We start from the raw sequence: 56,455 nt of genomic DNA, 5'->3' as shown, positions 1-56,455 counted from the left end.
ATGCGTCATCCGTTCGTCTACGGCGCAGTGACGGGCGGTTACCACTTCGTCGGGATCGGTATCGTCACCGCGATCGTGATCGCCTTCGGGTGAGTGCGGGTCACACCTCCGCCCTCGCCGAGAGGATCGCACGGGCACGCCGGGCTCCCGAGATCATCGCCAGTGTCCGAGCCGAGCCGCGCGCCGTCAGCCCAGTTCGACACCGTAGGCGGTGAAGTGCGGATCGGCGGTCAGCACGGTGAGTCGCTCGGCGATCGCCTGTGCAATGAGCATCCGATCGAACGGGTCACGGTGATGCCAGGGCAGTGTCCGAAGCACCTCTGCGTGGCGAGACTCGAACGTGAGCTCGTCGAAGCCGCCGGCTTCGAGCGTTGGCAGCAGGTCGTCGGGAGCTTCGATCTTGCTGAGCGATGCCTTGATCGCGATCTCGGCGACCGTCATCGCGGAGATCAGCACGAGGTTGGATGCGTCCGCGATCAGCGCGCGATGGTCGGCGCTGAGCCGCCGATCCTCGGCGAGCCACCAGAGCAGGATGTGGGTGTCCAGCAACAGCCTCATCCGTCGTACCAGGCCGCCGCGTCATCCGTCGCGAACGCGTCGAAATCGTTCGCGATCACGACCCGCCATAGGATCGAAGACATGGCCGGATTCTGGGGCAAGCGCAGCGGTCATAGCCTCGCTCCGGATGCCGCGCCGCTACCTCACCGTGATGAACCTGCTCTGGGCGTTCGGATGCCTCCCGCTCGCGGTGTTCGGCCTCACCGACCAGATCTGGATCATGGCGATCGCAGCCTTCCTGGTGGGTGCCGCGTTCAACGGCGGCGTCGTGATCTGGGGCACGCTGCTGCAGCGCCGGGTGCCGCCGGAGATGCTTGGCCGCGTCTCGAGCCTCGACTTCTTCGTCTCGCTGGCGTTCATGCCCGTGTCGATGGCGGTTGCTGGGCCGGCGGGCGAGTCGCTGGGGCTGCCGGTGGTGTTCCTGGTCGCCGGGGTTGCGCCCCTCGTGATCGGGGTGGTCGCGATCATCGCGGCACGGATGCGGCGCGACGAGATCACGAACCCGCTCGACGCGAGCAGCGAGAACAGCGACGACGTGAGCGACGAGGTGGCCGCCGAGCTTCCGACGCTCGTCACCGTCGAGACAGACCTGGCCGCAGCGGCCTGAGTCAGACCAGCTCCACGCGAGCACGGATGCCCGGCGTCGACGCGAGCCGGGCATCGCGCGTGAGGAGCAGGGCATCCGTCTCCTCGGCGAGGGCGACGTACGCGGCGTCGTAGCTCGAGAGGTTGGCGCCGAGTTCCCATGCGCGCGTGGCCGTGGCTTGCCAGGGCCAGAGCTCGACCGGCAGCTCGAGGAGTTCCGCGTGGGCGAGGTCGGCCTCCGCGGCCGAGAGCAGGCCGGCGTTGCGCCGTCGTCGAAGCACGTTCGCGACCTCGAACGGCATGAGCGCGGGCGAGAGCAGGGTGGCGTGGCGCATGCGCGCCGCGACGGCATCGCCGGCGGAGCCGGGGTCGATGAGCAGGGTCACGATGGCGGATGCGTCGACGACGAGTGGTGCCGGGACATCCGCCCGACGCCGCACGTGCTCAGCGGCGGTCGGCATCGAGGTCGGCCATGAGATCGGCCGGACCGACCGGCGGGTAGGTACGAGCGCGCGCCCGTGCCCGCATGACCGCCTCGAGCACGCTCGGCCGTGATGCGAGGGTCTCGAGTTCCGCGCTGAGGTACTCCTGCAGCGACTTGCCGGCCAAGGCCGCACGGGCGGCAAGCACGTCGCGCACCTCGTCGGGGACGGCGCGGACGGTGATCGTTACGGGCATGCCGTCAGTATAGCCGCGATGCAGGCAGACTGCATGCAGTCGCAGGCAGTGGGCATGCAGATCCGCCGAGGTCGCACCGGAACCCGATGCGCTGCACCCCGATCTCTACGAGCCGACCACCGTCGGCGAGCACATCGCGGCGAAGCGCGCGGGCTCCCGCGCCGGCCGGCGCAATCAGGCGGCGCCTCGAGAGTCCGCCCGAGTGCTTGGAGTCGGGCCCCAGCGGCGAGCTCGGCGGGCGCGCCCTGACGACGGCCGTCAGGACTCCCGGCGCCATTCGTACGTGCCGCAGTCCTCGATCCTGACCGTCTGCCCGTCCCCGACGATGAGCAGCGCGTCGCCCTTGCCGAAGGTGATCTTGACACCGTCCGTGCTCAGCAACGTGTACCGGCAGGCCGGCTCCGGGTCAGCCTGGAGGTAGCGGCCGGGCGCGATGTCCTCGCCTGCGACGAACGAGCCGGTTCCGCTGAACTCGGTGGGCAGCGTCGTCGGCTCGACGGTGCCGGTCGAGCTGGAGCATCCGGCGAGTGCGAACGCGAGCGTGAGCGCGACGAGCATGGCGGCCGTGGAACGGGTCTTCATATGCCGCATCGTAGCGACTGGCGACCCCGGCGACGACCGGCACGCGCAGTCGGCATCGCAGCTGGGCGCGTCCCACCCCGATGGGCCGCATCCGCGCCCGGTCTGGGATCGGGAGTGCTCACGTGCCGAAGACCGCGCCCCACAGCAGCCTCCCAGCGCCGCCCATATGATCGAAGGCATGGCCGGATTCTGGGGCAAGCGCAAACGTGATGATGCTGAGCTCCAAGCCCAGGATGCAGACCTGGCGAAGCGGGCTGGAACCGCCCTGGTCGCCGCCGACGAGCGCATTCGTGTCACCACCGACGAGCTCGTCTTCGCCGAGGCCGAGCTGGGTCCCGACGCGACGTCGGAGCTGCGCGTGGCGCTCACTGCGGTGCGGCAGCACCTGGGCGAGGCGTTCCGGTTGAACCAGCTCAATCACGACGAGATCCCCGACACCGCCGACGAGCTGCGCACGCGCAACGCGCGCATCGTGCAGCTGTGCGATTGGGCGCAAGACGTGCTCGACGAGCACACCTCCGCCCTCGCCGAGCGGATCGCGCGGGCGCGGCGGGCTCCCGAGATCATCGCCGGTGTGCGAGCGGATGCCGCGCGCCTACGTGCCCGCATCCCCCACGCCCGCGACACCATCGAACGGCTCGCCGCCCGCTACGCGCCAGAGGCGCTCGCCCAGGTGGAGGCCAACCCCGCCGAGGCCGATCAGCTGCTCGGATTCGCCGAGCACAGCGCGGGCGTGGCCGAGCGCCGGCGCGAGGCCGGGCAGCGCGAGCAGGCCAATCTCGCGCTCGAGGCATCGACCGAATCCGTGCGCCGAGCGGCGACGCTCCTCGATGCGGTGGAGACCTTCGAGATCGAGGCGCTGCGGGCCGAGTCCACATTGGCGGCGATCGTCGAGGACTCCCACGGCGACGTCGCTGTCGCGCTCAAGGAGACGCCCTCACCCGGTGTCGCGACCGCGATCACCGCGCTGCAGGCCGCCCTCGCCGCCCTCCCGCGGGCCGGCGTCAACACCGACCCGTTCACCCAGCTGAGCCGGCTTCGCGAGGCGAACGCGGGGCTGGATGCTGCGATCGCGGCGGCCCGCGAGCGCGCGGCGCGTCCGATTCCGCCGCTGGAGCACGTGCGCCATGCCATCGACGACGCAGACCGGCAGCTCGCGGTCGCCCGCGACGTCATTGCCGGGCACCGCGGCTGGATCGGCGCCGACGCCCGCACCCGGCTGGCCGAGTCCGAGCGCATCCGGGTCGACCTCGACCACTATCTGGGCACGTCCGCGGCGGCCGTCACCGCCATCGATGAAGATCACCGAGAACAGGCGATGGCGATGGCCCGGCGTGTCGCGTACCTCGCAGGCGAGGCCCTGCGGCTCGCTCAGCGCGACATCGACGCGTCGCGACCGCAGGATCCCGGGCAGTGGAGTGGCCAGGGCTGGGGCGGCGGCCGACGCAGCGGCGGGGGCGACATGATGGGCGGCATCCTCGGGGGCCTCGTCATCGGCAGCATCCTTGACGGCTTCTTCGACGGATAGGGATGGCGTGTGGCAGGTGCCGGGGGCGCGCGCTGCGCCAAGTCGTGAACGTGGAGAATCGATTCTCCGTTCCGTAGCGCGCTCCGAGCGGCGAACTTAGGATGGAGCATGGCCGGCTTCCGGGTCATGCGCAGACGCGGTGCGCAACAACTCCAAGTCCACGACGCCGACTTGGCGATGCGGGCTGGAAGGGCGCTGGTCGCCGCCGACGAGCGCATCCGCGTCACCGCCGAAGAGCTCGGCTTCGCCGAGGCGGAGCTGGGGGCCGACGCGACCACGCAACTCAGCGAGGCGCTCGTCGCAGTGCGCAAACACCTGAGCGACGCGTTCCGATTGAACCGGCTCAATCACGATGCGATTCCCGGCACCGCCGACGAGGTGCGAGCCCGTTACGCGCACATTGTGGAGCTGTGCGAATGGGCGCAAGACCTGCTCGATGAGCAGACCTCCGCGCTCGCCGACCGGATCCGGCGGGCGCGGCGTGCACCCGAGATCATCGCCGGCGTGCGAGCCGACACCGAGCATCTGCGCGCTCGCATCCCGCACGCCCGCGAGACCGTAGAACGGCTCGCCACCCGCTATTCGCGAGAGGCGCTCGTGCGCGTGGTGGGCAACGCTGCCGAGGCCGATCAGCTGCTCGGATTCGCCGAGCATAGCCTCGGCGTGGCCGAGCGCCGTCGCGCGGCCGGTCATCGCGAACAGGCGAGCGTCGCGCTCGAGGCATCCGTTGAATCGGTGCGCCGAGCAGCGACCCTCGTCGATGCGGTGGAGACCTTCGAGGTCGAGGCGTTGCGAGCGGAGTCCACGCTGGCCGCGCTCGTCGAGGAGTCCCGTCGGGACCTCGCTGCCGCGCTCGAAGAGCCCCGCTCTCGCCGCATCGCGGATACGATCGGCGAGCTGCAGGCAGCCCTCGCCGCCCTCCCGCCGGCCGGCGTCAACACCGACCCGTTCGCCCACCTGAGCCGACTGCGCGAGGCGCGCGCGGTGTTGGATGCCGCCATCACAGCAGCCCGCGAGCGCGCGACAGATCTGATTCCGCTGGTAAGCCACGTGCACCATGCGATCAAGGACGCAGACCGGCAGCTCGATGTCGCTCGTGATGCCATCGCCGGCCACCCGGGCTGGATCGGGGCCGAGGCCCTGACACGGCTGGCAGAGTCCGAGCGCATCCGGATCGATCTCGGCCACTCCCTCGGCAGCTCCACGGCGACGATCACGGTGACGGACCAGGATCACCGAGAGCGAGTGATCGCAATGGCGAGGCGTGCCGCATCCCTCGCAAGCGAGTCGTTGTACCTGGCGAGGCGCGATATCGACGCGTTTCGATCGCAACGTTCCACGAGGTGGGGTGGCCTGAGTTGGGCCGGCGGGCGACAGCGCGACGAGGCAGCGGATGCGACGTCATGGAAGGCGTCCTCCGAGGCCTCGTAATCGGCAAGCCGATCGACTTCGGCGGCCTAGTCTCGTGCACTCGGCACATGTTGCGGCACCCAGCTGACCTCGCCGACACTGCCGTGCGCGCGTCGGCGCTCAGCTGACGGTGAGGCCGACTTCAGGGATGCCACGCCGACCGGGCCGTCCGCGACTGGCCAAGCCCGCTCGCGCATATGCTGACGACATCATGCGCCCGACGGCGGCGCGATCGATCGAAGGGAACGCACCTTGGTAGAGGCCTCACCGATGCTCGCATGGACGCTGCAGAACGAGATCCCCGTTCCCGGCCGACGTGAACCAGTTGCTCGTCGAGGGAGAGCAGGCAGTGGCTTCGTTCAAGACCGTCCGTGACTCCGCCACGTTTACGACGAAGCGCCTAATCGTGCGTGACGCTCAGGGAATCACGGGTAAGAAGGTCGAGATCTACTCGCTCCCGTACAGCTCGATCAACATGTGGTCGACCGAGAACGCCGGCGGGATGCTCGATCGCGACGCCGAGGTCGAGCTCTGGACGCGGGCGGGTCACATCAAGGTCAAACTGACCAAGGGGGCCGACATCCGACGGATCGACAGCCTCCTCGCATGGGCGGTGCTCAACCACTAGCGGGGTCGAGAAGAGAAGAGGAACGTTACATGATGGGTGACCGCACTGACGGGAGCGGAGCAACCAGTACGCCGGAGAGCATCAACTTCCGCGACTTGAGTGTCGGAGCACTCCTCTCGGCCTACGCCGGGATTCTCCGCGAGCTCGTGCAGCGTGGCGTGATCCGCACGTCGAGTGCGCCGGCCGGTGATCTTGCCGAAACGCTGGCCGCGAAGACGTACGACGGCGCCCTCGCGCCCAACAGCGAGAAGAGCTGGGACATCCGGGCGTTCGACGGACGTCTGATACAGGTGAAGTCGCGGGTACTCGCCTCGATGTCACGCACCAAACCGGTGCAGTTCTCGGTCTTCCGCTCCTGGGATTTCGACGCGGCGATCTTCGTAGTCTTCGATGCGGAGACCTACGAGGTACTGGCTGCAATCGAGCTGCCGATGCAATCCGTGCGAGAGAAGGCCGGGGACGTCGCGTGGGTGGGAGGCTCACGACTCACGGGGTCGCTCGCAGTCCTTCGAGCGCTTCCGGGGGCGGTAGACCGCACGGAGAACGTCGCTGCGGCGCTCACGGCGCTGTGACATGGACGAGCAGAGAAGCAAGTCCCTGGGCACGCCGCGCCGGAGATCGAGGGCGGATCTTATCCAGCGACTTGTCGAGCACTTGGATTGGCTCCGCGCATCCGCCGCGCGATACGACGATCGCCACTTCTCCGAGTCGAAGAGAATGGCCGTCGCGATAAGGTCCCTCGTGCACGACACTGCCGCCTCTACGAGCCTGCTCACTCAGCTCGGGATGCGAGACCGAATGGTCTGGCGAACTTTGGTGCGGTTTGAAGGCGGCCGGTTCGAGCATCCGCCATGGATTGATGACCCGCACCAATCGGGTTTCGCAGACATCCGAGCCAGGCCCTTCACTGAGTGCGACTTCGCCACGTGGTGGCGTGGGCCCATGCTGACCTACGCTGACACGGATCTCGACCGATCCTGGTTCGTGCTGAACACGGCGAATTTCGATGGTGGTGCTCACGTCGACCCGACGCTGCCCGATTCATATCGGTCACTGGCTCSCGAAGGCGGGCTCAAGCCACTCCGCATCAACAGTGCCGGCCAGCGCTACCCCGACTCCTCCGATCCCGTACCGAGCGCGTTACGCACGATCTGCACCGAGGTCGTGATGTCGATCGAAGCTGCGTGGTGAGTCGATGCGCTGCCGAGCTACCCGAGTCCGTGGATCATCAGAGTTTTCGCTCGACCGTTCATTCCCAATAGCTCACGACGTTCGGCGCTGTACACGAACAGTGCGACTCCAGCACGGTCCGCGAACTCCACTGCCCCCGGTGCATAGCCAGTGCTCGTGAAGAACAGCGGACCTCGGCCATCGGTTGCCGCCACTCCGGCGAGCTCACGAATGGGGGCCACCCCGACGTTGCTTGTGAAGTGCTTAACCTGAGCGATGTATCTCGCACCGACGACGTCGACACCTCCATCGCCAGTGAAGGCTGTCACCGACGCGCTAGCTTCTCCAAGGTGCCGCATCCACTGAGCGACAAGCTCCTCGGCGCCTCGGGGCGTAACGCCCAGACGCATCGGGTCGGGTGCGAACGTGCCCCTCTGGTTGTGTTGATCGAGCGGCATCCCTTGCTTCTGGCGGCGTTTCTGGAGGGCTCTCTGGGCCCCATGGAACGCGGCCTCCAGCAAAGCGCGAACGGATGCCGCGTGCCGCGTTCGTGCCGTGCGCTCAGCTCGGCGGCGAGCGAAGCCCGCCGCGATACTCAACAGCACCAACGCGGCAGAACCGAGTCCAAGGAGGGGGCTCCAATCGCGGAGGTACCAGAAAACAGGAACCACCGATTCTGGAAGCAGCGCGAGCACCGCCAGAGCACCGGCGATGATCGCCAAGGTCGTCACTGCAGCAAACGTCGCTCCCCATTCCTCAGCTTTCCGGTCTTCCGAGCTCTTCTGCAGCTTGATCTGTGGCCCGATCTGTGCGCGGACCACCTTCATCAAGACTTCGTCCGGTACCCAGACGTCGGGATATGTGCGGCCGATCTTCGCGCCAGCATCCTGCGCCGAGTTCATGGATCTCACCGACGCATTGTGACAGATTGCTGAGACCCGGCGTGGTCTCGTGCGAACTCGGAATTCTTCCGAGCCGCTACGACGTGAACTGCTCTTGGCCGAGCACGCGAAGCAGCGCGAGCTTGTCTGCGGCTTCGGTGCGCGAGGCGGCGGTGAGGATCAGCAGGGCTTGGGACTTGTCTTCGGTGATCAGCGCCTGGCCGTCGAACTCGATCTCGCCGACCTCGGGGTGGATCAGGATCTTGTGGTCCTCGAAGCGCCGTGCGACCTCGTGCCCCCACCGAAGTGCTCGATCGCCTCGCTGCCGAGCACGGCTTCGGCACCATAACGATCGACATCAGCGACCCCGCCTCGGTGCTGAGCGCCCGCGATGCGGTGCTCGCCGCCCACCCCGACCTGAACGTGCTCATCGCGATGGCCGGCATCATGGTGCCCGAGGATGTCACGACGGCCGACTTCCTCGAAACCGCCGAGCGCATCGTCGCCACCAACGTGCTCGGGCCCGTGCGCCTGATCTCCGCCTTCACCGAGCACCTGCAGACCCGGCCGGATGCCACGATCATCACGGTCTCGTCGGGACTCGCCCACACCCCGCTTCGGATCACGCCGGCTGCAACGCCTCGAAGGCATTCATCCACCAGTTCACCGAGAGCATCCGCCTGCAGCTCGCCGGAACCTCGGTGCAGGTCGTCGAGCTCGTCCCGCCCGCCGTTCGCACCGAGCCGATGCCCGGCCAGTCGCTGGGCGAGGCGTTCCTCCCGCTCGAGGACTACATCAACGAGACCATGTCGCTCCTGGCCAGCCAGCCGGATGCCACCGAGATCCTCGTCGAGCGCGTCAAGCCGCTGCGCTTCTCCGAGGTGAACGGCGCCTACGAGCAGGCGATTGCGATGGTGAACTCGCACTGACGATAGTGGACGTCGGTGCGGGTGCGGCGTCAATTGGGCACCGTCTCCGAGAGCGCTACCCCTATCAGGGTCCAGCCGCTATCGGCATTGACCGTGATCACCGAAGGGCCCGACGACAGCGGCACAGTGCCGCTGTACGGACCGATCAGCAGGCCAATGCCGAATCGGTTTCCTCGATGACCGCGAAATTCGAAGCACCGTCGTGCGTCGCGGCAACCGCGCCCGTGCTGTCGTCGTAAGGAACACGGCGTCGCCGGCCCTCGTTCGTCGGTCAGGCCGCAAATACGTCGTAGCGAATTGCGAGGCGCTCAGGATCCGGCCAGTCCGCCCGGTGATCAGGAAGGGCCAGCCTGCGGCCGTGCATGTCTTGCAGCCCATGCCGGAGCATCGGGCCGTCGATCTCGTCGAGGAGGCCTTGGTCGATGCGCACCTCGTAGTCGGGAGTGATGCCGAGCAGGTTTCGGTCGTACGACGCATGATGGATCTTGCAGAGCGCGAGACCGTTGCTGACATCGGCGACTCCGCCGTCCTCGGCGTCGCCGATGATGTGCGCTGCATCGAGGAGCACGGCGTGCTTGAGCTTGCAAATCGCGCAGGTCGCGTTATACGCGTCGAGGACGCGGGCCCGAAACAGGGGCTGGTGCAAACGGATTCGCGTGAGTTTTTCGGCGTACTTCCGCGCGTCGTACGGCATTGAGAGCGGGTCGTCGAAGAACTCGAAAATGTCGCCCGGAGCGATGATGACGTGGCGTTCCTCGGGGACGTCGCGAACCACGCGGGCCGGATAGGTGGCGACGTAGAAGCTCGGCCGGACTTTCTGGAAATAGACGAGCGGTGCCTGCGTTAGCAAGGCATTGGAGAGCTTCGTATTGTCGCCGCCGTCGCCTCGACGATACGAGTACCGGATCAGCCCGCCTTCAAGGACTTCGTCGTCATATCCACCTTCCCCTCCGGCGATAACGGACAGGGTCGATCGAAAGGTGGCGGGATTCTTGATTCCGCGGCCACCGTGGTCGATCAGGGGAACGCGTCTGCCTTCGAACTCATAGCTCAAGAGCTCGTCGCGGCTGAACTCCCATTTACCCGCACCGAGCTGTGCGTCGAGCCACCGGAACACGTCCGAACGGATCGTGGCCTCGACTTCGGGGGCGACTAGCTTTCCCAATTTACGGTTCCCGTCTATTGATCGAGCTCATCTGCGATGCGGGCAGCAATCGAGATTGACCCCTCGTGCTCCCAGAACCGCAGCACCGTCCAGCCGGCGGCTTCGTACTGGGCGGTTGTGTCGGCATCGCGGGCGACGTTGGCGGCGAGTTTTGGGCCCCAGTAGTCGGCATTTTGATTTGGGTGGGTGCCGTGCTCGGGGCAGCCGTGCCAGAAGCAGCCGTCGATGAAGACGGCGACGCGGGCGCGGGTGAATACGACGTCTGCTCGTCGGCGCCGCAGGCCTGGGATCGGCGCGAAATCGACGCGGTAGCGAAGACCGCGGCCGTGCAGCAGTCTGCGTACGGCGAGCTCGGTCGAGGTGTCTCGTCGCTTGTTGGCGAGCATCGAGCGGCGGGTGCCGTCGGAGGTCGCCCAAGACTCGGCCAGGTTAGGCATCTTTCGTTCCCTGCGTCGGCTGGCCAACTCCGCGTCCGAGGGAGTCTCCTGTTCCGCCATTAGGTAACCGCTTCATGCTTAATTGTCAGTCTTGGTCACGCTAGCGATCGTCGAAAGCGACCTGCAGGCGGACAGTCCCCTGTGTCGTGTGCAGGAACGCATCTCCCTGCCCAGCAAGCGACTCGGCGCCTGTCTCGTCGAGAATGATCCGGCTGTCGGTTGCAGTCTTGACACGCAGCGCGAGTTGAGCTGGAAAGTTCGACCGAATAGTGGTCGAGATGACATCCGCACTTGGGCGTTGTGTCGCTGCGATCACGTGTATGCCGGCGGCCCGTGCTTTCTGCGTCAGGCGCTTGAGCAGCCCCTCGATCGCGCGCTTGTCATCTTGATCGCTGGTCAGGTCGGCATACTCATCGAGCACAATCACAATCCACGGTTTCCGATCGGCCTTGTCAACCCGACCGTTGTACTCGACCAGCTTGCGGGCTCTCACAGCCTTCATCGCACGATAGCGGTCCTCCATTTCCACCACGGCAGCCTCAAGAATCTGGATTGCGTCGGCAGCGTCCATACCAATTGCGCCGTCAAGATGCGGATCGTCCTCGAAGTCGACAAGCTCCGTACCCTTTGGATCGACCAGCCGTAGCCGAACAGCCTGAGCGTCGTATCGTGTGAGCCCCTTGAGGATTGTGTCCAGAGCGACCGATTTGCCCGAGCCGGTAGTCCCGGCAACGAGCAGGTGGGGCGAGTCTGGAGACGAGAAGTCGATCGGGACGGGCTTGCCAGAGATATCTGCGCCGATCGGCACGGTTAGGTTGTCTTGGTCGACCGGGCATAGCGCCCAGAGCGCAGTGCTCGCCACACCATACTTCTCATCCGCTAGCTTCGGGACCTCGAAGATGACCGCGCCTCGGTCGCTGCGTGTGCGAATGGAATAGTCGGCTGGGAGTTCAAGAGCGAGGAAGACCTCATCGCGCCGGTTGACGACTTTATCGACGGTGACACCCGGTTTGGGTACGAAGCGAAGCACGTAGAACCCAGGCCCCTCCAGCCATGGCTCGGCCTCAGGAGGTCCGACATTCACGTTGTGACGGCCGAATACATCAAGGACCCTGTTGTATCTCCGACGAAGTTCATGCTCTCCCAGACCACCGACGTGATCGAGTAACGTTCGCCGTGCGGCCGTGCGTCCGCCTTCGTGCTCCACCTGATCGACGGAAGATTCAGCGTCGTTCGGTAGCGCTGCGGCCGCTGCATCATGTGCCTCGTCGCGCTCCGAGTGCTCCGAGAATCTAACGGCGCCCGAAGCGCCGGCAACGACAGAATCAGAGGATACCGATGCTGCGGGATCAAGCTCCGCGCGGAGCCGGTCGATGAACTGACGTAGTTCCGGTCGATTGAGGCGAACGAGCGTGTGGCCGCCCAGGCTGCGCGGTGCGGGAGCAGCTTCGTCTTGCGCTGCGGCAATCGCTACCGCGACGCCGTTGACGGATCTGAGCGTGACACGTCCGGCCCGCAGCTCTTCGATCACGCGCATCTCGAGGTCGGGGCGAGGTGGCCCGAACACCGTGCGTGATGGGAGATCCGAAGCCCTCAGCACCTCACTGCTGGTCTGCTCGATCGCCGATGCAAGCTCGTCAAGCCAGAACCGGTGGTCGTCGGTGGCCGTATCTCCTGAAGCGAACGCTGATTTGCAGAGGTCCGTCGTGCGGTTTAGTTGCTCCTCCGCCGACCCATGGTCGTAGGTCTGCCTGAACTTGGACTCCGCGACCAGAATATCGAGGCCGACGCCACCGTCCTCCTTGAGGGTCAAAATGAATCGGCCCAAGTCGGCGCGCGTCTTTGCCCCACGGCCGAACCACCGCTGTTGCTCGTCGAAGCTCAACCAGACGATAAGCCCGGCCTCCGTCGAATCGACGGGCGCCAACTGGGCAATTACGAACCGTGTCGCGACAAGGCCGACAATCTCGTTGATCGTCGTGCCGATACCCAGAGATCTAAGAACTGCCCCTGGCACGACGTTCCGACCCACGGTGTAGAACCGCGTAGCGATCTCATGGGCTTCTGCTGCTTCGACGGCACCGATATCCACGAGACGGCGACGTAGACGTTGCACAACCAAGCGTCGGCCGGTCTGCGAACTAACGATGAGCGTGTAGGCCTCGTTCTTCCCGACACCAGGTTTGACGAGGATGACATCCGGCCGCTCGGGGAGCGCATCGATCTGGTCACGTCCGACGAACGAGTCGAGTGTCACAACCCAATGAGCGACCATGTGAAGCGCGAGGAACAGTGCCTGGTGCCGGTCGAACTGGACCTGCATCTCGAAATAGTCGGTGTTGGCCTCTTTCTCCCGCGCGACCGGCGAGCGCCGGTCGTAACGCACGCAGAGCGTCGACCACGTCTCCAAGGTCTCGTCAGGCGAGCTCGGGAGGAGTTCTCGTACGACGTTCTCACTCGACTCCGCGAGGTTGTGGGCTGCAGCGTGGGTCCATGGGTCATATCGGCCGGCGACCGAGGCCGCCGGATCCTGCGTACTTGCGATGATGCTCGTCTGGGTACCGAACAACGCTGGTGCCAGCGCGATGTCGATCGAGTCATTAAGCCCAGTAAGGTCGACCGCGCGTTCGGGCTCCCATTCCGTGAGGACGAGCTGAACGTCGGGAAGGAAGCGCCCATCGGTGGCCTCTATGTCCGCAAACTCGGCGTCGAAGGCCCGAATCACGTCTTGGTGAGTCGATTGTGGAGCCAGAACCGTCAGCTCAAGCCGAAGTCGAGGATTCCTCGCCCTCACGCGCTTCGCCACTCGAACCGGAAGTACCGGATCGCCATTGCGGTCGAGCAATAGGACCGAGAGGCCATCGAGCTTGTGTGGGTAGGTGCTGAGGTAGTCCGTGATCACCCGAACCATCTCGTCGATCGCGGTCTCATCGACTGCGGCAAGCCACTCACGAGACTCGTTTCCACCTTGGCGAACCGGCGCGTATTCCTCATGCCCGGCCGATTCGCGCATCGGTATGGCGACCGTCTGATCCGGGCCGACAACGACTGCCGGAGTCCCATGTGGCGATACGCGCTCGAGTGCGTCGAAGAAGAGATCGCTGTTCTCCTTGTTCAGGCTCAGTCGATCGGTTAGCGCCTTGGCTATCAGACTTGTCATCTGCGCGTAGTGGCTCGCGAGCCAACGCAGTCTAAGGGGGTGTGTTGCGAGCATTGCGAGCCGGTGCCCACCCAGTCGAACGACGTCGCTAAGCACGACGTCGGCGAGGTCGGCGTGTGGCGCGCTGGCGGGAATGAGTTCAGCCCGCGCACGGCGAAGCGACTGCTCCCACTCGTCGAGATAAACGTTGAGGAGTTCCGCATCTATGCCATCGGTGAGACTCAAGTAGAACTGCCGTCGATGATCGAACAGTTCTGCGCCGAAATCTCCGGAAGGCGCCGACAACGGCCCTCTCTGCCAGTCACGCGGGTCGCCGAACTGTTCCAGAAAACCGTCAAACGTACCGTCGTGTGATTCACCGGGTGCAGTCTCGTACCCGTTCATGAGCGCTGCCACGGCGATCTGGCCCGGAATATTTAGAGGGTCCCATCGGAATCGGCGCTGGGTTCCGCCAGGAATCTCGACGATGATCCGGATAGCGGCCCAGGCCTCAATGACATCGAAAGGCTCATCGTCGGGTGGAAGGGCAGGTTTATTGCATGAGAGGAGCTGTTTCTCCACCCCCAGTCCGAGGCGGAGCCCAACATCCGATTGAATCCGCTTCAGGCTCCGCCCGTAGAGGAACGCGAATAGCCAGCGTGTCCATTCGCCACTCTCGGTCGATCCTTCGACCCGCATCAGCACTGTGCCTTCGTCGTCCTCATCGAAGTACGTCAGTTCCCGCAGGAGCGCCCGGAGGGGATCGAGGACGAACTGCGAGTCGGGGAATGCGATTTTTTCGACTCGACGGCGCAAGCGTTTCGGGAGCAGATCGGCTAGTGGATCGGTGTCGACTGGTGGTTCTGCCGACAAGAACCTCTCAGCGTCCTCCTGATCACTCCGATCGAGGCCAGCCTCAACCAGTAGGGAGTCATACTCGTCGACTCGCTCGGGTGTTGCAGTCCCCTCGATCGCGTCACGGATCTGCCGCCCGAGCCCAACCTTTCTCGTCCGCCGCTCAAAGATCTCAAGCCAGAGCGCCAGATCGAGAGCGCGGCGGGCGTCTTCCGTGCGCTCGCTGCGTTCCATCACGAGGTTCCGCATGTGGGCTTTCGCGCCCGCCTCGGAGAGACCAACGCGGTCGAGCGCATGGGATGTTAACTCCGCTGCATCAATTCGCGCAAGCAAATCGTCTTCCGAAATTGGTGAACCGCTCGGCTGTTTCAACGCGCTTGCACGGACGTTCTTCCTAATCCGCGCTTCAACCGCGCTGTCGGAAGCGAACAGGTCAGAATCGGGAAACAAGCCGAGACTCGGCAGTGCGTTCGAGATCGCCGCTCGAACAAGGTCGAGAGCGTGAATCCTTGCGCTGGCAACTGCTGTCGCAGCCTCTACGAGGTATTGCGCCCATCGTCGCAGGGAACGCTCTTCCTCCTCCGAGACAGAGCGCCAAACCCGAGAGAGGTACGTTATCAGCGTCGAAGGCGGTGCGCCTGTCCCGCCTGCCTTGTTCCATGCCTCACGAACGAAGAGCTCGAATCTCTCTGTGCTTTCGTTCTCACTATGACCCCCGAGGAGAGCGGCATCGTCCAAGCGGTGAATAGTCGCGAGACCTTGGCCGTCAGGCGGGGCGCCCCAATCGAATAGTAGGACCGACTTGCCTGGCGGAACGTTGCGGAAGGTGGTTAGTTGCTCCGCCTCCTCAAGGAGAAATCTGGTCGGCACGCCGTCAATCGGGCCCACCGTTCCAACCTTGACGATCAGTTTGTCGTCGTCCTCCTCGCTCAGTTGTGCGGCGACCTCGCGCAGAGCTGCTTGAACGATCGACTTGTCGAACCCTGTCACGCGCAGCGCGGGGCTTGCGTTTTCCGAGGGCGTGCCTACCACGTCTAAGGCAACCAACGCCACAACGCGCCCCAGGGTCGTGACTTCCCCGCCGTCGATCATCTTGGCTCTCCACGTACGATGCTGGTTGCGTCTGAGTACTGAGTTAGCAGACCTGTAGCGCCGAGCGACGCTCGGAAGGCGTCCGAGTTACGTCGGAAAACCGAGGCGTCGACGTCGAACGTTAGGTCGTGCTCGTCGGCCGTGCGCTCGTCCACTACGATCCGATACTCGTCGTAAATCCGAGTGCAGAAGTTGTAGTACTCCTCCTCGGTCCCAGGCTCCAGAGTCGCGGCGACAACGGCCTCAAGCATCGGTGGCTTCATCGTGAAGTGACGCCGGCCCGCTGTCGCATTTAGAGCCCCAACTGCCGCAAGCGTCTCGGAAAAGAACGAGCGGGGTGAACCGGTACCGGATGCGCTTGGCTTCATGTGCCGCGCGTAGCGCTTGGCCCGTGCGTCATCGCCTTCATTGATCGCCTTGTCGTGAAAGCGTGTCGCTCGCTCGATGATGGCGTTCACTACGTTCTTCCTAAACGCCTCAAGCGAGTCTTGCGAAAGGCGGCGTAAAGTCGTCGCCTCCCGGCCGAAGTCGACGTAGACATCCTCTAACGGCTGGCGGAGAGCAGTCCTCGCGAGGTGCAGCTGATGTCGTGCGAGGCAGTAGGGCGCCCAGTGCATCAGGCTTTCGATCCGTTTTGCCCGGGGGACGCCGTCTCGCGACACGATGAAATTGATGCCACGCCGCAGGTGCTCCGGCCACGGGCTGAGGTGCTCGTAGGTCTCGATTTCATGCTCAGTCCTGGCCTCATACGGGTCGGATTCCTTGGCGTGGTCGTGCGCACGGAGCGAGTGAGCGATTTCCCCCAGCGGGGTGTCGCTGTCCCTGACCAGTTCGATCAGGCCCTCACGCGTGCTGGCACGTCGCGGGCCGTTCTGGTCTTTGCGGAGCACTCGATACGCCCATTCGCCGCCATCCCGGAAAACATATCGCTCGATATGCGGAGCTCTGGTTCCGCGAGGCATGCCCGCCTCGTGTCGCTCTGCTGCGTCGTAGTGTATGAGTTCGCCCACGAATGGGTAGAGATGCGCGTTGTACCAGTTTGGTGACTTGCGCCTACCTGGAATCTCCACGAGCAGTGACGACGTCAGTGCCTGAAGCGTCGCCAGTGTGTCGCTGTCATCGACGGAGCGGGCGAGAGTCTGCTGATCAATGTCGGCGCCAACAGCGATCCGCCGGGCGAGGTCGTGCGATGCTCGCACATAGGACACGACGGCGGCGTCAGCATCAAGTAGAGCGGATGCATCAAGCTCGTACACACCTCGGGCTATCGCCAACAATTCGAGCGACACGTAAAAGCCGCGCCCCTGCTGTTCAAGGTTGACTCCGAAGAGGTCGAGGACGACTTCGGCCTTCGACCGGTCCGCCATCATGCACGCACCGATCTAATCTGGTCGCCGACGTCGATCATTAGCTTCCGCATTGTCGCGCCAACGAGCACCTGAATCTCCTCCCGTTCGCTCGCGGCCTCCGCGAGCGCGGAAAGCGTGCTCGTTAGGCCGCGGATCTCCGCCTCGTGCTGCGTACCACTCCGGAGGCCAGCCGCCCAACGATTCAGCAGTTCGAATCGCAGGAGGTCGACTTCTACCGCGACTGGTCGCTTCCCGTGCGGGCCAGGAATTCGAACGTAGATCGCCCGGTTGATCCACTCAACAGCCTCATGGAGAACTGGTTCGGCGCCACCGGAGCTGACTTCGCTCATCCACTGCGTCACCTGGTCGACGACTTGCACCGGTTTGCTGGTGACTCTGCGTGAGACAACAGCAGCTCGGGTGCGGTGTGAGAAGAAGGCAGGGTCGAGTACTAAGAAGTCGGGGTTGTTACCCACTCGATGAACGCCCTGCACTGCCTCAAGGCCCTTGAGGATGACGTCGCGAACTGCGGTCTTGCCAGAGTCGGGCGTGTTGGACCTTATCGCTACGAACGCGTCACCGGCGCTCAGACCCAGCCGGGCGAACCTGTCCACGCGGTCTGCGTCGAAGAAGTTCGCGCGTCGCAGGAACGTATAAAGGTCCCGGAGTGCATTTGCCTCTCGCTGCGCGTCCTGCGCGGTACGGATTCTCTGACCATTGACGCCCGGGACCGGCGGAAGATACGAGACCAGAACCGCCTCCGGCTCAAGCGCGTCGTCAACCTGGCGACGTGACACCATGCCGGGGTCGAGCCGCCTCAGTGCGGCGATCGCGGGCACCTGCTGTCGCTGCTGTACGGAGAGCCGATCGCCAAAGAGTGCCTGGTGGTATTGAAAGGGATACTGCCATGAGGTATCCGCACGCGAGTTTCCGTATCGCCGATGGACGTCCTTGCATGTGAGACCGCCGGTGATACCGTGGGCGAGCACCGAGAGGGCCTGTCTCGTCGTGATCACGGCGCCGGTCTGCTCGGCAGCGCTAAAGAGGTCCCGAATGGCGCGACGACGGGGTGGGCCGCTTGTCGTATCGCTGAGGGCCTGATGGTTCGCGAAGATCGGGCAGACTGCCTGTGCATCGCACCTCTTGCAGACCTGCCATGATCTCTTGTCGGCCGACCAGTTCTTGACAGCCCAGTCGACCAAGCCGTCGCTGTCACGGTCAGGCGCAACTGACTGATAGTTGAGGTTGATCACCACGACTGCGGCGTCCTCGCTCTGTACCGCCCCTCGCGCAATCCCTGCCCCGAGCGTGTCGACGACGATCCGCGCGCGGCCCGACTGATCCTCCGCGACGCAATTCCGTAGCTGCCCCTCGTTGGCGCAGATGATTGCGACGCCGTCCTGGGGAGGGTCAAGGAGGGCAACCAACCGTTCGGCTCCGACCTTCGCTGCGAAGTCGCTGAGATCCTTGAGCATGTAGATCGGTCGACCGTTAGCTGTGCGGCCCACAGATTCGTGACCTGACCTGCCGGCGGTCTCGACAGCACGAGACGCTTCGTCATTGCTCAGGCCCAATCTCACGAGGAGGTGCGCGCAGAGGCTCGTCTTTCCGTGGCCGGCGTCGCCAGTAAGCACGATCGTGTGGGTAGACGGCTGCTCGACGGCAGCCAACAGATAGCCGAGGGTGACTACTTCGAAGGTCGGGTTGTTATGGTCGGCTTGCCTCTCGTATACGAGGTCTGCGCTGTCGGCGTGAAATGGCTGGTAGCGATGCATTCGCTCGACCAGGCCATTAACTTCTAGTGCCATTACACGAGCCCTTCGAGCCTCTAACGTGGTTGCGTCGCGATCGTATCGCTGCACGCTCCACTCGACACTATGCCGTCGACGGTCGACACGCCCGGGTTTCGATGGCCCTCGAGTAGGCGGCAGTCCATCAGTCTCGGGGCGCAGGAGGTAGCAGGTCGATCATGGGTAGCAAGCACCCGCTTCGGGAACGTCGCCCAGAATTCGAGCATAAAATGGGGCACCTCGGCGACGTCGATCTGTTTCAGGTTGCGGCGCCCTGACGTTCGTGGTCCGTGAGCTGACCACAACCTGGGGGCCGAGGTCAGCTCGCAGTCGACTTTTGGTGCCTTCCCGGGGGTGTCTCGCTCGTGTCGATGACCGCATCCGTTCGAGCAATAGTCCCTCGACACGCCTGCGCACCGAGAACTTGTTTACACGCGATCGGCGTCCTCACACACCTGATGCATATCCGCGTTCGCGCGAGATCCGTGAGTTCTCGCGGAAGTCGAGCAACAGTGAGAACACCCGTTCCCCAACTTGTGGTGGGACCGCGTTGCCGATCATCACGCTCAACTCGCTGCGCGTGCGGCAGGCGGAGAAATCGAAGTAGTCGGGGAAACCCTGGATGCGGGCCGCCTCATGGGCGGTCAGTGCCCGCGGCCGGGAGGGGTGCATGTAGCGGCCCTGGCCGATCGAGCCGTAGCCGGAGGTGATTGTCTGGGCGGGCTCGTTCCACCTGAGCTGGCCATACATCGACTTGTACGAGTGGTCTCCGCGGTGGCACTCAGGACGAAGCTCGTTCGGCAGGTCGAACACCCCGGGGCGGTCGAGTAGCCACTGCATCCGCTTGAGGTTCTCCACCTTGGCCTGTGGGGCCTTATCGAAGATCGTCGTCGCGCGCTCGGGAGAATCGGTGAGGTCGCCGATCGCCCACTGGAGGTCGCGGCTCACAGCCGACGCTTCGAGCTCGTCGAAGAGGTCGCCGGGGAGCTGTTCGCCTGGCATCGTGGCGATCATGACGTGACGGCGACGGGTTTGGGCGACTCCGAGCTGGGCGATTGGGATGATGCGTGCCTCGACCCGATAACCCATTGCGTTCAGCCGCGCCTCGGCTCGAGTGACGACGCCTTCACCGTCGTGGCGGTCGTTCACCACAGCCGGCACATTCTCTATAAGCACGATGCGCGGCTCGAGCACCTGGGCCGCCCGAACCATACGCAGGTACAGGGCGTTCTTCGCGTCGACGCGGCGGGTGTGGTTGTTGAGGTTGCTATGCCCCTGACAGGGCGGGCCGCCAATCAGAGCGTCGATCGCACCGACATCCTTGTGGATGCGCGCCTCGGCGAGTGTGAACGCCTTCCGCGGCTCGTCGCCCTTTCCCGGGTCGCCATCGAACAGCGACTGGACCGGCGCCACATCCACACGCTTGGCACCCGGGAAATTCGCCCGGTACACCTCGGCCGCGATCCGTTCGAAGTCGACCGCGAGCGGAATTTCGAGCGAGAACCCGTGCGCGCGCGCCGCTTGCGCAATCCCGAGTGTCAGCCCTCCGCACCCGGCGAACAGATCCACAACTCGGATCGCCGTATCACCGGCTTCGAAGTCGGGACGTTCGCTCACCCGCAACGGGTGCAAGTCTGGTGGCGTGAGATCGGGAATCATGGACTTCGAGAGTACCGCGCGAGACGCGCGGAGTTGTCGGTTGCGGGAAGCGAACCTTGTACCGAATTCGCCTTCCGTTTCCTGTTATAGCTCGTGTTTCTGTATGGCTCGCACGGAGCGGATCCAGACTCACAGGCCCGGCCCTACGACTGACCATTTGCGCGGGTGAATCCATTTCTGAGGAAGACCCCGGCATAGACTCCCCGAATATGGACGAGTCGGCCGCCCTCGACACGACCGCGGCGCGCGCCGTCGAGACGGCCGACCGCGATCGGGTGCTGTGGACGGACGCCGACCGCGAGTGGGCCAGCCGAGCGGCGGCGGCCATCGTGGGGGAGCGGGCGAGCGCCGCGGAGTTCCTCGGGCGGCGCGCGCAGCTCGTGCTCGAGCGCATCGGCACGCGCCAGCCCGCCGTGACGCGCACGGTGCGCGGCATCCGGTGGCGGCCGTGGGTGGGCGTCGTGACCGTGGTCGGCGCGTTCGTCTTCGGCGTGCTCATCGACCGCATCGGCGGCGGGACGAGCATCAACCTGCTCGCGCCGCCGGTGTTCGCGCTCGTCGTATGGAACCTGGTCGTGTACGTCTGGCTGCTCGTGCGGCCGCTGGTGCTCCGCGGTGGCGCGGCCGGTCCGCTGCGGGCGTCGCTGATCCGCATCGCGGCGGTGCGCGGCGGCGGCGAGAGCAGTCGAGCGGATGCCGCGACCGCCGCCCGCCGCACGGTGCTCGCCGCGCTGCCTCGCGAGTGGGCGCGCATCGCCGCGCCGCTGTACGGAGCGCGCGCCGCGCGCGTGCTGCACGTCGCGGCGGCGGCGACCGCGCTCGGCGTGATCGCCGGCCTGTACACGCGCGGGCTCGCGTTCGAGTACCGCGCGTCGTGGGAGAGCACGTTCCTCGGCGCCGAGCAGGTGCACGCGCTGCTGTCCGTGACGCTCGCGCCGGGCTCGTGGCTCACCGGCATCCCGGTGCCCGACGTGGCCGCGATCGAGGCGATCCGGGCGCCCGCGAGCGAGAACGCCGCGATGTGGATGCACCTCATGGCCGGCACGGTCGCCGTGGTCGTCATCATTCCGCGACTCGTGCTCGCCATCGTCACGGGGCTGGTCGAGCGGCGCCGCGCGAAGAACGTTCCGCCGCCGCTCGACGAGCCGTACTACCGCCGGCTCGTTGCGGGGTGGGTGGGTGAGCCGACGCGGGTGCGCGTCATCCCGTACAGCTACACGCTCACGCCCGAGGCGCGAGCGGGGCTCGAGGCGATCCTCGCGCGGGCGTACGGCAACGCGGCCGCGACCATCGATGCACCCGTCGGGTGGGGTGACGACGAGTGGTTGAGTCCGGCGACGGATGCCGCGGGCACGCCCGAGATCCGAATGCCGCTGTTCAGCCTCACGGCCACGCCCGAGGACGTCGCGCACGGGGCGTTCCTCGCGACGCTCGGCGCGGGCGGTCGCGCCGCGGCATCCGGACCGACCGTCGTGCTCGTCGACGAGTCCGCGTTCCTCGCGCGTTGGGACGACGACGCCGCGCGCCGCGAGGAGCGCCGCGCCGTGTGGCGCGAGCTGATCGAGGCGCACGGCGGCGTCGCGGTGTTCGTCGACCTCGCCGAGCCCGACCTGGCCGCCGCCGAGGCGCAGCTCGCCGACGCGGCATCTGCTCACAATGGCGACGCCAAGCCCGACGCGAGGCGGACATGAGCGACCACGCGGCATCCGCTCAGCCCGACCAAGGCCGGGGTCTCGATACGCCGGCTGCGCCGGCTACTCGACCGGCGGGCCTCGACGCCGGCGCCGTCTCGCTCTCGCTCATTTCGCACACCAACGCGGGCAAGACGACGCTCGCGCGCACGCTGCTCGGGCGCGACGTCGGCGAGGTGCGCGACGCCCCGCACGTCACCGCCGAGGCGACGCCATACCCGCTCGTGCAGACGGCCGACGGCGACCTGCTCACGCTGTGGGATACCCCGGGCTTCGGCGACAGCGTGCGACTCGCGCGCCGGCTGCGGCAGGACCGTAACCCCATCGGGTGGTTCCTGTCTCAGGTGTGGGACCGCTACCAGGACCGTGTGCTGTGGCTCAGCCAGCTCGCCGTGCGCAACGTCGCCGAGCAGGCCGACGTCGTGCTCTACCTCGTGAACGCGGCCGAGGCGCCCGCCGACGCCGGCTACCTCGCCTCCGAGCTCGAAGTGCTCGAGTGGATCGGCAAGCCCGTGCTCGTGCTGCTCAACCAGACCGGTCCGCCGCGCGAGCGGGCGGTGGAGGAGGCCGACGCCGCACGCTGGCGTGCCGCGCTCGGCGACTCCACCCCCGAGCGCGAGGTGCTCGCCTTCGACGCGTTCGCCCGCTGCTGGGTGCAGGAGTTCACGCTGTTCGGGGCGATCGAGCCACTGGTTCCGGATGCCTCGCGGTCGGCCTTCGCCCGGTTGGCCGCCGCCTGGCGTGAGCTGCGCATGGACGAGTTCCAAGCGGCGATGTCGGCGCTTGCCGGGCCGATCGCGCGGGCCGCCGCCGACCGCGTGACGGTGCCTCCGCCGGCGTCCGAATCGCTCGCGAAGCGGGTCGGCGGTTCCCTCGGCCTGCAGGGCCCGGCGCGAACGCAAGCCCGAACGGATGCCGAGGAACAGATGGCCGCTCGACTGCAGGCCGACCTGCGGCAGGGCCTGGAGCGGCTCATCGCGATCCACCGGCTTGAGGGGCGAGCGGCCGAAGAGGTGCTCGAGCGGGTGGCGGGCGACGTGCACATCGATGCGCCGCTCGACGGGACCCGCACCGCCGCGGTCTCCGGTGTCGTCTCGGGCGCACTCACGGGCCTCGGCGCCGACCTCATCGCCGGCGGCCTCACGTTCGGCGCCGGCATGGTGGCCGGCGCCATCATCGGCGCACTCGGCGGCGCGGGCGTCGCACAGGGCGTCAACGTCGTGCGCGGCCGGACCGAATCGAGCCTGCGCTGGGAGGAGGCGTTCCTCGACGGGCTCGTGACCTCCGCGCTGCTGCGCTACCTGGCCGTCGCGCACTACGGGCGCGGACGAGGCGCCTGGCGGCAGGGCGAGTACCCGCCGCACTGGCGACCGATGGTCGTCGACGCGGTGGTCGCCGAGCAGGATCGTCTCGCGGCGATCTGGGGTCGGCGTGGCGAGAGCGAGGAGGCCGTGCAGCGGTCGCTCGAAGACGTGCTCCGCAAGCTTGCGCTCGGACTCCTCGACGATCTCTACCCGGGCGCGCTGCACGCCGACCGAAGCGCGGTCACGACCACGAGCTGAGCGCGTCATCGGATGCCGCGGCATCCGACGCGCACGCTTTGTCTGCGGCATCCGTGGCACCCGGCGAGTCGGCCGCTCGGTGCTCTCGGGCGCTCGGTACTACCGGTGCAGGTGCGCCGACTCCCCGGTGGCGCCCTTGATGTCCTTCTCCGTGGTGTGCAGCAATCGCTCGGCGAGGTTGCGCAACGCGCGCGCCACCGCGAGCTCGTCGCCGATCTCGGGCACGCTCGGATCGAGTGGGTTGCGCTGTGCCTGGCCGACGCCAGTCACATCCTGACCCGCGGGCGTGCGCAGGCTGACGTGTGCCAGCGTGGTGTTCTCTTCTTCGTCGATGTCGACGGTGATGCTCCAGTGCTTCGTCGCATACATGGAACTCACCCACCCTCTCCGGTCTGATTCCAAGTTCAGCGTACCGACCTGCCGCACGTGCGGCGAGGGCTCAGGATGCGACGCCCACCGGGACGCAGAAATGATTCATCCGCGAGCCGAATGTTGCAGAGCCACCGCCTCGGTCTCCACTTCGGTGGGCCCCGATAACGTCGCGTCATCGCTCGTGCCGAGGCGGAGTGAACATGAGGATGTTGGTGGCCACCGCGCTCACACAGGGAGCGCATGCAGGCGACTACCACTGGTGCGTCGAAGGCGAACCGGTCTGGGTGCAGGAGCCGTGCGCGCCGATCGCCGCGATCCCGATGGGCCGTGCGGATGCGGGCACGCATTCGCCGGCCTGCATTCGCATCGAGCCACCACGACGGCAAGGGTCATTGAGAACCCGGGCTTCACCCGCGATGACCTGGTCCTCGTTTTCGAGGCGAGCCTGGGTGATGGGCTGGCCTGTCGAATGGGCGGCGGATGTCGCTGAGGAGATGCTCGAGCTCGCGAGCCGGTGGCCGGCCGGCACCGTGATCGACCGACGGGTCGATCAGTTCCGGGCGCGTCGCTCATGACGGCCCGTGATGACCTACTCCGCCACTCGGCCGCGATGCGGGCCGCCGCTGGGCTCCGCTCGCCACGCTCGCCGCGCTCGCCGCCGCTCGGCCTCGCTCGGCCGCCGCTCGAGCGGCTTCGCACGACTCGTCCTCCACAACCCCATGCAGAGTGGGATTATTCACAGGCTCATCAGGGCTTTCTATCCCGATTCAATGTCAGTGGGTGATGGCACGATGGCGGTATGGAAGCCCTCCGCGACGCGCTCGAGCAGGTCCGCTCGGTGTTGCTCGCCGCGTCGGAAGCGGCCGCTCCCGCGAGGTGCTCCGACGACGAGCTCCTGCACGCGATGCGTGATCTCGAGTCGCTCGGCCGCGTGGTCGACGCGCGACGCCTCGAGTATGCCGGCGAAGTCGCCGAACGGTCCCGCCGCGAGCTCGCGGGCGAGCGGCTGTCGGCGCGCATGGGGTGCCGGTCGCCCTCCGAACTCGTCGAGCGGGTCACGCAGGTGTCGGGCGCCGAGGCACGACGGCGCGTGGCCGTCGGAGCGGCGACCCGCGCTCGGGTCGGCTTCTCGGGCGAGGCTGTCGATGCGGAGTTTCCGATCGTCTCGACCTGGCTGAGGTCAGGCGAGCTCGGGGCGGATGCGGCATCCGTCATCGTTCGCGAGCTCGGCCGCGCGCGCATCGTGGCTGATCCCGCCGCGCTCGACGCCGCCGAGCGGTCGCTCGTCGCCGAAGCCGTCGGCGCAGGCGAGGGCGCGCCGCTGCGGTGCGCGGCCGACGAGCTTCGAATCCAGGCTCGGGCGTGGGCGGCGTACCTCGACCAGGACGGACCCGAACCCGACGACGAGCGGGCCATGCGTCGCCGCGGTTTCCGCATCGGTCGAGCACGCGACGGGCTCATCGCCGTCAGCGGCGAACTCATGCCCGAGGTGGCGGCCGGGCTCACCCGCCTCTTCGACGCATATCTCGCGCCCCGCGCGGGCGGTGGGTTCCTCACCGCCGAGGAGCGCGCCGACCTGGCCACCCAGGCCGAGACGCGAACGCCCGACCAACAGCGTCACGACGTGATCGCCGTGATCGTGGCCTCCGCGGCGCGCTCAGGGGAGCACCCCAAGATCGGCGGTGCCGCGCCCACCGTGCTGGTGAGCGTTAGGGCCAGCGATCTGGAGTCGGGCCATGGCGTCGCCCACGCCGACGGCGTCGCGATCCCCGTCTCGCTGCGAGCCGCACGACACATGATGTGCACGGGAGGGATCCAGACGGTCGTGGTCGACGATGCGGGAGCCATCCTGCAGCTCGGTTCCCCCGAGCGGTGCTTCACGGCGCACCAGCGTAGGGCGATCACCCTGCGCGACGGCGGATGCCTCATCCCCGGATGCACCGTTCCGGCGGCGTGGTGCGAGATCCACCACGTTATCCCCGACGAATCGGGTGGTCCCACCCACACCGACAACGGGGTGATGGTCTGCTGGTTCCACCACCGCACGATCGACACGTCGGGGTGGCAGATCCGGATGCTGCGGGGCGTGCCCCACATTCGCCCGCCCGCGTGGCTCGATCCCGGCGGTACGTGGGCGGTGGCCACGAAATCACCGACACGAATCGCCGACCGGCTGCGACGACGACGCGAGCGCGTCGGGGGCGAGCGACGCGCGGACGAGCAACACGCAGACGACGCATTCGACACACACGACGCGTTGGACACCCTCGATCCACGCGCGGTGCCGGAGAGCACCGACGCCCAGCCGGCCGCCTGAACATGACTGTGCGCGCCGCCGGCCGCCTGAACGTGGCAGTGCGCGTGCAGGCAACCATGCGCGTGCCCGCGGCCGTGGGCGATCACACGACGTGGTGGGTCGCCCGGTGCAGCGACGTCATCGCCGCACCGGGCCCGATCACCTTCGCCTTACGGCTGGTCGCCATCGCCGTCACCGTCGCCGTGGCGCGTCGGCGTGAGCACCACCTTGCCGCGGAGCTCGCCGGCCTCACCGAGGCGGTGCACCGTGGCGAGCGCCTCGAGCGGATAGTGCGCACTCACGTCGACTCGCAGCTCGCCGGCGTCGACGAGCTGCACCACATGCGCCAGCTGGGCGGCGTCGCTGCGGACGAAGAGGCTCACGGTGCGGAGGTCGGCGCCTGGCGGCACCACGCCGGGCGTCGTCGTGGAGACGAAGACGCCGCCGGGATTCACGAGCGAAACGAGCGCCTCGGTCTCCTCGGGCGTCGTCCGCACGAGGTTCAGGACGACGTCGACCGGCTCGGTCACGGCGTCGGCCACGGGCGTCGTCGTGTAGTCGATGACCTGCGAGGCGCCCTGCGCCGCGACCGCATCACGGCTTCGCGCGCTGGCTGTGGCGACCACCGTCGCGCCGGCCGCGGCGGCGAGCTGCACGGCGAGGCCGCCGACACCGCCGCCGGCGCCGTTCACGAGCACACGCTGCCCGGCGCGAACGTCTGCCTGCTCGACGATCGCCTGCCAGGCGGTGAGCGCGCTCGAGGCCAGCGCCGCGGCATCCGCCAGCGGAATGGACGTCGGCGCAGGGGCGATCAGCTCGGCGGGCACGGTCGCGTACTCCGCGGAGGCACCGGGCCCGGTCATCGGCAGGAACGCGACGACGTCTCGGCCGACCAGGTCGACAGGGACCCCCTCGCCGACGGCGATCACGGTGCCGCTGACGTCGATGCCCGGCACGTGCGGCAGGTCGACGGGGAACACCTCCGCCAGGTAGCCGGCACGCATGGTGGCGTCGACCTGGTTGAAGGTCGTGCCGGCGACCCGAACGAGCGCCTCGCCTGGCCCCGCCTCGGGTCGTGGGAGCTCGACGGTCTCGAGTACGGCCGGCTGGCCGTAGTCGGTGAACTGGATGGCGCGCATGGTAGTGCGTCCTTTCGTGGTCGGAGTCAGGGTCGTGGTCGTGTTCGTGGGGGTGGTGTCTGAGACGGTCATGTCGGATAACTCCTTCGAATTCGAACTAGCTGTGACGGTCGACAACGCGCGCCTCGCCGGATCTATTTCCAATTCGAACCAAAGCGGTGACATAGGATTCGGGCATGCCGGACGCCACCGTTCCGCCGAGCCTGCCCCCGGAGTTCGGCGTGTACTTCGCGCTGCTCGAGGTGAGTGCCCTCGTGCAGCACGGCGTGGAGGGTCAGCTGCGGCGCGACGGAGGGCTCAGCTTCGTGCAGTTCCAGATCCTCGCGATCCTCGGCGAAAACCCGTCATCGCCGTGCAGCATGACCGACCTCGCCGACCGGCTGGTGCACAGCAAGAGCGGCCTGACCTACCAGGTCGACCGGCTCGAGCAGGCGGGGCTCGTCGCACGGGTGCCGTCGAAGCAGGATGAGCGCGGCGTGAACGTGACGCTCTCGCCGAAGGGTGCGTCCGTGCTCGAGCGCGTCCTTCCCGGCCACGTCGAAGTGGTGCGCGACGTGCTCGTCGATGCGCTCGATGGCGCCGACCGTGACCAGCTCACGCGTCTGCTCGGCCGTGTCGTGCAGCACATGCGGTCACGTCCGCCGCGCTCCGCTCGCCGGTCTTCTCAAGGGTCTCGAACCGGACGCACGGGCCCAGGCGGCGACTGACCGGCCGGGCCGGGTCTGATGGCACGCCGAGCTCGGTCCGCAAGCCCGGTGCGGCGGGGCATCCGGCGAACTGGCCTGAGCGCATCGAGCGAGGAGGACGACCATGAGCGCCACCACGGACCGCGATGACCGCGACGTGCCCGATGGTCGTTGCGCTTGACGCCGTCACAATTGCGTGGTCTGCTCGGTCGTAGCTCATGACAGGTCCGGTCGAGTCGTGAGATAAGAGCGGGAGCACTGGGTTTCAGGCGGCCTCCCCCTCCTCCGAGAGGTAGCGCCAAGCAGACCACGGCTGGTCCCACCCGCCGCCGGATGCTGTCGTCACTCGAGGCGATGTGCAGGAACGTCTGCGGGCTCGACGTGGGTTGACGCCCGTCCGCCACAGCGCAACTGTTGTGGCATCCGATCGCAGTCCGGTTCCTTCCACCGAGCGAGGAGGAAGCAATGGTGGCACGCATCGACATCGACGGGGTCAGCACCTGGACCGAGACCCGCGGAAGCGGTGAGCACACCGTCGTGCTCCTTCACGGGGGCCTCGGCAACAGCGACGACCTCCTCGACTCGATCGGCTCAGAGCTGGCGGGGAGCTTCCGCCTCATCGCCTTCGACCGTCGCGGCCACGGCTACACCGCCGATACCGATGCGCCGTTCCACTACGACGACATGGCTACGCACGCCATCAAGGTGATCGAGCAACTCGACGCTGCATCGAAGGTTCACCTCGTGGGATGGAGCGATGGCGGCATCGTCGCGATGCTCGTCGCGCTTCGTCGGCCCGACATCGTCGACCGGCTCGTGCTCATCGGGGCCAACTTCCACTTCGAGGGGGTCCATGAGCTCGATCTGGGCGAAGACTCAGCGCCCTCGATCCTGCTCGAGGGCTATGCGAAGCGCTCACCCGACGGTGCGGGCCACTTTCCCGTCGTGGCGGAGAAGTTCATGGCAATGGTCACCACCGAGCCGACACTGACCAGCGACGACCTCGCTCGAATCGAGCATCCGACGCTGGTGCTTGTGGGCGACGACGACGTCGTTCGCCTGGACCACGCGGTCGCGCTCTATGAGGCTCTACCGGCCGGTCGGCTCTGCGTCGTTCCCGGCGCCTCACATGCTGTCGTGCTCGAGCGTCCGCAGTTCGTGGCCGGGATCATCACGGACTTCCTCCTCGGCCCTGAGCCACCCGAGACCATCCTGCCGATCCGGCGTGCCCGGTAGACGCGCGACGCCTGCACACAGCTCAGCAGTCGAGCGGATGCCGCTGAGCGCGCGCATGCCCGGCAGGGCCGCGCCGTGGCATCCGCTCGCTTCGCAACCCCGGTGCGGCGGGGCACCCGGGGAACTACCCTGAACACATCGGTGAGGAGGACGACCATGAGCGACACCACGGGGCGCGGCGACCGGGACCTACGTGACGACCGGGACTTCGCCGACAGCGCGAACGAGCAGGCACGGCTGCGCGCCGAGCACGACCGCGAGTTGGGCGTCGATCCGTTCTTCGAGGGGGCGAACATCACCGAGAGCGACGGCCCCGACCTCGAGGCCGGCGATGACCTCGACACCGGGGGCGGGCACCGCACCCCGCGCGACTGAAGCTGACGCCTACTCGCGTGGAATGCCCCCATCCGGGATCTCATCGGCACGGATCTCTCCGCTGGCCGGATCCACCTTGAGTCTCGCGGGCCTCAGCCATTCGGCACGATTGAATGGCCGCACCAGCAACTCCTCGCTCACGCCCGGCAGGCCGGAATCGCGCAGTTGCCGTTCGAAGAGGTCCGTGTCCACATCCTCCGCTCCTTCGAGGAGGACAAGGGTGTCAACGCTTCGGACAAGCCCATCGGTGGTGTAGCGCGCCCAGCTCACCTCACGCAGTGGGTCGAGGATCCGCGGAGCGATGTCGGCGAACACTGCTCCCACAGCTGCGATGAACCCCCTCTGGCAAGCCACCCAGAAGGTAAGCCCGTTCGTGTTTGTACGGATCTGTGCATCCCTGGCCCAAGTATGGCCAGGACCGCTGCCGGGTGGCGCGAGAACCCACGTCTCACCGTACGTCGGCCGCCGATCCGGCATGGATGGAAACGCGCTGATGCTGGTATGCGCCACGACGTCGGTCTTGCGGAACCGCACAGTCAGCGAAGCCCACCCTGTCTGATCGTCGACGTCGTGAGCCCAGAGCGTTGGAGTGTAGATCGGTCCTGGCATTCAAACCGCCCCCCTTGGCGAAAAACCCCTCTGCTGACGCTACACCTCAGGGCCGCTGGTTGACAGGTGGCCCCCAGCCGTCTCGCCGCACCGAGCGAACCCGCTGGAAGATTTGACGTTCCCTTGATCGTTCGTTGGCGTGCCGCTGAATCGCGCTCGGCGAATGTGGATGTCACCGGAACCCCCGGCCCGACACAAGGAGACATCCCATGAACATCAAGAAGGCCCTCGCCACCGCCACCATCGCCCTCGCGGCGTTCACCCTCGTCGGCTGCACGGCCGTCGCGGCGACCGACACGGCGAGCACCGAGTCATCCACCAGCAGCACAGAGACGACCGAGAGCAGCACGACCGAGACGTCGAGCGAGGACACCTCGGCAGCCCCCGCGGGCGGCCCCGGCGGAGAGGCCGGCGCGGACACCGTCGCAACGTCGACCGCCGATCTCGACGCGCTGATCGAGACCGCCCTCGGCGACGCGTCGCTCGGCATCCACCGCGGCCACCAGCCCATCGAGAGCGTGCTCGACGAGGTGCTCGGCATCACCCACGCCGAGCTGCACGCGCGCATGGACGCCGGACAGAACCTGGCCGCCGTGGCGACCGACCTGGGCATCGACCCGCAGACGCTCATCGACGCCCTCGTCGCCGACTTCGCACCGGTGATCGAGCAGGCGCAGGCAGACGGGATCATCACCGACGACCAGGCCGCCGACTACATGGCCCAGCTCGAGGAGGCGTTCACCGAACGCGTCAACTACGAGGGCTGAGCTCCCCGACCGACTCGGAGACCATCATGACTCGCCTCGCCCGAGCCGGCCGACGGGCCGCGACCGCACTCGCTGCGGTCGCGGTCGCGGCCCTGCTCGCCATGGTTCCCACCGCCGCGTACGCGCACTCCGTCGACAGCACCGCCGTGACGCTGACCGTCGGGTCGGACAGCGTCGACGGCACCATCCAGATCCCGCTCGTCGCCCTCGACGCGGCGCTCGGCACCGACTACGCCGATGACACGTCAGCGGTCGCCGCCGACGCAGACGAACTCGTCGCCTACCTCGCCGAACACCTCACCGTGACCGGCGCCGACGGCACCGAGTGGACCGAGGCGTTCGGCGAGGTGACCGTCACGACCATCGAGGATGTCGCGGTGCTCTCCATCGACGTGTCGCTCGACGCCGGCGCCGCCGACCCCGGCGACTTCACCTTCAGCTACGACGGCGTGATCGCCGACGGCGTGACGCACGAGGTGACCGTCGTCGTCACGGATGCCGATGGCTCGATCGGCCTCGCCGGCGTCATCACCGAGACGGATGGCACGGTGACGGTCGGTGAGGTCGCGGATGCCGCGGCGGCGACCGATCCCGGCGTGGTCGACATGATCTGGAGCGGCTTCCACCACGTCATGGAGGGAGCCGACCACCTGCTGTTCCTGTTCGCGCTCCTGCTCCCGGCGCCGTTGCTGGCGCTCGCGGGGAGGTGGCGGGAGGGCCGACGGGTGCGTGACAGCGTGTGGGCCGTCGTGCGGGTCGCGACCGCGTTCACCGTGGGGCACTCGATCACCCTCATCGCCGCCGCCATGGGGTGGGTGGACGTGCCCAGCCAGACGGTCGAGATCCTCATCGCGGCCTCGGTGGGCGTGGCGGCGATCCACGCCATCCGGCCGCTCGTCCGACGTGGCGAGGTGATCATCGCCGGTGCGTTCGGACTCATCCACGGTCTCGCGTTCGCCGGCATCCTGGCGGACCTCGGGTTCGAAGGCCAGGCGTCGTGGCCGGTGCTGCTGGCGTTCAACGTCGGCATCGAGCTGGCGCAGCTGACCGCCATCGCGCTCGTCTTCCCGTCGCTGCTCGTGCTGTCGCGCACCCGCTGGTACACGCCGGTGCGGTTGGCGGCCGCCGGGATCGCGCTCGTGGCCGCCGGCGCGTGGGCGCTGGATCGCCTCGAGGTGATCGCGAACCCGCTCGCGGGCGTGGAGGAGGCGGTGGTCGCCTCGTCCTGGGCCGTGCCGATCGGCTTCGCGGTCATCGCGGCGGCGGCGGTGCTTCACGGGCGGGTTCGGTCGCGCGGCGTGCGGGCGTCCGCCTCGGATGCCGCCGCGGCATCCGGCTCGGAGGGCACTGCGCCCGCCGAGCCCGAGGCCGAGCCCCAGTCCCGGGCCGTCGCGGATGTCGCGACATGAGCGCCGTCGTGCTGCAGCGCGTGCCCGGCTACCCTGAGGCCATGCCGCGAATCCTGCTCGTCGAGGACGACCCGGCCATCCGGGCGGCGCTCACCCGCGGGCTGACCGACCAGGGCGCCACCGTGACGGCCGTGGACACCGCGGTGGGCGCCATGAAGGCGCTGGCGGTCGAGCAGCCGGAGGCCGTCATGCTCGACCTCGGCCTGCCCGACCTCGACGGGGCGAACGTACTCGTTATGCTCCGGGCGACGAGCGACGTCCCGGTCGTCATCGCCACCGCTCGGGACGACGACGCCGAGATCGTGCGCCTACTCGACGCCGGCGCCGACGACTACCTGGTCAAGCCGTTCTCAGCGGCGCAGGCCATGGCCCGGATCCGCGCCGTCCTGCGTCGGGCCGGCGCGTCCGGCGAGGAATCGGACGACCGTCGGATCGTCGTCGGCGAGCTCGTCATCGATCCGCCGGCTCGCACGGCGCGGCTCGCCGGCGCGGAACTGGCCCTCAACCGCAAGGAGTTCGACCTGCTGCTCGCGCTCGCAGTCCGCGCCGGGCAGGTTGTCAGCAAACGGGAGCTGCTGAGCGAGGTGTGGCAGATGCCGTGGGGCGGCGCGGATCGGACCGTGGACGTGCACCTGTCGTGGCTGCGTCGCAAGCTCGGCGAGACCGCCGCCGAGCCGCGCTACCTGCACAGTGTTCGCGGCGTCGGCGTGAAGCTCGTCGATCCGGCGGGCGGCGGCGCGTGACCCTCAGCCTTCGCACCCGGATCGTCGCACTCGGCGTGGGTTCCGCCGTCGCCGTGCTGGTGCTGCTCGCCATCCCGGTCGGCCTGATCGTCGCGCAGGACGCGCGAGAGGACGCCGAGCGCGAGGCGCAGTTCGCCGCGCAGACCGTCGTCGACGCCGTCGACGCGGGTTCCGACGACGCTGACAGCCTCACGGCCGTGCTCGATCAGACGGACGAGCGCTTCCCCGGCGTCGCGGTGACGGTCGCGTTGCCCGACGGCGGCACGGTCGGCGCGGCCGGAGTGCAGTGCGAGGCGGATGCCGCGGCCGTGCCGGGCGCCGGAGACGAGCCGCTGGGCGAGGGACCGACCGGTGACGGTGCGCCCGCGGTCGCCCCGATCGACGGCGGCCGACGCATCGCCATCAGCACCGAGACGGATGCGGGCACCGTCACCGTGTGCGCGGACATCAGCACGTCGACGTGGGTGAACGCGGTCGTCGACCGGATGGGCGCACTCGCACTCGCAGCCGTCGCCGTGCTCATCGTCGTCGCGGCCGTCGCCCTGCTGATCGCGAGGCGGCTCAGCCGGCACCTCGCCGCCGCCGCGGTGACGGCTGATCGGCTTGCCCACGGTGATCTCGACGCCCGCGTGCCCGACGACGGCCCCCCGGAGGTTCGGCGCGTCGGCGATGCGCTCAACCGACTCGCCGGGCGGATCGAGGACCTGCTGCAGTTCGAACGCGAGACCGCCGCCGATCTCTCGCATCGGCTCCGCACGCCGCTGACCGCCGTGCGGCTCGACGTCGAAGCCCTGCCGCCGTCGCCCGCCAAGGACGAGCTCGAGGAGCACGTCGCCCAGTTGGAGCGCACGCTCACCGCGGTCATCCGCGCCGCCCGCCGTCCGCAACGCGAGGGTGCGCTGCCCTCGTGCGACGCCGCCGTCGTCGCGCGGGACCGATTCGACTACTGGTCGGCACTCATGGAGGACCAGGGCCGCGAGACCTCCATCGTCATCGAGTCGGAGGATGGCACCGCGGTGCGATGCGCCGCCGAGGACCTCGCGGCGGCCCTCGACGCGCTGCTCGAGAACGCCGTCGCGCACACCGCAGAGCGCACGGCGGTCTCGGTCGTCGTCGCCGACCTGCCCGAGGGTCGCCTCGCGGTGGATGTGCGTGACCGCGGCCCGGGTGTGCCTCTGGAGGCGCTCCAACGCGGACGCAGCGACCGCGGCTCGACGGGTCTCGGCCTCGACATCGCGCGTGGATGCGCGGAGGCCAGCGGAGGACGGCTGGAACTGCTCGAGATCGACGGGTGGTCGACGGTTCGAATGGTCCTCGGCAGGTGAGCGCGGAACCGCACCTGTTGTTGATGTCGTCATCGACTCGGGGGGCCGAGCTGCGGCATCCGCTCGGTGCTCGATGAACACGCGACCGCAGAGCGCCTCGGATCGAGCAGGCCTGATACCTCGGGCGGCTGACGGACGCCGCCGTCAGGCCCCCACCGCCACCGCCGCCAGCAGCAACCCGCCCGCACACGCCCATACCCTGAGCCGCTCCCCGCGACGCCACACCTTCTCGCCGGTGAGCAACGCCGCCACGACGGTGGTCGCCGCGAGCGGATGACCCGCGAGCGCAAGGACGGCCATCGCTGGGCCGCAGGCGAAGAGGCACGCCCCGCCGTTTCGGAATCCGAATGCCGCAGCCGACCGGTACGCGGACGCGCCGCGCAGGCGGATCGGCGTCGTCCGGCAGCAGCGCGCGAGCGCGCGCCGCTTGATCGGCGTGAGCTCCCACAGCGCGGCGGCGACGATCGCGGCGACGAGCGCAGCGCGGGTGGGCGGGCCGGACGCGGCGTCCACCGCGACGATGAGGGCGCCGAGCGCCATCCACATGGTCAGGTAGGTGAGCGTGAAGGTCGCGACCATCCAACCCCGGCGCGCCGGCCGGCTCACCTCGGCGACGTATCTCGCCGCCGGCAGCACGGTCGGGAGCATCATCCCGGCCGCCATGAGCGCCCACATCGCGAGCGCCACGAGCACGCTCGCGGACGATGGCGAAGCGCCGGCCGAGGCGATGGCCGGGATGGCGTCGGCGCCCGTCGGGGCGAGGGGGCTCTCAAGCCCTGGCGGCGGATGGCGGTGTCCGCCGCCCGTGGCCGGCCCCTCGCCCCACGGGGTCGCCGCTCCCGTCGCGACCGAGATCGCGATCCACCCCGCCCATGCCGCCGCCGCGACGGCGAGCAATGTCACCTCCTCGCGTCTACGCGCGGTCAGCCATACGACGAACGCGCCCACGCCGGCGGCTCGGCGCGGCCGAGCCGACCGGCCGCGCTGAAGCGCGCGGCCCAGGACCGCGCCCCGCACGAGGTCACGCGCCGCCGTCGCGTGGATCGCCGACATGGCTCAACCCGCGAAGATGTCGATGCTGCCGATCGAGAGCTCCGGATCGGGCGACCGCTCGCTCGCCTCGCCGCCGAGTCGGAGGGTCACGCGGGCCACCGACGGGTTCCACGTTCCGTTCGCGATGAGGTCCTCGACGATGTCGGTGATCTCGAACGTGAACGACAGGCCGTGCTCGCTGTCCGGCTCGTCGGCCCGCTCTGCGCCGAACGTCGGGAGTGTCGCGACGAAGCGGGCGGCGTCGGGATCTTCGCCGTCGGGATCGAGGTACAGCTCGTACATGCGGTCGGAGTTCCGCGTCACCGACAGGTGCTCGACGCGGATGAAGTAGCGTGTCGGTGGCTCGGGCGCGCGGGCGTCCGCGTCCTCGGCCAGGTCGCCCGGGGGCGGAGGCGGCGGGACTTCGAGCCGGAACTCGAGCGTCGGCGATTCGCCCCCGGTGAGCCGCAGGGTCCGGTCCAGTGCGCCGATCCGCTCGATGCGGCGGGGCTGCGGTTCGGGAAGCGGCTCGGCCTGCGGGCGCCGCTCGGGGCGGCCCGCACCATCCGCCTCGCCTGCGCCTGCCCCTGCCTCAGCGTCACCGACGCCCCCGCCGATGAGCGGCGCCGGAGGTTCGACCGGCGGCACCGGCCCACCCACCGGCCCCGGCGCGAACACACCCATGAGCGCATCCACCCACTCCGGCTGCAGCACCCCGAGGACGAACACCGGCGCCGGCTTCGACAGGTCGTCGTACTCGTACCCGCGGAGCCCGGTGTCGACGACATCCGACGGATGCCACGGGTCGATATCGCCGTCGAGCTCGAGGAACGGGAACGGCTCGTCGAGGTACGCGTTCCTGGTCTCGTCGCGCCCGACTCCCTGGGTCACGCGCCACACCTCCCACAGGCGGTCGACGTTGGCATGGTGCAGCCAGAACACCGGATCGCGACCCGCCACGGCCGGGTTCAGCATCTGACCGCCGACGGCGTTGTGCACGGAGTTGTGCGGAGAGCGCTCGAGCTGGCCCGTCCCGCCCGCGGCGACGTGGGTCGCGAGCGTGCGCTCGCCGCCGAACGTCACGTTCACCTGGCTGTCGAACGGTCCACTGAACGGCAGGTTCCGGTCGAGCCATCCGGCCGTGTCGAGCGAGGTCGGCGGAATGAGCGTGTCGACGAGCGTGCGCGCCGGGTCGTGCAGGTGGTTGGGTGTGCCGTCCGGGCGCTGCGGTGCGCGGAACGGATGCGGCAGGAACGCGGTGGCCGGCCGGTGGTAGTTCCAGTACGGCAGCGCCCACGTCGCCTTCGTGTCGTCGTCGACCTCGTCCAGGCCGGCGATGACGTCGAGGAGGACGCGCTCGAAGTGCGCGAGGTAGATGCGGTGCCAGGGCAGGAAGTACCAGGTCCCGTGCTGGCAGTTCGCGAGCAACGGGTCGCCGGTCGCGAAGGGTGTGCCGTGCAGGGCGGCCTGGTAATCCCACCGCGACGGTGCCGTGCGATTCGGGTTGCGCAGTGCGGCGACCGCGCGCTCGTAGGCGTCGACGATCGGATGCCACGGGCTGTCCGCCGTCGGCTGCAGCGCCCAGATGTCATGCCGGACGCGCACGGCGGCGGGCGCTGGCGCCTCCGCTGCGGCCGCGATCGCGTCGAGACGCTGGACCGTGAGGGGCCCGACGTCGGGGATCGGATCGACGACGCCGAGTTCCTCGACCTTGAACTGCACCACTCCGGCGGCGGTCTCGCCGCCGTACTCCGAGTCGGCGCCGTGCACTGGCAGCAGGTCCGGTCGCCAGAACAGCAGCGCGGCCTGCACCTTGCCGACGGCAGGGTCGAACCGGTTCTGCGTCTGCGAGATGCGGTCCGGTGCGCCGTCGGCGATCCGCTCGAGCAGGTCGTCGCTGGCGAAGAGTCGCGATGAAAGCACGATGGTTCCCCATTTCCTCGTGCGGAGGCGACCCGCGGCGCCCCTCACGTCGCGGCGCTCCGATCGGACGCAGGATACTGCGCGGCGGGGCGTCCCGTCCCGGGGCCAGCACTGAGATCCGGGCTCTCGGCGCGGACGCGAAGGCAGCCGGTGCGGAGGGAGCCCGCGGACGAGATCGGCCGTGCGCCATCCGGGCCAGCCCGGATGCGGCCCCGTCCGCCGGGGCGCAGAATGCCCCTGACCCCAATGGGAATGGCCGGCCGCCGCGCGCGGCGCCTGCACGTGCACGCACGACCGCCATGCGGAACGGAAGCGAGCAGATCATGGGACTCATCGACGGCAAGGAACCGGCACCGGTCGACGCACCGGAGGTGCAGCCGCGCGTCGTGGTGAAGGTGCGCGACGAGGCTCGGCGGGAGCGGGCGGAGCGGGAACGGCCGCCCGAGCGCCGCGCCGGGGCACCGGAGGAGGACGTCGGCCGTGACATGGTCGACGCGTTCGCCTACCTGGGCGACGTGATCACGGACTACCAGCGGCGGATCGCCGGCGAAGCGCACCTCGAGTCGCTCGTCCCCGAGCGCGACCGCATCGGTCGGGGACGCCGCGCGCGGTTCGACGGGTATGCGGTGATCACGGTGCCCGACGCGGCATCCGCAGAGCAACTCGCGAAGGAGCTCGGCGCCCGTGACGACATCGAGACCGCCTACGTGGAGGGCGGGCCCACCCCGCCGCCGGTGAATCCCGACGACGATCCGCGAAGCGCCAGCCAGGGCTACCTCGACGCGGCCCCCGAGGGCATCGACGCGCGGTGGGCGTGGGGTGCCACCGACGGCTCGACGATCGGGTTCGTTGACCTCGAGCAGGGCTGGACGCTCACGCACGAGGACCTCGTCGGCGCGGGCATCACGATCATCTCGGGCGTGAGCCAGGCCTACCACGGCCACGGCACGGCGGTCCTCGGCGAGGTGGCCGCGGTCGACAACACCCGCGGTGGCGTGGGCATCGCACCTGCCGCGTCGACGCGCGTCGTGTCGCAATTCCGCACGTCGACGACGTACAGCACGGCCGGCGCGATCATCTCGGCGGCCGACGCGATGTCGCCCGGCGACGTGCTGCTGCTCGAAGCGCAGACCACGGTGGGCGGGTCGTCGTACCTGCCCGTAGAGGTCGAACCGGCCGTGTTCGACGCGATCCGCGACGCGGTCGACGCCGGGATCGTGGTGGTCGAAGCGGGCGGCAACGGCGGCAACGACCTCGACGACTGGACGGACGCCGACGGCAAGCACGTGCTGCGCGTCGACGACGTCGACTACCGCGATTCGGGTGCCATCATGGTCGGCGCCGCGACATCCGCTGCACCGCACTCCCGGCTGGGGTTCTCGAACCACGGCAGCCGCATCGACTGCTACGGGTGGGGGCAGAACATCGACACGACGGGCGACGGATGGACGGGCACCACCACCACGGCGTACACGACCTCGTTCGGCGGCACGTCGGGTGCGACCCCCATCGTCACGGGGGCAGCGGTGCTGCTGCAGAGCTGGCGCCGTGCGCACGCCGGGAACGTCATGGATCCGTGGACGGTGCGCTCGTGGCTGCGCTCGGGCGTCAACACGCCGAGCGCCGACCCCGGCGTGGACCGGATCGGCGTCATGCCGAACCTGAAGGCGATCTTCGAGAGGATCGAGCGCGACGACGGTTTCCGCCGAATCGAGGACCGGTTCTTGGCTTGGGTCTACATCCTGTTCGGCCTCATCGATGACTCCCCCGGGGTCATCTGGGTGCCCGGGAAGGGTCCCGTGCCCGTCGACCCCGACTGGCGCCGCATCGGCCTCCGCGGCCGACGCGACCTGGTCGCGGCGATCGCCCGTGAGGCGCGCAGTTTCGACGGCCGCCTCACGGCGAAGCAGCTCGACAGGATCGCGGAGGTCGCCCTGAAGAAGTTCGCGAAGTAGGGCAGGCGTCGGGCACCGCACGAGAGGCCTTGAAGGCGCTCTTGCCGGCTCGCCGGTCATGGAGGCTCGCCGGTCAGGGAGCTGGAGCCGCCAAGAGATGGGTGGCTTCCGCTGTGCCCTGCGTGGCCCTACGGGGGTAACCTCCGGTCATGGGACGATCGGTCGTCGCGGCGCTGAACCAGATCATCGTGGACCTGGCGGATGCCGGCACAGGCACCGAGCCGCTCGCGGTATCCGCTGGCGGAGGCCTCGGGACCGCGCTGCTGCCCCTCATCGCGCTCGCCGGCTCCCTGACCGCCGCGGTTGCCGTCGGCTCCCTGATCGTCGCGTGGTTGCGGAAACCCGAGGAGGGCATCACGTACGCGTCGACCGATCCGAAGACGGCGGGGCTGCTTCCCGTCGCGTTCGTGTCGGGAATCGCGTCGACGCGGTGGCTGCCGGCGACCGTGATGCAGCTCGCCGGCGACGGCGTCATCGCGATCCACGATCGGCGCGGCGTCGGCGACGGTGAAGAGGGCCGTGCTCGTGACATCCGCCTCGTCGTCGCCACCGACAACCCGCTGGCCGTCGGCGCGATCGCCGAGTCGGGTGACACCGAGGACGGCACCGTGCGAGCGTTGCTCGCGCCCGGGCTATCCGGTGGTTCGAACACGCCCTTGCGTGGTTCGAGCGTCGACGTCGACCGCGTCGTCAAGCAGAACGAACTCCTCGTCGCGGTGACGCGCAACGGGTTCCGTGAGGCGGCGGAGTGGTACCGCGAGCCGCGCCCGGTCGGCCGATTCCGGGCCGCCTCGGTCGGAGGTGTGCTCGGGGTCGTCCTGGGATTCGTCACCCTCGGGCTCGGCGATGACGCCGGGAACTCGATCGCGTGGAGCGCTATCGGCATCGGCGCTGCGGCGCTCGGGCTGCGCATGCTCCTGCCTCGCTGGATCCCGTTGAACGCGGCAGGGTTGCAGCTCCGTGAGCGGGCGATCCGCTTTCGGGAGGACCTTGCGAGCGCGGATGTCGCGAGCTCGGGTGTCGCGAGCTCGGATGTTGCGAGCTCGGGTGTCGCGGGCTCGGGTGTCAGGAGCTCGGCCGCCGGCGAGCAGCTGCTGCCGTGGGCGGTGCTGCTCGACGAGGCATCCGTCATCAAGCGCGTCGCCGAGGTCGCCGAGCGCTCGGGCGTCGTGCCTGCCTGGTATCGCTCGGTCGCTCCGTTCTCGGCGGATCGCCTCGTCTCGTGCATCGCCATCGTCGCGGCCGAGTTGTCGCAGCCCATCCGCGTCGGCGGCAGGGCACTGCAGCGGGGCGACGAGTCGCGATTCGGCGTGCCGCTGGTCGGTGACACCAAGGGGTGGGGCGGCGGGTATCTTGCGGGGGACGGCGGGGGCGGCGGCTTCTTCGGCGGCGGTGCGGGCGGTGGCGACGTTGGCGGTGGGGGCGGTGACTTCGGCGACGGGGGCGGCGGCTTCGGTGGGTTCGGCGACGGGGGCGGTTTCGGCGGCGGTGACGGCGGTGGATTCTGAGTGCGTGCACGCCGGCGGCATCGGTCGCGTGGCCGCGCCAGCACCTCGATGAGCCCGTCCGGCCATGCCGGGCCGTGCGGGTGAACGGATGCCGAGCGGCATCCGCTCACCCCTCGCCTGACTCAGCCCTTTGCGTTCACCGGCTCCAGCTTCTTCACCGCCTTCTCCACCAGCTTCGTTGCTTCCTTCACGTCGGCTTGCGTCGCCCGCGATCCGGCGAGCACGACGTCGCCGATCGCGGCCGCCGCGTCGAGCGTGGCGAGCGAGGCATCCGCGTACTTCGAGCGGTCGGTGGAGGCGGCTGAGGCGAGTGCTGTCGACAAGGCCGAGGTATCGACCGGCGGCGCGTCTGACGCGGCGACGAGTCGCACGTCGTCGACCACGCCCCACGCGCCCGCCGTGAGTGCGAAGTCGGCACGCAGCTCGACGATGCCGTCGGCGCCGACGACCACGCCAGGCACGGCGGCCGTGTGGAACTCGTTCCAGGCCGTGAACTCGAGTGGCGCGCTCCACGAGCCCGCCGACGTCGTAGCAGAGAGCACGCGCGAGTCGCCGGCGGGGGAGCCGGTTCCCTGCGTCGTGCCCTGCAGCGTGTATTTACCCGCTGGCACGCCGGTCAGTGTCTGCGACACCGACGTCGTGTACGCCAGCCCGCTCCAGAACGTCACAGCGAAGTCGCCGTCGGAGCCATCGGCGGTCTGCGTGCGGGCCGCCGGGCCGGTCAGCGTCCACGTGCTCATGTCGGCCGATTCGAACGAACCGTTCTGCACGAGGTTCTCCGCCAGCACCGTCACCGACGCCTCAACGGAGAGCCCGGTCGAGGTCTGGCCCGGGATCGAGTACTCGCCCGGCCCGCGGATCCAATCGACCGCACTCGACCAGATGACCGACGGATGCTCCGTGGTCCCGTCGTTGTAGGTGACCGTGATGGACGCGGGCAGCGACACCGGCGAGCCATCCGTCACCGACAGCTCGACCTGCTCGACCGATACGACCTCGCGCGGAGCGACCGCGCCCGTGACCACGTACGCGAACGTGCGCAGCGACTCGAGCGGTGTGCCGTCCCAGGCGAACAGTGACTGGTTGTCCCACGCCGATCCGCCGAACCACTCGCCGACGTGCACTGGGTCGTACGAGGCGGCGGCACTCGTGGCCCAGCCCGAACCGTCGCGCTCCCAGAGCACGCGGTTCGCCTCGACCTCCGAAGGCGGACCGACCGGCAGCCACGCAGGCTCCCAGTAGAAGACGCCGATGCCGGCGTGGCCGACGGCGGCGACCGCGGCGATCACGTCGCGCAACTGCGTCGCCTGGCCCTGCACGCTCACGGGGTAGTCGTCGGTGATGGTGCCCGAGCCGATCACGTTCGGGTGCCCGTCGCCGTCTTCGAGCGTGTGCGCCCACGACGTCTCGGCAACCATGACCTGCTTGCCGTAGGTCGTCGCGATGTCGGTGAGCACCGCCGTCAGGTTGTCCGTCGTGCCGTGCCAGTACGGATAGTACGAGCTCGCGAACACGTCGTAGTCGACGCCGAACTGGGCGAGACCCGCGGCATACGTCGCGTACCGGCCCGCCGTCTCGGGGTTGGTGAAGTGCACCGCCACGAGCGCGTCGGGCAGTACCTCGCGCACTGCCGCACTGCCCGCCGAGACGAGCGCCGCGAACTGGGCGTCGATCTCGCGGCCCGCACGCGTGTGACCGGCGATGCCGTTGTTCGTCTCGTTGCCGATCTGCACCATGCTCACGGCGACACCCGCGTCCTCGAACGACTGCAGCGACGAAGCCGTGAATTCGTGCAGCGCGGTAACCGTCTCTGCCGGCGTCAGCCCCGCCCACGCCTTCGGCACGAGTTGGCGGGCCGGGTCGGCCCAGAAGTCCGAGTAGTGGAAGTCCACGAGCACGCTGAGCCCGGCCGCAGTCGCCCGCTGCCCGATCTCGACCGCGCGCGCGACATCCACGTTGCCTCCGCCGTAGCCGTGGCCGGATGCGTCGAACGGGTCGTTCCACACACGTACCCGCACCGTGTTCACGCCGTCGGCGGCGAGCACGTCGAACAGGTCGGCGGGCGCGCCGGTGGCGTCGCGGAAGACCACGCCGCTCTCCTCGAGCGACAGCACGGTCGAGACATCCACGCCGTTCACGAAGTCGGGCGAGAGCCCCTCGACCTTCTCGACGAAGATGCCCGCGTCGACCGGGCCGTCACCCGGTTCGGATGCCGCGGCCGCCGACGCGCCCGCGGGCACCGCGACCAGGGTTGCGAGGGCCGCCGCCAGCGCGACGACGCCCCTTCTTCCTCTGCTGTGCTTGTGCACGATCCGTGCTCCCTCTCGATTCGGCAGCCCAGTGGGTCGCCGCCCGAGAGGGCGAACGGATCCGCGACGCTGCGGTGTCGTTCCGTCCGGGTGGACCGAACGCGGTGGTGCGTATGGAGTTGTCCTGCGTCAGCCGTCGAGGCGGATGACCCGGGTCGCACCCGCGGGCACGAGCGTCGCGGCATCCGTCGCCTCGCCCGTCGCGAGATCGGTGCCGACCGCATCGATCACCACGTCGGCCTCCGCATGGTTGATCGCGACGAGGAACCGCGTGCCGTCGTCGGCGACCCGGATGACACGTTCGAGCCCGGTGGGCGGCGGCACGACGGTCAGGCCCGCGTCGGTGAGCACGTCGTCGATGAACGATCCCAGCGCCGAGCCGTCGAGCTTCGTCGAGACGTACCAGGCCGACCCGTCGCCGAGGGCGTTGCGCGTGAACGCGGGCAGCCCGGCCGCGGGGCCGTCGATGTAGTGCTCGACGGGCTCGGCGCCGTCGAGCACGATCTCGTCGGTCCAGACGGAACCCGAAGACCCGCCCGTGACGGCGACGCGCTCGCCCTCGCGCAGCGGCTGGAACTCCTCGATCGACAGCCCGAGCACCTCGCGCAGACGACCAGGGAACGGCCCCGCCGGCACCGCGTCGAACTCGTCGACGATGCCCGAGAAGTACGACACCGCGAGCACGCCGCCGCCCTCGACATACGCGCGCAGGTTCGCCGCCGACGCCTCGTCGAGCAGGTACAGCGCCGGCGCGAACACCGCGTGGTACCCCAAGAGATCAGCCCCCGGATGCACGAAGTCGACCGTCACGCCGAGCTTCCACAGCTCGGAGTAGAACGCCTCGAGCCGCTCGCGGTGCGACAGGTCGACCGACGGCCGCCATTCGAGCTCCTGCGCCCAGAACGACTCGGTGCTCCAGACCACGGCGACGGATGCCTCGACGCGGCTGCCGCGCAGCTCCGACAGGTGGCCCGCCAGCTCGCCCAGCTCGACGACCTCGTTCCACACGCGCGACGAGCGCCCAGCGTGGGGGAGCATCGCGGAGTGGAACTTCTCGGCGCCGAACCGGCTCGCGCGGAACTGGAAGAACATGATCGCGTCGGCGCCGCGTGCGAGGTGCGACATGCTGTTGCGCGCGAGCTCGCCGGGGCGCTTCGCGATGTTGCGCGGTTGCCAGTTCACGGCCGAGGGGGAGTGCTCCATGAGCACCCACGGCCTGCCCGCAGCGAGCGAGCGCGTGAAGTCGGCGTCCATCGCGAGCATCACGTGCGCGTCGAGCCGCGAGGCCGTCAGGTAGTGGTCGTTCGAGATGATGTCGATCTCGGGCGCCCAGCGCCAGTAGTCGACCGACGGGCAGCTCGTCGCCATGAAGTTCGTCGTGATCGGCTACGACGCGTGGCGGCGGATCGCGTCGCGCTCGAGCACGAAGCACTCGAGCAGCGCGTCGGACGTGAACCGATGGAAGTCCAGGCGGTGCGCCGGGTTCGACACGCTCGCCGACGCGCGCGGGGCGTCCACCTCGTCCCATTCGCCGTAGACCTGGCCCCAGAACGTGGTGCCCCACGCGCGGTTGAGGGCCCCGAGAGACCCGTAGCGCCGCTCGAGCCAGCCGCGGAAGTTGGCGACGGATGCCTCGTCGTAGCTCTCGGAGACCGGGGCGCCGTACTCGTTGTGCACGTGCCACATGACGACCGCCGGGTGGTGCGCGTACCGCTCGGCCAGCTTCTCTGCAATCGCCGACGCCGCGCGACGGTACTCGGGGGAGCTCGGGCTCACGATGCCCCGTGAGCCGAAGCCCAGCGTGACACCCTCGCGGGTCACCGGACGCGCTTGCGGGTACGCCTTCCAGAACCAGGCCGGCGGCACGGTGGTGGGCGTGCCGAGGTCGACGTCGATGCCGGCGCCCGCGAGCAGGTCGAGCACCTCGTCGAGGAACGAGAAGTCGTACTCGCCCTCGCGCGGTTCGAGCAGCGCCCACGAGAAGATGCCGACGCTCACGAGGTTGACCCCGGCCTCGCGCATGAGCTCGATGTCCTCGAGCCAGGTCTCGCGCGTCCACTGCTCGGGGTTGTAGTCGCCGCCGAAGCGGATCGCGGGGGTGCCGGGGATCCAGCCGCTGCGCGCTGAAGCCTCAGGGCCGGCGGCCGTGGCGGGCGCGGCAGGGGCGGCGGGCACGGAGGGTGCGGGCGCCGTGGCCGCGGTAGCGCCAGAGGCGGGCACGGACTGCGAGATCGGCGCGGACTGCGAAGGCATGGAGCGTTCTCCCTTGAAACTGTGTGCGGTCACAGTTGTAACACAGAAGCACCCCGTTGCAACATCCGTCTTCTCAGGAGTTGACACGCAAGCCGGGCTGTGCATTACTGGGATCGCTCACAGGCACAGCGTGGTCCTCTACGGTCGCGCGGAGCCATGGGGCATCCGCAATCACAGCTTTCACAGCTTTCGACAAGGAGGACGAATGCGTGCAGCATTCCGCACCGGCGCCATCGCCGCCGTTGCAGCCGCGGCGCTGATCATGACCGGCTGCTCAGCCGACGGGGGTTCGGAGGGCACCGCCGACGACCCGATCGAACTCACCTACTGGGCGTGGGCGCCCAAGCTCGACAAGGTGGTCGACATCTGGAACGACGCGCACCCCGAGATCCAGGTGACGGTCAACAAGCAGGACGGCGGCGACCCCGCGATCACCAAGCTGCTCACGGCCATCAAGGCCGGCAGCGGCGCGCCCGACCTGATCCAGGCGGAGTACCAGAAGATCCCGACGCTCGTCTCGTCCGACGCGCTCGCCGACCTCGCCGGCACGAGCGCCGCGGATGTCTCGGGCGAATTCCCCGAGGGCGTGTGGGACTCGGTGACGCTCGGCGGCGACGCGCTCTACGCGATCCCGCAGGACACCGGCCCCATGATGTTCTACTACCGCGACGACATCTTCACGCAGCTCGGCCTCACCGTGCCGACCACGTGGGACGAGTACGCCGAGACGGCCCGCGCGCTCCACACGGCCGACCCGTCGAAGTACCTCGGCACCTTCTCGTCGAACGACGCCGGCTGGTTCGCCGGCCTCTCGCAGCAGGCGAAGGCGGAGTGGTGGTCGATCGACGGCGACGCCTGGGGCGTCGGCATCGACGAGGCGCCCACCCAGCAGGTCGCCGAGTACTGGGGCGGGTTGGTCGCCGAGGGCGTCATCGACAACAAGCCGATGTACACGCCCGAGTGGAACGCAGCCCTGAACGACGGCACGCAGGCCGGCTGGCTCGGCGCCGTGTGGGGTCCGGGCGTGCTCTCGGGCAACGCAGCCGACACCGCCGGCCTCTGGAAGGCCGCGCCGCTGCCGAACTGGGGCACGGATGTCTCCAACGGCAACTGGGGCGGTTCGTCGACCGCGGTCACCTCGCAGTCGAAGAACGTCGACGCCGCCGTCGAGTTCGCGACCTGGCTGAACACCGACCCCGAGGCGGTCCAGGCGCTCGTCACCGAGACGGGCATCTACCCCGCGTCCACGGATGCCGCGGCATCCGCCCTCACCGAGGCGCCCGAGTTCTTCAGCAACCAGCCCGACTTCTACGACGTCGCCGCTGAGGCCGCACAGGCGGTCGCGCCGTTCCAGTACGGCCCGAACGTGAACGTCGCGTTCAGCGCCTACAACGACGAGTTCGCGAAGGCGGCCGAGGCGAAGACCGTCGACGCGTTCCTCGCGGCGGTCGCGGCGATGCAGACGATCACGGTCGACGACCTGGAGTCGAGCGGCTTCACGGTCGCGAAGTAAACGCCGCTGCTGGTCGAGGAGCCGGCTGCGCCGGCTCCTCGACCAGCAGCACCATTCAGGAAGGACCCCCACGAGATGACCGCCACGGTCGAAGCCCCACCAGCGACGAAGCGGCGACGCGGCCCCGCCCGCCGCACCCTCACCCCCTGGATGATGCTCGCCCCGGGCATCGTGCTGTTCACGCTGTTCATGGCGGCGCCGATCCTCTACACCCTGGTGCTCTCCTTCCAGAAGGAGGTGGTGAGGGGCCTCGGACTCGGGTCGGGCGCGAAGTCGCGCACGTTCGCCGGCCTCGAGAACTACGTCGCGACCCTCACCGACCCCGAGTTCCTCGCGAGCGTCGGGCGGGTGCTCGTGTACGGGCTCATCCTCGTGCCCACCATGCTCGGGCTCGCACTGCTGTTCGCGCTGCTGCTCGACGCACGCCGCACGGGCGCGAAGGGCTTCTCGCGCGTCTCGATCTTCCTGCCCTATGCGGTGCCGGCGGTCATCTCGTCGCTCCTGTGGGGCTTCCTCTACCTCCCGGCGGTCAGCCCGTTCTACTGGATCTTCGAACAGCTCGGCTGGGACGACGTGCCGTCGCTGCTCTCTCCCGGCCTCGTCATCTTCGCGATCGCGAACATCGGCCTCTGGGGCGGCGTCGGCTTCAACATGATCGTGATGTACACGTCGCTGAAGGCGGTGCCGACCGAGATCTACGAGGCAGCACGCATCGACGGGGCATCCGAGGTGCAGATCGCCTGGCGCATCAAGGTGCCGATCATCATGCCCGCACTCATCATGACCGCGCTGTTCTCGATGATCGCGACGCTGCAGGTGTTCGCCGAGCCGATGACCCTGCGGCCGCTCACGAACAGCCTCTCGACGACGTGGTCGCCGCTCATGTACGTGTACCGGGATGCGTTCACCCGTGACGACATCTACTCGGCCGCAGCGACCTCCGTGATCATCGCGGTCGCCACGTTCGCCGTCTCCTTCTTCTTCCTCCGCGTCGTGCAGCGGCGCGCTTTCGGCCAGGAGGACTGAGCCATGACCATCACCAACCAGACCCGAGCCTTGGTGGTGCCCGAGCTCGTCGAGGCATCCGATGACCGTGGCCACCGCCCTGTCTCAGACACGCGGATGCCGCTCGCCCCCGGCTCGACGGCCGTGCTCCTGCTCGGCGCGCTCTACTGCCTGCTGCCGGTGGCGTGGGTGGTCATCGCGTCGACGAAGGATGCCTCGGAGCTGTTCTCGACGTTCACCTTCGCGCCGTCGACGCACCTCTGGGACAACATCGTCGAGCTGACGAACTACCGCGACGGGCTGTACTGGCGGTGGATGCTGAACACCGCGCTCTACGCCGGGTTCGGCGCGATCGTCTCCACGTACGTGTCGGCGCTGTCGGGGTACGCGCTCGCGAAGTACACGTTCCCGGGCAAGGGCGTCGTGTTCAAGGTGCTGCTCATGGGCGTGCTCGTGCCGAGCGTGATCGTCGCGATTCCGCAGTACCTGCTGCTCGCGCAGGTCGGACTCACGAACACCTACTGGTCGGTGCTGCTGCCACAGCTCATCAGTCCGTACGGCATCTACCTCGCCCGCATCTACGCGGCTGCCGCGGTGCCGACCGACATCATCGAGTCGGCGCGCACCGAGGGCGCCCGCGAGCTCTACATCTTCCACCGCATCGCGCTGCCGATGATGGGGCCTGGGCTCGTGACGATCTTCCTGTTCCAGTTCGTCGCCGTCTGGAACAACTTCATGCTGCCGTACATCATGCTCGGCAACGACGAGCTGTTCCCGATCACGGTCGGGCTCTCGGGGCTGCTGAACCAGGGCGCTTCGCTGCCGGCCATGTACACGCTCGTCATCACGGGCGCCCTGCTGTCGATCGTGCCGCTCATCGTGCTGTTCCTCGTGCTGCAGCGGTACTGGCGGGTCGACCTCGCGGCCGGCGCCGTGAAGGCGTGAGCCCGGCGGATGCCGCGGGGCGCGCGTCCGGCGCAGCCCGCGGGGGATCCGGCCGCACCTACACTGGCCACGTGAGTGATCACGCGCCGCGGAAGCGGCCCACCATCGAGGACGTCGCCCGCGAGTCCGGCGTCTCCCGCGGCACGGTCTCGCGGGTGCTGAACGGTGGGCACTGGGTGAGCCCTGCCGCTCGTGAGGCCGTCGAGCGCGCCATCAAGAAGACCGGCTACCGTATCAACCCGCACGCGCGGAACCTCGCGACGGCGCGGGCGAACTCGATCGCGTTCCTGCTCACCGAGTCGCAGGACCGGCTCTTCGAGGACCCGAACTTCTCGACGCTCATGCGCGGCGCCGCGGACGCGCTCGCCGCCCGCGACCTGCCGCTGGTGCTGCTCATGGCGGGCTCCGACGACGAGCAGCGCCGCGCGACCGAGTTCATCATGGGCGGACACGTCGACGGCGCCCTGCTGGTGTCGTCGCACCGGGGGCGTGAGGGATTCCTCGCCGACCTCGTCGCCGCCGAGGTGCCGGTGGTCGCGTGCGGGGTGCCGCTCGGGTACGAGCGGCGCATCGGCTACGTCGCCGCCGACGACCTCGAGGGCGCGCGCGACATGGTCGCCTTCCTCCGCGAGTCGGGTCGCTCGCGCATCGCGACGATCACCGGGCCGCTCGACACGTCGGGCGGCATCGGCCGGCTCGAGGGGTACCGGCAGGAGCTCGGCGACGCGTTCGACGAGGGCCTCGTCGCCGAGGGCGACTACTCGCGGGCGAGCGGCGTGCGGGCGATGGGCGAGCTGCTCGCGCGGGCGCCCGACCTCGATGCGGTCTTCGTCGCCAACGACGTGATGGCCGCCGGGGCGCTCGAGGTGCTGCGGGAGCGCGGCATCCGCGTGCCCGACGACGTCGCCGTGGCCGGCTTCGACGACGCCCCGATCGCGACGCGCGTGGAACCCCCGCTCACGACCATGCGCCAGCCGTTCGATCGGATCGCGCAGGAGATGGTGCGGATGCTGCTCGACGTGATCGACGGCCGGCCGGCCGGGCGGATGACGCTGCCCACCGAGCTGGTGCGGCGCGAGTCCGCCTGAGCGCCCTCAGTTGCTGAAGCTACCGCCCGTGATCGTGTTCATGGCGAGCACGATGATGAAGGCGCTGAAGAAGAAGCTGATGACCGAGTGCCAGACCACGGTCCAGCGGATGCGCATCGTGGTCTCGACGTCGTTCGGCGTGAAGCTCGTGCCCACCATGAACGCGACGTAGACGAAGTCGAGCAGGCCGGGGTTCTGCGTGTACGGGAAGACCATCGGTGGATCGGTGACGGCGACCGAGCCGGTGGGCGGTGAGGCGGGCGTGGTATCCGTGCCGTTCGAGTCGGTGGGCGGTGCGACGGGTGCGGCATCCGTGCTCACTCCGCCCGCCCGGCGACGCCGAACGCGCCCCGGCCCGTGGTGGTAGAGCCGGTAGTAGATCTGCGCGAAGCCCCAGTGCAGGAACCCCCACGCGAGCAGCATCGCCCAGACCCCGAAGAAGTCGATGGCGGTGCCGAACTCGGGGTCGGAGCGCACCACGAGCAGCTCGCTCGCCGCCGCGACACCGATGATGCTCGACAGGATCGTGATGAGGAGCGACGCGACGCGACCCGGCGGCCGTGTCGCGATGAGGGTGGGCGAGCCGCGCCAGGCGCTGCGCGAGATGCGCCCGAGGACGATCATCCACGCGATCATGTAGAGCGTCGACGCCAGGCACCACAGGGCGAGCGAGTTGATCTGGAACTCGGTGTCCTCGTCGGCGAAGATGAACCCCAACCCGAGCGCCAGCACCACGGCGAGCACTACGAGGTTCACGATGCGCCAGGTGAGCTGCGTGGCCGCGGCGACGCGTGAGGTCGTGGCATCCGTCATGCGCGCCTCCCCCGTCGAGTACCGCGACTCCGCGACGCGGTGTTCGCGGCGCGTCCCCCTATGGTGCACCGTTGCAGCGCTCCGAGGCCAGAGGCGAGCGGATGGCGCGGCCCGTAGATCGCCGCCGACGACGGCCTCGCTACACGACGATCGCGATGGCGACCCCGTCCCAGCCCTTCGCGCCGACGGTCTGCAACGCCGTGGCATCCACCCGCGGGTCGCTCCCCAACAGCTCGAGCGCACGCTGGGTGCCGATCACCATCGCGTCGTCGGTGTCGGGGTTGGCCACCTCGCCCATCCGGCCGACGTTGTCGACGACGATGATCGTGCCCGGCCGCCCGAGACGGATCGCCCAGTCGATGTAGATCGTGTTCGACTGCTTGTCGGCGTCGATGAACGCCAGGTCGAAGGGCTCGTCGCCGCGCTCGGCGATGACCGGCAGGGTGTCAACCGCACGCCCGACGACGATCTCGACCTTCTCCGACACTCCCGCCCGCTCGAGGTTCGCGCGCGCGATGTCGGCGTGCTTCTGCTCGAGTTCCAGGGTCACGACGCGGCCGTCGTGCGGGATGCCGCGGGCGAGCCAGATCGTCGAGAAGCCCCCGAGCGTGCCCACCTCGAGCACGCGCCGCGCACCCGACATGCGCGCCAGCAGGTGCAGGAGCTTGCCTGCGAGCGGGGTGACCTCGATGGCGGGGAGGCCCGCGGCGATGGAATCGGACACCGCCTCGGTCAAGGTCGGGTCGTCATCGATCAGGGTCGTCGCGAAGTAGTGGTCGACGCGCCGCCAGTTCCCGGGAGTGGAGTCTGCCATGCGGCCAGCCTGATCGCCGCCCCGCGCCCCGTCAATGGGTCGAGCCCCGGCCGCCGTCGCGGTGGGCGTGGCCGTGCTGGCCGCGTGTGGCCAGACCGGCGGGTTATCCGGTGCCGGAGTCGGCTCCGGCTCGGGATCCGCCCAGAGTTGGTTTCTCTCAGCAGGATCAGTCGATCTCTCTATTTGTTTACTTGTCGACTTATCCACATGTCTACTTGTTTACTGGTTCTGCGGAGAGAAACTGTTGCGCGATGCCGCCGGCGGTGATGGGTCGGCGACGGTTCGCAGGTGCGGCGGCTCGCGGGTCGCTGTCCGCGGTCAGAACGTCTTCTCGTACTTCTTCGCCAGCTGCTCGTATCCGAGCCGCTCGTAGAAGGCGTGCGCGTCCACGCGCCGGAACGCCGTCGCCACGCTCGCGCGCACACAGCCCGCGGCCGCGCACCACGCCTCGAACACATATCCATGAGCGCCCGGCCGGCGCCGGTGCCCCGGCTCGCCTCGGTGACTACGAGCGCAATCAGCTCGGCGACCGGGGCATCGAGTTCGTAGACCCACGTGTAGTGCCCGGCCGCGAACCCGATCTGGCCGTCATCATCGCCGAGCGCAAGCCACGCGGCATCCCGCGTGCTCCCGGCGACCCGGTCGAAGCGCGCCTCGACTGCGGCGAGGGTGGTCGGGTAGCCGAGCTCGCCGACGAGCGGGGCGATGGCGGCGGAATCGGCAGCGCCGGCGAGGCGGATCAGCACGCCTCCATCGTAGGGAGCGGCACGCTGGAGCAAGATCCTCAGGCGAGCGGATACCGCGGGGTGCGACATGCTGGAGGCATGCCCTCGCGCGCCCCGACCCCGTTACCCGAAGTGCGCGCCGCGCTCGGAGTGCTCGCCGATCGGGCGCGGCGGCTGCACGCGGCATCCGGTGGACGCATCGTGCTCGGCATCACCGGCAGCCCCGGTGCAGGCAAGACGATGCTTGCGCAGCGGTTCGTGACAGCGCTGAACGAGGGCGCAAACACCTCAGCCGAAACCACGGCGGCGCCGGTCGCGGTGCACCTGCCGATGGACGGATTCCACCTCGCGAACGCGACGCTCGACCGGCTCGGCCTGCGGGAGCGCAAGGGCGCGATCGAGACGTTCGACGGCTGGGGGTTCGTCGCGCTGCTGGAGCGGGTCCGACGCGAGGTCGATCACGTCGTGTACGCGCCGGCGTTCGAGCGGCACGTCGACGAGCCCGTCGCGGGAGAGATCGCGATCGAGGCATCCGCTCGCTTCGTGGTCGTCGAGGGCAACTACCTGCTGAGCGACGTCGAGCCGTGGCAGGGCGTGCGCGACCTGCTCGACGAGGCGTGGTTCTGCGACACCGACGACGACGAGCGGATGCACCGACTCGTGCGTCGGCACACCGAGTTCGGTCGGTCGATCGAGGCCGCGCGGGCCTGGGCGACCGAGGTGGACGGCGCGAACGCGCGCGGGATCGCGCCGGCGCGGGAGCGGGCGGACGTCGTCGTGTCGGGCGTCACCTGGGAGATCGTCGCCGCCGGCGACTAGGCCGTTCCGGGGCGCGGGCCCCCGGCTGGCGCTCAGTCCGCCGGCACGTACCGCGCCAACGTGATCCCCGTCGATGTGGTCATGCTGCTGACGAGTCGGAGCTGCTGGTGCACTTCGTCGAACATCCGCCGGCCGGTGCCAAGCACGACGGGATGGATGATGAGCACGTACTCGTCGATGAGCCCGGCGGAGGCGAGCGTCCGCACCAGCTCGCCGCTGCCGAGGATCGCGAGGTCGCCGCCGTCGGTCGACTTCAGCTCTGCGATCGTGTCCGCCGCCTCGCCGGGCACGACGGTGGTGTTCTGCCATGTGAGCTCGAGCGACGGGTCGCGCGTCACCACGAACTTCTCGGTGGCATTGAGGTGCTCCGTGAACGGATTGCCGTCGGTTTGATGCGGCCAGAAGGCGAACATGTGCTCGTACGTGCGATGGCCGAAGAGCATGGCACCCGTCTCGGCCATGCCCTTGCCCATCTCGGCGCCGAGCTCGGGGTCGCGGTTCGCGCCGAGCGCCCAACCGCCGTACGTGAAGCCGCCCCTGGTGTCTTCCTCGGCCGACATCGGCGCCTGCATCACGCCGTCGAGTGAGATGTTGTTCGTCACGGAGATCGTTCGCATCGTTCGTGCCCTTCGTCTGCTCTGAGAAACGTACGTTCACAGAGAGGTCGAGGCTGAGCTGGGCGTTTCGACATCCGACGAATGATTCAGCCCGCCGAGTGGATCCTGCCGTTGGCGTCGACCGTGATGATCGCCGTCTCCTTCTTGCGGTTCAACGCACGATAGAGGATGTAGAACAGCCACAGGCCGCCCGTGAGGATCACGAGGATCAGATTCCAGAACCATCCGATCCGCTTGTTCCTCGAGAGCACGGCCTGGCCGGCCGCGAACGTCTGCACGGTCCACCCGCGCTGCACGTACTTCGCCACCTCAGCGTTGAGGACCTGGGTACGGGTGTCCTCCGGCAGCGGGACGGGAGCCGAGTTCACTTCAGTCATCTCCGAACACTAACCCCCGAAGCGCGGCGACCCCAGCCCCTGCTCCGAGCGGGCCGATCAGCCGCCCGTCGCCGGCACCGACTCGGGCGGGCCGAACAGGTCGGTTCCGTGCTGTTCGATGAGGGCGTGCGCCTGACGGTACGTGACCGGTGGGGCATCCGTGACGCCCTGGTGTGCCGCGAGCAGGCCCATGAGGCCAGCGCCTGGAGGGCTCAGCGGGCGATCGTCATCGCCATTCGGAACGGGGTCGGATGACTCGGGGTTCCGTGGCGTGTATTGCGGATGCGTCTGCGGCCACGACGTCGCCGGCCGAGGCTGCTCGAGGGTGACGGCCACGTCGACGGGCGGAGCGTCCCGGTCGCGGTTCGTGAGGGGTTCGAGATCGTACTTCGCGGTGAGGGTGCTGATCACGCTGCCATGATGCATCGGCTCATGGATGACCTGACCGGCGGCGGTGTAGGCGGAGACGGCGATGGCGGGTACGCGCACGCCGAGCCGATCGAAGGCGAATCCCATCTCGTGCTCGACGTCGTCGCCGGGTGGTTCGGCCTCGGGCGGGGGAACGTGGTCGAAGGTGCCGCCGTGCTCGTCGAACGTGACGAGCAGCATCGTGTTCATCGCGTTCGACCCGGTCGCCGAGTCACTCGCCCGGATCGCCGTGTAGATCCCGTGCAGGAGTGCGTCTCCCGCTCGCACGTCGGAGATCGCACCCCCGGTGACCGGGAAGCCGTCGACATCCGTCGTGCGTATGTCACCGGTGGGCGGGTGCATGTCGTTGTGGTCGTAGGCCATCCGGGGTTCGAGGAAGGAGTACGCGGGCAGCGAGCCCTCCTCGCAGGCCCGGTAGAAATCGCTCATCGGGCGGAACCTGCTACGGAAGAAGGGCTTGAGCGCGGGCGCATGCATGAGCCCGGTCAGCGAGACGTGCTGGCGGTCGTCGTAGTACACGCACCACGAGATCCCGGCGTCCTCGAGCCGGTTGAAGATCGTCGGCACGACCACGTCCTTGCGCCCCCACTTGGCGTAGCCGCCGTTGTCGTGATTGGTGACGAACCCGTGCGAGGTCGACGCGTGGAAGAAGGAGCGGTTGCAGAAGGTCGGTCCCGGAACCGCGCAGTGCCAGTGGTCGAAGACGGCGAACTCCCGCGCGAGCGTCGAGAGCACGGGCAGCATGTCGGGTGAGAACGCCCCCATCGCGACTTCGGCCTCGTCGTGGGTCGGTGCCGTGCCCCGCTCCGCGTGGAAGCTGTTGATGTAGTCGCGGACGAATCCGGTCATCGTGGCCGGCGACGCCGCACTCGGCGCGTTGAAGGGCGCCTGCATCTGCGCCACCTGCGCGTGTGCATTGCCTGGCGGGTCGACCGTGCCGAACAGCTGTGTGTTCACATGCGGGTAGTCTTCGCCCGGGTCTGGCCGCGGGCTGCTCATCACCTCGTCGGTCGTGCCGGTGTACGGGTGGGTCTCGATGCGCCGCCCTTCGACGTCCTCATTCGCGAACGGACCTTCATTCAGCCCGGCGAACGACTGCCCATCGGGAACCTCGGAGGTCGCGTAGAGGTACCCGAGCAGGTTGTCGAACGACCGGTTCTCGAACATCAGCACCACAAGGTGATCGAAGCCGGGCCCGGCCGCGCGCGGCGGGATCGTGCCCTCCGGCAGGAGCGATGGAGGCACGGGCGTGGACGATCCATCACGGCCCGCGCCGCCGACCGCTGCGCCCGCCGCGAATCCCGCAGCACCGCCGACGGCTGCTCCGGCCGCGGCCGCGCCACCCGCGCGGAGGAACTCGCGACGCGACGGCTGCGCGTCATCCCCGGTCGAACCGTCAGCCATGAGCGGCCACCTCTTCCCCCTACGCAGCACCCTAGGACACCTGTCCATCGCGCGGGTGAACCTGCCTTGCGGATGCCGGCCGGGCGTCCCTCGCGCGGGGTCTTGTCGCGGCATCAGCTTCGTCATAGGGTCGCGAGCGACTGCGTGCCAATCACCGACGATCGGAGTGGACATGCCCGCGACCGCGCTTCCCTCGAGTGGCGACCAGCCCGAGCGCCCGCCCGGAGCGCCCGGTGCGCCCGGAGCGCCCGGTGCCGCGAAGACCTGCGACGCGAGCGGCA

At 68.6% G+C, this 56,455-nt stretch carries 50 protein-coding genes and 4 pseudogenes (2 of these 54 cut by a window edge); 27 read left to right on the top strand and 27 right to left on the bottom strand.

What is annotated here, in order from left to right:
- Positions 1-93 carry the final stretch of a DUF1761 domain-containing protein gene (locus ASG80_RS23960; protein ID WP_056733835.1) on the top strand. 324 nt of this gene lie to the left of the window's left edge, so only the last 93 of its 417 coding nucleotides appear in the window; its start codon lies beyond the left edge, outside the window; its stop codon occupies positions 91-93.
- A gap of 93 nt (positions 94-186) precedes the next feature.
- Here the strand turns inward: ASG80_RS23960 and ASG80_RS19540 are convergent, their stop codons facing one another.
- The gene (locus ASG80_RS19540; RefSeq protein WP_200952632.1) at positions 187-549 is read right to left on the bottom strand and encodes a type II toxin-antitoxin system VapC family toxin; all 363 of its coding nucleotides are present in this window, start codon (positions 547-549) and stop codon (positions 187-189) included.
- A 136-nt stretch (positions 550-685) separates the two neighbouring features.
- On the opposite strand from ASG80_RS19540, the gene ASG80_RS19535 reads away from it, so the two are divergent.
- A complete protein-coding gene (locus tag ASG80_RS19535; protein ID WP_056733832.1) occupies positions 686-1,165 on the top strand; it encodes an MFS transporter in 480 nt (159 codons plus the stop codon).
- 1 nt (position 1,166) lies between these two features.
- Here the strand turns inward: ASG80_RS19535 and ASG80_RS19530 are convergent, their stop codons facing one another.
- From ASG80_RS19530 to ASG80_RS23770, 3 genes are all read right to left on the bottom strand, one after another.
- Positions 1,167-1,604: a type II toxin-antitoxin system VapC family toxin gene (locus ASG80_RS19530; protein ID WP_056733830.1), complete on the bottom strand. Its 438-nt coding sequence runs from the start codon at positions 1,602-1,604 to the stop codon at positions 1,167-1,169.
- The gene (locus ASG80_RS19525; RefSeq protein ID WP_056733828.1) at positions 1,588-1,821 is read right to left on the bottom strand and encodes a hypothetical protein; all 234 of its coding nucleotides are present in this window, start codon (positions 1,819-1,821) and stop codon (positions 1,588-1,590) included. Before ASG80_RS19525 ends, ASG80_RS19530 begins: the two co-directional genes overlap by 17 nt.
- A 258-nt stretch (positions 1,822-2,079) precedes the next feature.
- On the bottom strand, positions 2,080-2,403 hold the full coding sequence (locus ASG80_RS23770; RefSeq protein WP_056733826.1) for a hypothetical protein: 324 nt from the start codon (positions 2,401-2,403) through the stop codon (positions 2,080-2,082).
- Between the two features lie 178 nt (positions 2,404-2,581).
- On the opposite strand from ASG80_RS23770, the gene ASG80_RS19515 reads away from it, so the two are divergent.
- The 4 genes and pseudogenes from ASG80_RS19515 to ASG80_RS19500 all read left to right on the top strand — a co-directional run bounded on the left by ASG80_RS19515 (position 2,582) and on the right by ASG80_RS19500 (position 6,541).
- Positions 2,582-3,931 carry a hypothetical protein gene (locus ASG80_RS19515; protein ID WP_056733825.1) on the top strand — a complete coding sequence of 450 codons (1,350 nt, stop codon included), beginning with the start codon at positions 2,582-2,584 and terminating at the stop codon, positions 3,929-3,931.
- Positions 3,932-4,039: 108 nt separating this feature from the next.
- Positions 4,040-5,362 (top strand): hypothetical protein, encoded by a 1,323-nt coding sequence (locus tag ASG80_RS19510; RefSeq protein ID WP_235508411.1) that lies wholly within the window; start codon positions 4,040-4,042, stop codon positions 5,360-5,362.
- Between the two features lie 249 nt (positions 5,363-5,611).
- Positions 5,612-5,969: pseudogene (locus ASG80_RS19505) on the top strand (PH domain-containing protein).
- A 29-nt stretch (positions 5,970-5,998) separates the two neighbouring features.
- Positions 5,999-6,541 (top strand): hypothetical protein, encoded by a 543-nt coding sequence (locus ASG80_RS19500; RefSeq protein WP_200952631.1) that lies wholly within the window; start codon positions 5,999-6,001, stop codon positions 6,539-6,541.
- On the opposite strand, the gene ASG80_RS23765 is transcribed toward ASG80_RS19500, so the two are convergent.
- The 3 genes from ASG80_RS23765 to ASG80_RS23955 form a co-directional block, all read right to left on the bottom strand.
- Positions 6,528-6,989, bottom strand: a complete 462-nt coding sequence (locus ASG80_RS23765; RefSeq protein WP_156401967.1) for a hypothetical protein — start codon at positions 6,987-6,989, stop codon at positions 6,528-6,530. The two genes, ASG80_RS19500 and ASG80_RS23765, sit on opposite strands and share 14 nt — an antisense overlap.
- A 188-nt stretch (positions 6,990-7,177) precedes the next feature.
- Positions 7,178-8,041 (bottom strand): restriction endonuclease, encoded by an 864-nt coding sequence (locus ASG80_RS19490; RefSeq protein WP_082590713.1) that lies wholly within the window; start codon positions 8,039-8,041, stop codon positions 7,178-7,180.
- Between the two features lie 76 nt (positions 8,042-8,117).
- Entirely contained in the window at positions 8,118-8,276 is a 159-nt protein-coding gene (locus ASG80_RS23955; protein WP_235508417.1) for a hypothetical protein, read from the bottom strand.
- 26 nt (positions 8,277-8,302) lie between these two features.
- Here ASG80_RS23955 and ASG80_RS24630 point away from each other — a divergent pair.
- Both ASG80_RS24630 and ASG80_RS24625 read left to right on the top strand, forming a co-directional pair.
- A pseudogene (locus ASG80_RS24630) lies at positions 8,303-8,623 on the top strand (SDR family NAD(P)-dependent oxidoreductase); the annotation flags it as partial.
- Between the two features lie 98 nt (positions 8,624-8,721).
- Positions 8,722-8,949 carry a hypothetical protein gene (locus ASG80_RS24625; protein WP_056733815.1) on the top strand — a complete coding sequence of 76 codons (228 nt, stop codon included), beginning with the start codon at positions 8,722-8,724 and terminating at the stop codon, positions 8,947-8,949.
- Between the two features lie 271 nt (positions 8,950-9,220).
- Here ASG80_RS24625 and ASG80_RS19475 read toward each other — a convergent pair whose 3' ends face one another.
- The 6 genes from ASG80_RS19475 to ASG80_RS19450 form a co-directional block, all read right to left on the bottom strand.
- On the bottom strand, positions 9,221-10,066 hold the full coding sequence (locus ASG80_RS19475; protein ID WP_056733813.1) for an HNH endonuclease: 846 nt from the start codon (positions 10,064-10,066) through the stop codon (positions 9,221-9,223).
- Between the two features lie 62 nt (positions 10,067-10,128).
- Positions 10,129-10,611 carry a very short patch repair endonuclease gene (locus tag ASG80_RS19470; RefSeq protein ID WP_369816284.1) on the bottom strand — a complete coding sequence of 161 codons (483 nt, stop codon included), beginning with the start codon at positions 10,609-10,611 and terminating at the stop codon, positions 10,129-10,131.
- A gap of 40 nt (positions 10,612-10,651) precedes the next feature.
- Positions 10,652-15,637, bottom strand: a complete 4,986-nt coding sequence (locus ASG80_RS19465) for an FtsK/SpoIIIE domain-containing protein (protein ID WP_082590711.1) — start codon at positions 15,635-15,637, stop codon at positions 10,652-10,654.
- Positions 15,634-17,007 carry a hypothetical protein gene (locus ASG80_RS19460; RefSeq protein ID WP_056733808.1) on the bottom strand — a complete coding sequence of 458 codons (1,374 nt, stop codon included), beginning with the start codon at positions 17,005-17,007 and terminating at the stop codon, positions 15,634-15,636. Before ASG80_RS19460 ends, ASG80_RS19465 begins: the two co-directional genes overlap by 4 nt.
- Positions 17,004-18,761: a hypothetical protein gene (locus ASG80_RS19455; protein WP_056733806.1), complete on the bottom strand. Its 1,758-nt coding sequence runs from the start codon at positions 18,759-18,761 to the stop codon at positions 17,004-17,006. Before ASG80_RS19455 ends, ASG80_RS19460 begins: the two co-directional genes overlap by 4 nt.
- Before the next feature lie 462 nt (positions 18,762-19,223).
- The gene (locus tag ASG80_RS19450) at positions 19,224-20,435 is read right to left on the bottom strand and encodes a DNA cytosine methyltransferase (protein ID WP_082590710.1); all 1,212 of its coding nucleotides are present in this window, start codon (positions 20,433-20,435) and stop codon (positions 19,224-19,226) included.
- 209 nt (positions 20,436-20,644) lie between these two features.
- Between ASG80_RS19450 and ASG80_RS19445 the strand changes: the two genes are divergently transcribed.
- Both ASG80_RS19445 and ASG80_RS19440 read left to right on the top strand, forming a co-directional pair.
- Positions 20,645-22,126, top strand: a complete 1,482-nt coding sequence (locus ASG80_RS19445; protein WP_056733802.1) for a DUF2868 domain-containing protein — start codon at positions 20,645-20,647, stop codon at positions 22,124-22,126.
- A complete protein-coding gene (locus tag ASG80_RS19440) occupies positions 22,123-23,688 on the top strand; it encodes a DUF3482 domain-containing protein (RefSeq protein WP_082590709.1) in 1,566 nt (521 codons plus the stop codon). Before ASG80_RS19445 ends, ASG80_RS19440 begins: the two co-directional genes overlap by 4 nt.
- Positions 23,689-23,787: 99 nt before the next feature.
- On the opposite strand, the gene ASG80_RS19435 is transcribed toward ASG80_RS19440, so the two are convergent.
- Positions 23,788-24,057: a DUF1876 domain-containing protein gene (locus ASG80_RS19435; protein ID WP_056733799.1), complete on the bottom strand. Its 270-nt coding sequence runs from the start codon at positions 24,055-24,057 to the stop codon at positions 23,788-23,790.
- 452 nt (positions 24,058-24,509) lie between these two features.
- On the opposite strand from ASG80_RS19435, the gene ASG80_RS24765 reads away from it, so the two are divergent.
- Together ASG80_RS24765 and ASG80_RS19425 are read left to right on the top strand one after the other, a co-directional pair.
- Complete coding sequence (locus ASG80_RS24765) at positions 24,510-24,635, top strand: hypothetical protein (protein ID WP_255355614.1); 126 nt, start codon at positions 24,510-24,512, stop codon at positions 24,633-24,635.
- Positions 24,636-24,859: 224 nt separating this feature from the next.
- On the top strand, positions 24,860-26,377 hold the full coding sequence (locus ASG80_RS19425; RefSeq protein WP_056733796.1) for an HNH endonuclease signature motif containing protein: 1,518 nt from the start codon (positions 24,860-24,862) through the stop codon (positions 26,375-26,377).
- Between the two features lie 149 nt (positions 26,378-26,526).
- Here the strand turns inward: ASG80_RS19425 and ASG80_RS19420 are convergent, their stop codons facing one another.
- A complete protein-coding gene (locus tag ASG80_RS19420) occupies positions 26,527-27,567 on the bottom strand; it encodes an NADP-dependent oxidoreductase (protein ID WP_235508410.1) in 1,041 nt (346 codons plus the stop codon).
- A gap of 104 nt (positions 27,568-27,671) precedes the next feature.
- Here ASG80_RS19420 and ASG80_RS19415 point away from each other — a divergent pair, with 104 nt between their 5' ends.
- The 3 genes from ASG80_RS19415 (at position 27,672) to ASG80_RS19405 (ending at position 29,792) form a co-directional block, all read left to right on the top strand.
- Entirely contained in the window at positions 27,672-28,202 is a 531-nt protein-coding gene (locus tag ASG80_RS19415) for a MarR family winged helix-turn-helix transcriptional regulator (RefSeq protein ID WP_056733794.1), read from the top strand.
- 444 nt (positions 28,203-28,646) lie between these two features.
- The gene (locus tag ASG80_RS19410; protein WP_056733791.1) at positions 28,647-29,417 is read left to right on the top strand and encodes an alpha/beta fold hydrolase; all 771 of its coding nucleotides are present in this window, start codon (positions 28,647-28,649) and stop codon (positions 29,415-29,417) included.
- A 156-nt stretch (positions 29,418-29,573) separates the two neighbouring features.
- Complete coding sequence (locus ASG80_RS19405) at positions 29,574-29,792, top strand: hypothetical protein (protein WP_056733787.1); 219 nt, start codon at positions 29,574-29,576, stop codon at positions 29,790-29,792.
- Positions 29,793-29,801: 9 nt separating this feature from the next.
- On the opposite strand, the gene ASG80_RS19400 is transcribed toward ASG80_RS19405, so the two are convergent.
- Positions 29,802-30,107, bottom strand: coding sequence for a hypothetical protein (locus ASG80_RS19400; RefSeq protein ID WP_056733785.1), 306 nt, complete (start codon positions 30,105-30,107; stop codon positions 29,802-29,804).
- A gap of 503 nt (positions 30,108-30,610) precedes the next feature.
- Between ASG80_RS19400 and ASG80_RS23760 the strand changes: the two genes are divergently transcribed.
- Genes ASG80_RS23760 through ASG80_RS19380 form a run of 4 tightly spaced genes read left to right on the top strand, consistent with a single transcriptional unit; the run spans position 30,611 to position 34,645 of the window.
- Positions 30,611-31,168 carry a hypothetical protein gene (locus ASG80_RS23760; protein WP_056733783.1) on the top strand — a complete coding sequence of 186 codons (558 nt, stop codon included), beginning with the start codon at positions 30,611-30,613 and terminating at the stop codon, positions 31,166-31,168.
- Positions 31,169-31,194: 26 nt separating this feature from the next.
- Positions 31,195-32,577 carry a HupE/UreJ family protein gene (locus ASG80_RS19390; RefSeq protein ID WP_056733780.1) on the top strand — a complete coding sequence of 461 codons (1,383 nt, stop codon included), beginning with the start codon at positions 31,195-31,197 and terminating at the stop codon, positions 32,575-32,577.
- Positions 32,574-33,320 (top strand): response regulator transcription factor, encoded by a 747-nt coding sequence (locus ASG80_RS19385; RefSeq protein ID WP_235508409.1) that lies wholly within the window; start codon positions 32,574-32,576, stop codon positions 33,318-33,320. Before ASG80_RS19390 ends, ASG80_RS19385 begins: the two co-directional genes overlap by 4 nt.
- The gene (locus ASG80_RS19380) at positions 33,317-34,645 is read left to right on the top strand and encodes a HAMP domain-containing sensor histidine kinase (RefSeq protein ID WP_056733778.1); all 1,329 of its coding nucleotides are present in this window, start codon (positions 33,317-33,319) and stop codon (positions 34,643-34,645) included. The genes ASG80_RS19385 and ASG80_RS19380 overlap by 4 nt, the downstream gene beginning before the upstream one ends.
- Before the next feature lie 144 nt (positions 34,646-34,789).
- Here the strand turns inward: ASG80_RS19380 and ASG80_RS19375 are convergent, their stop codons facing one another.
- Both ASG80_RS19375 and ASG80_RS19370 read right to left on the bottom strand, forming a co-directional pair.
- A complete protein-coding gene (locus tag ASG80_RS19375; protein WP_056733775.1) occupies positions 34,790-35,698 on the bottom strand; it encodes a DUF2182 domain-containing protein in 909 nt (302 codons plus the stop codon).
- Between the two features lie 3 nt (positions 35,699-35,701).
- A complete protein-coding gene (locus ASG80_RS19370) occupies positions 35,702-37,600 on the bottom strand; it encodes a tyrosinase family protein (RefSeq protein WP_056733773.1) in 1,899 nt (632 codons plus the stop codon).
- 323 nt (positions 37,601-37,923) lie between these two features.
- On the opposite strand from ASG80_RS19370, the gene ASG80_RS19365 reads away from it, so the two are divergent.
- Both ASG80_RS19365 and ASG80_RS24230 read left to right on the top strand, forming a co-directional pair.
- Positions 37,924-39,555 (top strand): S8 family peptidase, encoded by a 1,632-nt coding sequence (locus ASG80_RS19365; RefSeq protein ID WP_082590743.1) that lies wholly within the window; start codon positions 37,924-37,926, stop codon positions 39,553-39,555.
- 149 nt (positions 39,556-39,704) lie between these two features.
- Entirely contained in the window at positions 39,705-41,063 is a 1,359-nt protein-coding gene (locus tag ASG80_RS24230) for a hypothetical protein (protein ID WP_056733770.1), read from the top strand.
- A gap of 122 nt (positions 41,064-41,185) precedes the next feature.
- Here the strand turns inward: ASG80_RS24230 and ASG80_RS19355 are convergent, their stop codons facing one another.
- Positions 41,186-43,372 (bottom strand): glycosyl hydrolase 53 family protein, encoded by a 2,187-nt coding sequence (locus tag ASG80_RS19355; protein WP_235508408.1) that lies wholly within the window; start codon positions 43,370-43,372, stop codon positions 41,186-41,188.
- A 129-nt stretch (positions 43,373-43,501) separates the two neighbouring features.
- A pseudogene (locus ASG80_RS19350) lies at positions 43,502-45,481 on the bottom strand (beta-galactosidase).
- 349 nt (positions 45,482-45,830) lie between these two features.
- Here ASG80_RS19350 and ASG80_RS19345 point away from each other — a divergent pair.
- From ASG80_RS19345 to ASG80_RS19330, 4 genes are all read left to right on the top strand, one after another.
- Complete coding sequence (locus tag ASG80_RS19345; protein ID WP_056733768.1) at positions 45,831-47,138, top strand: ABC transporter substrate-binding protein; 1,308 nt, start codon at positions 45,831-45,833, stop codon at positions 47,136-47,138.
- Between the two features lie 75 nt (positions 47,139-47,213).
- The gene (locus ASG80_RS19340; protein ID WP_056733766.1) at positions 47,214-48,164 is read left to right on the top strand and encodes a carbohydrate ABC transporter permease; all 951 of its coding nucleotides are present in this window, start codon (positions 47,214-47,216) and stop codon (positions 48,162-48,164) included.
- Positions 48,165-48,260: 96 nt separating this feature from the next.
- Positions 48,261-49,088, top strand: a complete 828-nt coding sequence (locus tag ASG80_RS19335; protein ID WP_056733907.1) for a carbohydrate ABC transporter permease — start codon at positions 48,261-48,263, stop codon at positions 49,086-49,088.
- Positions 49,089-49,159: 71 nt separating this feature from the next.
- Positions 49,160-50,176 (top strand): LacI family DNA-binding transcriptional regulator, encoded by a 1,017-nt coding sequence (locus ASG80_RS19330; protein WP_056733905.1) that lies wholly within the window; start codon positions 49,160-49,162, stop codon positions 50,174-50,176.
- A 6-nt stretch (positions 50,177-50,182) separates the two neighbouring features.
- Here the strand turns inward: ASG80_RS19330 and ASG80_RS19325 are convergent, their stop codons facing one another.
- The 4 genes and pseudogenes from ASG80_RS19325 to ASG80_RS24915 all read right to left on the bottom strand — a co-directional run.
- Positions 50,183-50,989 (bottom strand): DUF1345 domain-containing protein, encoded by an 807-nt coding sequence (locus tag ASG80_RS19325; protein ID WP_056733764.1) that lies wholly within the window; start codon positions 50,987-50,989, stop codon positions 50,183-50,185.
- A gap of 139 nt (positions 50,990-51,128) precedes the next feature.
- Entirely contained in the window at positions 51,129-51,803 is a 675-nt protein-coding gene (locus tag ASG80_RS19320) for an O-methyltransferase (protein WP_056733762.1), read from the bottom strand.
- Positions 51,804-52,121: 318 nt separating this feature from the next.
- Positions 52,122-52,259 carry a hypothetical protein gene (locus ASG80_RS24620; RefSeq protein ID WP_235508407.1) on the bottom strand — a complete coding sequence of 46 codons (138 nt, stop codon included), beginning with the start codon at positions 52,257-52,259 and terminating at the stop codon, positions 52,122-52,124.
- A gap of 44 nt (positions 52,260-52,303) precedes the next feature.
- Positions 52,304-52,384, bottom strand: a pseudogene (locus ASG80_RS24915) (hypothetical protein); the annotation flags it as partial.
- On the opposite strand from ASG80_RS24915, the gene ASG80_RS19315 reads away from it, so the two are divergent.
- Entirely contained in the window at positions 52,364-53,347 is a 984-nt protein-coding gene (locus tag ASG80_RS19315; protein ID WP_369816283.1) for a nucleoside/nucleotide kinase family protein, read from the top strand. The pseudogene ASG80_RS24915 and the gene ASG80_RS19315 overlap by 21 nt on opposite strands.
- Positions 53,348-53,379: 32 nt before the next feature.
- Here ASG80_RS19315 and ASG80_RS19310 read toward each other — a convergent pair whose 3' ends face one another.
- From ASG80_RS19310 to ASG80_RS19300, 3 genes are all read right to left on the bottom strand, one after another.
- Complete coding sequence (locus ASG80_RS19310; RefSeq protein ID WP_056733760.1) at positions 53,380-53,964, bottom strand: dihydrofolate reductase family protein; 585 nt, start codon at positions 53,962-53,964, stop codon at positions 53,380-53,382.
- A gap of 86 nt (positions 53,965-54,050) precedes the next feature.
- Positions 54,051-54,341 (bottom strand): hypothetical protein, encoded by a 291-nt coding sequence (locus tag ASG80_RS19305; RefSeq protein WP_156401964.1) that lies wholly within the window; start codon positions 54,339-54,341, stop codon positions 54,051-54,053.
- A gap of 57 nt (positions 54,342-54,398) precedes the next feature.
- The gene (locus tag ASG80_RS19300) at positions 54,399-56,174 is read right to left on the bottom strand and encodes an alkaline phosphatase family protein (RefSeq protein ID WP_056733755.1); all 1,776 of its coding nucleotides are present in this window, start codon (positions 56,172-56,174) and stop codon (positions 54,399-54,401) included.
- A gap of 172 nt (positions 56,175-56,346) precedes the next feature.
- On the opposite strand from ASG80_RS19300, the gene ASG80_RS19295 reads away from it, so the two are divergent.
- Positions 56,347-56,455: the beginning of a hemerythrin domain-containing protein gene (locus ASG80_RS19295; protein WP_056733901.1), read on the top strand. Its footprint extends 629 nt past the window's final position; 109 of the gene's 738 nt are visible here — the first part of the coding sequence; its start codon is at positions 56,347-56,349; its stop codon lies beyond the right edge, outside the window.

Origin of the sequence: Agromyces sp. Soil535 (assembly GCF_001428255.1) — a bacterium.
Classification (GTDB): domain Bacteria; phylum Actinomycetota; class Actinomycetes; order Actinomycetales; family Microbacteriaceae; genus Agromyces.
Note: the sequence above shows the minus strand (reverse complement) of the source record. Positions and strands in the feature narration are given on the sequence as shown.

Bases quoted from the DNA above. Each gene is read 5' to 3' on its own strand.
- ASG80_RS24230 (WP_056733770.1), top strand. From the start codon at position 39,705: ATGGGACGATCGGTCGTCGCGGCGCTGAACCAGATCATCGTGGACCTG.
- ASG80_RS19500 (WP_200952631.1), top strand. From the start codon at position 5,999: ATGATGGGTGACCGCACTGACGGGAGCGGAGCAACCAGTACGCCGGAG.
- ASG80_RS19365 (WP_082590743.1), top strand. From the start codon at position 37,924: ATGGGACTCATCGACGGCAAGGAACCGGCACCGGTCGACGCACCGGAG.
- ASG80_RS19515 (WP_056733825.1), top strand. From the start codon at position 2,582: ATGGCCGGATTCTGGGGCAAGCGCAAACGTGATGATGCTGAGCTCCAA.
- ASG80_RS19440 (WP_082590709.1), top strand. From the start codon at position 22,123: ATGAGCGACCACGCGGCATCCGCTCAGCCCGACCAAGGCCGGGGTCTC.
- ASG80_RS19535 (WP_056733832.1), top strand. From the start codon at position 686: ATGCCGCGCCGCTACCTCACCGTGATGAACCTGCTCTGGGCGTTCGGA.
- ASG80_RS19345 (WP_056733768.1), top strand. From the start codon at position 45,831: ATGCGTGCAGCATTCCGCACCGGCGCCATCGCCGCCGTTGCAGCCGCG.
- ASG80_RS19425 (WP_056733796.1), top strand. From the start codon at position 24,860: ATGGAAGCCCTCCGCGACGCGCTCGAGCAGGTCCGCTCGGTGTTGCTC.
- ASG80_RS19405 (WP_056733787.1), top strand. From the start codon at position 29,574: ATGAGCGACACCACGGGGCGCGGCGACCGGGACCTACGTGACGACCGG.
- ASG80_RS19470 (WP_369816284.1), bottom strand. From the start codon at position 10,611: ATGGCGGAACAGGAGACTCCCTCGGACGCGGAGTTGGCCAGCCGACGC.
- ASG80_RS19455 (WP_056733806.1), bottom strand. From the start codon at position 18,761: ATGCATCGCTACCAGCCATTTCACGCCGACAGCGCAGACCTCGTATAC.
- ASG80_RS19420 (WP_235508410.1), bottom strand. From the start codon at position 27,567: ATGACCGTCTCAGACACCACCCCCACGAACACGACCACGACCCTGACT.
- ASG80_RS19525 (WP_056733828.1), bottom strand. From the start codon at position 1,821: ATGCCCGTAACGATCACCGTCCGCGCCGTCCCCGACGAGGTGCGCGAC.
- ASG80_RS19300 (WP_056733755.1), bottom strand. From the start codon at position 56,174: ATGGCTGACGGTTCGACCGGGGATGACGCGCAGCCGTCGCGTCGCGAG.
- ASG80_RS23760 (WP_056733783.1), top strand. From the start codon at position 30,611: ATGAACATCAAGAAGGCCCTCGCCACCGCCACCATCGCCCTCGCGGCG.
- ASG80_RS19415 (WP_056733794.1), top strand. From the start codon at position 27,672: ATGCCGGACGCCACCGTTCCGCCGAGCCTGCCCCCGGAGTTCGGCGTG.
- ASG80_RS19465 (WP_082590711.1), bottom strand. From the start codon at position 15,637: ATGATCGACGGCGGGGAAGTCACGACCCTGGGGCGCGTTGTGGCGTTG.
- ASG80_RS19410 (WP_056733791.1), top strand. From the start codon at position 28,647: ATGGTGGCACGCATCGACATCGACGGGGTCAGCACCTGGACCGAGACC.
- ASG80_RS19460 (WP_056733808.1), bottom strand. From the start codon at position 17,007: ATGATGGCGGACCGGTCGAAGGCCGAAGTCGTCCTCGACCTCTTCGGA.
- ASG80_RS19335 (WP_056733907.1), top strand. From the start codon at position 48,261: ATGCCGCTCGCCCCCGGCTCGACGGCCGTGCTCCTGCTCGGCGCGCTC.
- ASG80_RS19390 (WP_056733780.1), top strand. From the start codon at position 31,195: ATGACTCGCCTCGCCCGAGCCGGCCGACGGGCCGCGACCGCACTCGCT.
- ASG80_RS19325 (WP_056733764.1), bottom strand. From the start codon at position 50,989: ATGACGGATGCCACGACCTCACGCGTCGCCGCGGCCACGCAGCTCACC.
- ASG80_RS19375 (WP_056733775.1), bottom strand. From the start codon at position 35,698: ATGTCGGCGATCCACGCGACGGCGGCGCGTGACCTCGTGCGGGGCGCG.
- ASG80_RS19320 (WP_056733762.1), bottom strand. From the start codon at position 51,803: ATGGCAGACTCCACTCCCGGGAACTGGCGGCGCGTCGACCACTACTTC.
- ASG80_RS19510 (WP_235508411.1), top strand. From the start codon at position 4,040: ATGGCCGGCTTCCGGGTCATGCGCAGACGCGGTGCGCAACAACTCCAA.
- ASG80_RS19530 (WP_056733830.1), bottom strand. From the start codon at position 1,604: ATGCCGACCGCCGCTGAGCACGTGCGGCGTCGGGCGGATGTCCCGGCA.
- ASG80_RS19385 (WP_235508409.1), top strand. From the start codon at position 32,574: ATGAGCGCCGTCGTGCTGCAGCGCGTGCCCGGCTACCCTGAGGCCATG.
- ASG80_RS19340 (WP_056733766.1), top strand. From the start codon at position 47,214: ATGACCGCCACGGTCGAAGCCCCACCAGCGACGAAGCGGCGACGCGGC.
- ASG80_RS23770 (WP_056733826.1), bottom strand. From the start codon at position 2,403: ATGAAGACCCGTTCCACGGCCGCCATGCTCGTCGCGCTCACGCTCGCG.
- ASG80_RS19435 (WP_056733799.1), bottom strand. From the start codon at position 24,057: ATGTATGCGACGAAGCACTGGAGCATCACCGTCGACATCGACGAAGAA.
- ASG80_RS19445 (WP_056733802.1), top strand. From the start codon at position 20,645: ATGGACGAGTCGGCCGCCCTCGACACGACCGCGGCGCGCGCCGTCGAG.
- ASG80_RS19310 (WP_056733760.1), bottom strand. From the start codon at position 53,964: ATGCGAACGATCTCCGTGACGAACAACATCTCACTCGACGGCGTGATG.
- ASG80_RS19450 (WP_082590710.1), bottom strand. From the start codon at position 20,435: ATGATTCCCGATCTCACGCCACCAGACTTGCACCCGTTGCGGGTGAGC.
- ASG80_RS19490 (WP_082590713.1), bottom strand. From the start codon at position 8,041: ATGAACTCGGCGCAGGATGCTGGCGCGAAGATCGGCCGCACATATCCC.
- ASG80_RS19305 (WP_156401964.1), bottom strand. From the start codon at position 54,341: ATGACTGAAGTGAACTCGGCTCCCGTCCCGCTGCCGGAGGACACCCGT.